This is a genomic window from Clostridium sp. HMP27 (assembly GCF_000765165.1).
GTDB lineage: Bacteria > Bacillota > Clostridia > Clostridiales > Clostridiaceae > Clostridium_AK.
The window spans coordinates 1-56,475 of record NZ_JMFY01000007.1 but is presented as its reverse complement, the minus strand read 5'-3'; the positions used below and the strand labels follow the sequence as shown (position 1 = coordinate 56,475).

Genomic DNA, 56,475 nt, shown 5'->3' with positions numbered 1-56,475 from the left:
GAATACCAAAGTCATCTAAACATTGAACAATATTTCTCTTAAGTCCTCCCGAATATGGCATAAGTTCAACAACAGCCTTGACCTTAGCACCTTCTAAAGTCATTCTTCTTGCCATTATAAGTCCTATATCTCCAGAACCAAGGATAACTACTTCCTTACCTGGCATGTATCCATCAATATTTACAAACTTTTGAGCAGCCCCTGCAGAATATATACCCGCACATCTACTTCCAGGTATATTTATAGCTCCTCTTGGTCTTTCACGACATCCCATAGCTAAAATTATAGCTTTTGCTTTGATTTCTAAAATGCCATCCTCTTCGTTAACTGCCGTTATAACTTTATCCTTGTTTATATCTATAACCATAGTATTTAATTTATATGGTACATTCATTTCTTTTACCTTATCTATGAATCTTTCAGCATACTCTGGTCCTGTAAGTTCTTCCTTAAAAGTATGAAGTCCAAATCCATTATGAATACATTGATTTAGTATTCCCCCAAGGCAATTGTCTCTCTCCAATATTAATATATCTTCTATCCCTTCTTCTCTTGCCCCTACTGCTGCAGCAAGACCTGCAGGACCTCCACCTATTATCACTAAATCGTGCTGTCTCATTTTCCACTCCCCCAAACTATATTTCTTTATTTCTACCTATTAGCAACCTAGATTCTCCACCAAACTTAGTTATCTCAATTTCAGGTATATTTAATTCTCTTGATAGTATTGTAACTATCTTTGTTGAGCAGAAACCTGATTGGCATCTTCCCATACCTGCTCTCGTTCTTCTTTTAATTCCATCTAAGTCTCTTGCTCCAAGTGGTCTTTTTATAGCACTTAATATTTCTCCTTCCGTTACTGTTTCACATCTACATATCATCTTTCCATAAGATGGGTCCTTGCTAATTAAGTTCTTTCTCTCTTCGTTATTCATTTCTCTAAATTTAGGAATTCCTTGTCTTACAGGATTAAACTTTTGATTTTTAGTCGGAGACAGCTTTTCAACCACCATATCTTCAACCATATTTGCTATGGCTGGCGCACTTGAAAGGCCTGGTGATTCTATTCCTGCTACATTTATAAATCCTTTTACATCCTCAGCTTCTGATATTATAAAATCATCTATAGTACTGTGAGCTCTAAGCCCTGAAAATGATGTAATGACTTGTTTCATTGGAACTTCTCTTAAAGTTATTTTTGCTTTGTCTAATACATCGTCTAAGCCTTCTTGAGATGTGCATATATCTGACTTATCTTCCACATCTACTGCATTGGGTCCTATAAGCAAGTTTCCATCTACCGTTGATGTTACTAGCACTCCCTTACCCATCTTTGTTGGAAGTTGGAAAAGAGTTCTTGTTGCCATAGCACCTGCAGTTTTATCAAAAAGACAATATTCTCCCTTTCTAGCTATGATGTTTATCTTATTTTTACTTATCATATTATTTAAATCATCTGCAAATAATCCAGCTGCATTTATAACCATTTTACTCTTAAAACTGCCTTTGCTGGTCTCAATAACAAATTCTTCTTGATACTTTTTTATATTTTTAACTTCAGTATTTAACTTGAATTCCACCCCATTTGTATATGCATTTTCAGCATAAGCTATAGTCATCTCGTAAGGACATACGATTCCTCCAGTTGGTGCATATAAAGCTGCTACTATATTGTCATTTATGCTTGGCTCTAACTTTAATACTTCTTCTTTATTTAATATTCTGATCCCTGGAACAGCATTATTTTCACCTTTTATCTTTAGTTCCTCTAATTTATCAATATCATTTTGGTCGAAACATAAAACTAAAGATCCATTTCTCTTAAATGGGAAGTCCAATTCTTTTGAAAGCATATCAAACATAGAATTTCCTTTTGCATTTAGCTTTCCTTTTAGTGTATTTGGCTTAGCATCGAAGCCTGCATGTACTATCCCGCTGTTAGCTTTAGACGTGCCTGTTGCTACATCTGCTCCCTTTTCTAATACACAAATCTTCAAATTATATCTTGATAGTTCCCTTGCGATACTACAGCCTATAACCCCAGCTCCAATAACAACTACATCAAACATATTTTTCCTCCCCCTTTAATTAAAAAAAGCCATGACTCAAAAGGATATCCAATTTATATCCTTTAAAATCATGGCTCTCTATACTCTGCCTTTTAATATTATATTTTTATATTTATTATAACACTATCTTTTTTTATAGTCAAGGGCCCTAGAAAACCTTTTCATGATGTTTTCTTCTACATATTCCATATATATTCTTTACTTGTAGATATACCTAGTGCTCCTGCATTAATACTTCCTATTACGTCTTCTTTGTCACTTATGAGTCCTCCAGTGATTATAGGCACATTAACCTGCCGTTTTATCTCCTTTGTTATTTTAGGCATAACCCCTGGCATAACTTCTATAGCATCTGGTCTTACAGTATTTATAGAATGTATTCCACTTTTCAAAGATAAGTTATCTATTATAAATAATCGTTGTATAGCGAAAATTTTTAGTTCCTTAGCTATCTTTATTAAGTTAGATTTAGTTGTTATTATTCCATCAGGTTTTATATTTTCTTTTATATAGGTTAATGCATAAGAATCTCTTGCAAATCCCTCCATTAAATCTATATGTATATATATTTTTTTATCTTTTGCTTTTACTCTACTAACTATATTTTTAATATTGCATATATTCCCCGTAAGCAAAAAAATTACCTCACAAGGGGATTCTATAGCCTTATCTAGGGTAGTCAGGTCCTTTACAGCAGCTATTATTGGATTGATACTCAACCTGTCATAAAAATCATTTTTCATATTTTCCACTTCCCATCAATTTTCTGGTAATACCATTATATCAAAATACTTTTTATAATAGTACATAAAGAAAGCCCCTAGTAATTAATTTTCACTAGCGACTCTATTCTTATCTAAGTTTTTTTCTTACATACTAAATTTTTTTGTAACAGTTTTCAAACCGTCCATAAGCTCCCCTAATTTATATAGATGTGCATAGCCATACCCCTACTGTTTTTTCAGAGTAACCACCACTAACTCTGGTCGATTAAAAACCCGCAGAGGAAAAATGCTGTTTCCTAACCCTCTGCTTACAACCATTGTCGTTACTCCATCATTATATATTCCATCTGTATATTTAGGAAAAAAGCCTTGATTTGGTGCAACTAGTCCCCCAATAAAAGGAATTCTAATTTGTCCTCCATGGGCATGGCCGCTGAAAACCAAATTAACATTCATATCTTTATATATACTGAATTGTTCTGGTCTATGAGAAAGTAAAATATTAAAATTTGCATCTACATTTTCAAGCAATTCTTTAAGGTTATTTTTAACATATTCGCTGTTATTATCCCAGAGATAATTTTCTTCACTTTGCTGTATTGCAGGGTCGGCTATCCCAATTAATCCAACCTTATTTCCTCCTTGATTTAATATAATATAGGAATTATCAATAATTTTTACATCTAATTTTTCTAACTGTTCCTTAAGTTTATTATATTCTCCAGACAATTGTTCATGATTTCCTGAAACATAGTACGTAGGTGCTACCTCAACCATTTGATGCACAAATTCTAACGCTATCTCAATTCTAGTATTTCGCCTATCAATCAAATCTCCAGTGATTACAATAATATCAGGATTAATTTCTTTTACCTTTGTTGATAATCTATTATGATAATTCTTATTGTGTAAATCTGAAATCTGAAGAACTTTATATTCATCGAAGCCTTCAGGAAGTTTAGAATTAATATGACTGTATTTTGTTATAACAACATCGTTATTTTGCCATATAAAAAATATAATTACAATTATTATGCTGAAAAACAATGTAAAAGTAAGTTTAATTCTTCTAGATTTAAACTTCATTAAAAAAACCTCTTTATTTTTAATTTTAGTTTTGTTTTAGTATTCTATAATTTTAATTCTGTGGATGCCTTATAATCTATATATTACTTATTTATACGCTTTAACATGAGCACCCGCGTAAGCACCATCTATCAAATCACCATCTATTTCACTGTAAACATCACTCAAATTCTTTTGCTTTGCTATACCTTCAATGATTTCTTTAGTGTATATATTTACTGGTATAATCTCTACTTCCTTAAAGCCAACCTTTTTAAGTATGTGTATATAAATATTTATATCTAATGCACCTGCAATACATCCTACCCACATTTCTGCACTTTGTCTAATATCTTCTGGAACTTTCTTTAATTGAACTATATCTGCAATAGCAAGTCTTCCGCCTTGTTTTAAAACTCTATAAGCTTCTCTTAAAGCAACTTCTTTATCTTCACATAGGTTTATTACACAGTTTGAGGTAATAACATCTATAGTTTCATTATCAAGTGGAATGTCCTCAATATAACCTTTTATAAATTCTACATTGCTTACCCCCATTTTTATCTTGTTTTTATTTGCTAATTCTAACATCTCATCTGTCATATCAAGGCCATAGACTTTTCCTTCTGCACCTACATACTTAGAAGATATGAAAGCATCTATTCCTCCACCACTTCCTAGATCTAAAACTATTTCACCTTTCTTAAGCGCTGCTAAAACTACTGGATTAGCGCATCCTAATGATGCATTTACAACATCCTCTGGTAATCCATCTAGATATTCTTTTGTATAAATGTTTGAGTTGTCGCTAATGGCTCCGCAGCAAGCAGCTCCGCAACCACAGGAAGCCTTTGATTTGCTGCTTACCTTCTTTGCAATACCTCCATAATAGGACTTAACTTTACGTTTAATATTATTATCCATTCCTTATACTCCTTTCACTAGCAACATTTATTTTGTTTCGCCGCATTAATTATTAATTGTAAACTTTCTAATACCTGTTCTCTCTTTTCCTCTGGTATACAAGAAAAAATTTTTTGATAATACTGGTCCATGCTGTTTTCAATATTCCGAAATATATTAACTCCTTCAGCAGTTAATTTAATTGACACGTATCTTCTATCTTTGGGGTGCAGCTCTCTAATTGCTAAACCCGAGTCTACTAATTTATTAATAGTTCTACTCATAGTGCTTTTATCTAGTGCTAATAGTTCAGCGAGTTCATTTAGAGATATATCGCTACTTCTACCTATCTCAACAATAGCATGACATTGAGAAATTGTTGTTCCACAACATGTAGCTTCACTTTCTTCTAGTATTCCTAAGTCTCTAACGAGAACTCTAATTAATTCTCTTAAATAGTGACTTTCCTTTTTATTCATTTTATCACCTCTGTATTTATTGTAATACAAAACTGTTGCATATTACAACTAATTTTTATACAAATATTTCGACATCATCCTAAATTTTAATGGTGATGAATCATAATAAATTCTATCTAACCCTTTCATGGTTTTCTTACATTTATAAATGTTAGCTTCATCTTAGGGTAACAAAAGCCTCGCGAAAGTATTCAAGGATTTTTCCTTCATTACTCTCACGAGGCTCAATCAAACTCTATTATTAGTTATAAAAATTGTATTTATCTAAAACTTATTCTACTGTAACTGATTTTGCTAAGTTTCTTGGCTTATCAACGTCGCAACCCTTTTGTACTGCTGAATAGTAAGAGAATAATTGAAGAGGTATTACTGAAAGTAATGGTGCAAATAATGGATTTATTCTTGGTAAATAAATCGCTGAATCCACTGTTTTTTCTATACTTTCATTTCCTTCGAATGCTATTCCAAGGACACTGGCTCCTCTTGTTTTAACTTCCTTTACGTTGCTTACCATCTTATCAAATAAATCATCTTGAGTTGCTAGTGCAACAACTATAGTTCCATCTTCTATTAAAGCTATTGGACCGTGCTTTAATTCTCCACCTGCATATGCTTCTGAGTGTATATAGGATATTTCCTTAAGCTTTAAGGATCCTTCCATAGCTACCGCATAGTCAAGTCCTCTTCCTAAGAAGAACATATCTTTATGCATGTATGTCTTTGCTGCAAATTTTTGTATTACTTCTTTATGCTTTAAGCACTCTTCTGCTTTTTCAGGTAGTGTAAGCATTTCTTCCTTTAAGCCTTCTAACTCTTCTTCACTTAAAGTTTTCTTATGCTGAGCAAAGTATAGAGCAATTATATACATAGCTATAAGCTGAGTTTCATAAGCCTTTGTTGATGCAACTGCAATTTCTGGTCCTGCCCAAGTATATAATACGTCATCTGCTTCTCTTGAAACTGAACTTCCAACTACATTAGTTACAGCAATAACTCTTGCTCCACGAATTCTAGCTTCTCTTAATGCTGCTAAAGTATCTGCTGTTTCACCAGATTGACTTATAACTATCATTAATGTCTTTTCATCTATGATAGGATTTCTATATCTAAATTCCGAAGCTATATCTATTTCAACTGGTATTCTTGCTAACTTTTCTATAACATATTTTCCAACTACTCCTGCATGATAAGCAGTTCCGCATGCTACTATATAAATCTTTGATATATTTTCTATCTGATCATGAGTTATAGTTATATCGTCAAGAGTAATTGGTTTTCCAGGCATAACTCTTGATGTCATAGTATCCTTTATAACCTTTGGTTGCTCATGAATTTCCTTTAGCATGAAATCTTCATATCCGCCCTTTTCAGCAGCATCAGCATTCCATGTTACATGATATATATCCTTTTTTATTTCTTCCTTGTCCTCTGTAAATAGCTTTATACCATCTCTTGTCATTAAAACAAATTCTTTATCATTTAAAAGATAAATATCTCTTGTATGATTTAATACTGCTGGTATATCAGAAGCAATAAAGCACTCATCTTTTCCAAGTCCTACAATAAGTGGACTGTCTTTTCTTACTGCTACAAGCTTATCAGGTTCTTTACTACATACAACACCTATAGCATAGCTTCCTTCCATTTTAGAAACTGCCTTCATAACTGCATCTAATAAGTCCCCTTTATAGTAGTAATCTACTAAATGAGGTATAACTTCTGTATCTGTTTCAGATAAGAACTTATATCCCTTAGAAGTTAACCATTCTCTTAAATTTATATAATTTTCAATTATACCATTGTGAACAACACTTATAGTCTCATCTGAATTGCTATGAGGATGAGAATTTAAGTCAGATGGCTCACCATGAGTAGCCCATCTTGTATGCCCAATTCCAAGTGTTCCATCTAATGGAGTATTATTTAACTTCGCTTCTAAATTTGCAAGTCTTCCTTTGCATTTTACTACATTGATATCATCACTATCGGTGTCCATTATAGCAACACCCGCTGAATCATATCCCCTATATTCTAATTTTGAAAGCCCTTCAACTAAAAGTGAAGACGCCTGTCTTTTACCTATATAACCTACTATTCCGCACATAATTTATTCTTCCTTTCAAATTTAATTTAATATTATATACCTTAGGTATATGAAAGTTTTTAACACCTAGCTTATTTTGTGCCTAAAATCACTTTTAGATTTTATAAGCCGTTAACGGTAGTGCGATACCGTGGGGCACCCGCCGAAGATTCGATACTCCCCATCCTCGTCAACTTGAGTGAGCCTCCAAATCTATGATTTGGTCTAGGCAAACTTACTCCGCATTAGCGAAGTTTCATTCAAAATCCGTTTATTGCCACAGATTTAAAACTCCACTTAAGTCCTGGCGCTTTAAATTTAAACCATCCAAAATTTTCTACTTAACTATCACCCCTTTTGTCCTTTTTAATAAAAAGGCATCTAATCTATTATATTTTTTATATTGAATTTGGTCAATGGTAAATGAAAATTTAATAAAAACTTCAGAAATAGTTTTAGTGAACATCTTTTTATTATAAGATGTTCACTATACATACTTTTAGTTATTCATTTGCCTTCTGTTCTATTAACTTAGCTAGGGAATGTGCTATTTCATCTATTTCAGATTGATTTTCTCCTTCAAGCATTACTCTCACTAACGGCTCTGTTCCTGATGGTCTTATAAGAACCCTTCCGTTACCTTTCATTTTATCTTCTATACCTTTAATTTCTGATGCTATTTCTTCATCTGTTATATATATATCTTTTTTATCATTAGGTATCTTTGCATTTACAAGTACTTGAGGAAGTTCTTTCATTACAGAAGCAAGCTCAGATAACTTCTTACCAGTATTTTTTATAATAGCTGATAATTGAAGTCCTGTAATAAGCCCATCTCCAGTTGTATTATAATCTAAGAAAATAATATGTCCTGATTGTTCTCCTCCAATTTTATATCCATCCTTAACCATTTCTTCAAGCACGTATCTATCTCCTACCTTAGTAGTTATAAAATTGATACCTTCTCTTTTCATGGCTATGTGCATGCCTAGATTACTCATAACAGTTATAACTATAGTATCCTTATCTAGTTTTCCTGTATCCTTCATATATTTAGCACAAATGGACATTATAAAATCTCCATTTATTAATTTTCCATTTTCATCTACTGCTAAACATCTATCTGCATCCCCGTCAAAAGCTAATCCTAGGTCACATCCTTTTTTTACAACGTAATCCATTAGCTCTTCAGGATGAGTAGATCCACAGTTTTTATTTATATTGAATCCATCAGGATCATTATTTATAACTACTACTTCTGCTCCTAATGCCCTAAAGGTTTGAACTGCTGTCTCATAAGCCGCTCCATTTGCACAATCTAGTGCAACCTTTAATCCCTTTAGATCTGTATCTATAGTAGACTTTGCAAATTCTATATAATCTTCAATAGCCGCTTCTTCAACAATCTTTCTTCCTATATTTTCTCCTATAGGCGAAGGTACTCCTTCAAAGTTTCCTTCTATTACTGCTTGTATCTTGTCTTCTAAATCATCAGAAAGTTTATATCCATTTTTGTTAAAAAACTTTATTCCATTATATTCAACTGGATTATGAGATGCTGAAATTACTACCCCTGCATCTGCTCCATATTTTCTTGTTAAATATGCTATAGCTGGAGTTGGTACAATCCCTACGCAAACTGCCTCAGCTCCTACAGAGAGTATGCCTGCTACTAATGCGCTTTCAAGCATATGTCCTGATATTCTTGTATCCATCCCTACTAAAATTTTAGGCTTGTGAGTACCTTCTGTTAATATATGTGCACCTGCTCTTCCTAAATCGTATGCAAGTCTTGATGTAAGCTCTTGGTTTGCTATGCCTCTTACTCCATCCGTTCCAAACATTCTATCCATAGATAATACCTCTCTTTTCTATGTTTTATGTAATATAAGTTTATGCAATTTTATTGTTAAAATTCAAACATATAGACCTATTATAATACAATTTATATATTATCTCAACAGAATGCCTGTTAGTTAATTCGACAAAAGTAAAGGTCTGGCACTTACTGCCAGACCTCTATAATCACATATAATTATTTATATTCTTTTGCTTTTTCTTCTCCAGATAGTACTCTTATTGCTCCTTGAGCTAATGCTAATAATTCATCTTCTCCAGGATATGGTACTACAGGAGCCATAAACTCAACCATCTTTTTAATCTCAGCTACTACATATTTACTGTAAGCAATTCCTCCAGTTAATATTATAGCGTCTATTTTACCAGCTAAAACAGCTGCACATTTTCCTATTTCTTTACCCATTTGATATATAAATGCATCTAATATAAGCTTATATTCCTTATATTCTTCGCCGCCTTCTAATCCTTTATTTTCAACATCTCTAAAGTCATTTGTTCCAAGGTAAGCTACTGTACCACCTTTTCCATTTATCTTTTTAATCATTTCTGGTAAAGTATATTTTCCTGAGTAACAAAGTCTTACTAGATCTCCTATTGGAACTCCGCCACTTCTTTCTGGTGAAAATGGACCTTCTCCATCTAATGCATTGTTTACATCAATGATTCTTCCATTTTTATGTGCTCCAACAGATGACCCACCACCCATGTGAGCTACTATTAAGTTTACATCTGCATAATCTTTTCCGTGTTCTTTAGCATATTTTCTTGCAACAGCTTTTTGATTTAAAGCATGGAATATACTAGTTCTTTCTATTTCTGGCATACCAGAAATTCTTGCTACATCTTGAAGTTCATCTACAACAACTGGATCTACTATAAATGATGGTATATTAAGTGAATTAGCAATTTCATTTGCAATTATTCCACCTAAGTTTGAAGCATGCTGTCCACGTACGCTTACTTTAAGATCATGAAGCATAGCATCATTTACAGCATATGTGCCTCCTTCGATAGGTTTTAAAAGTCCGCCTCTTCCTACTACTGCACTTAAAGTAGTTATATCAAATCCCTTTTCCTTTAGTACGTTTAATATAACTTCTTGTCTGAAGTGAAACTGATCATATACTGTTTCATATCTTCCTATTTCCTCTGAAGAATGTCTTAAAGTTTCTTCAAATAATAAATTTTCATCTTCAAATACACCTATTTTTGTAGAAGTAGAACCTGGGTTTATTATCAATAATTTGTATGACATTTTGTTACCTCCATATATTATAATTATAAATTATTTCTTCATATTGTCAGCTACTAATGCTGCAAGAGCTATTGAATACATCTTTGTTTCATGGCTGTCATTTCTAGAAGTTAATACAACTGGTGCAGTTGTTCCTACAAGTAAGCATCCATTTTTAGAATCAGTTGTATAAGTTAAAGTCTTATACATTATGTTACCTGCATGGATATTTGGAAGTAATAATACATCTGCCTTACCTGCTACTTCTCCTGTAACCTTCTTATGTTTTGCAGCTTCTTCAGATAATGCATTGTCAAGTGCGAAAGGTCCATCTACAACGCATCCCTTAATCTGTCCTCTATCGCTCATCTTTGCAAGTAAAGAAGCATCTATAGTTTCAGGCATCTTTGGATTTACAACCTCTACAGCGCATACTGCTGCAACTTTAGGCTTTTCTATTCCAAGAGCATGTGCAACTGAAGCAGCATTATGTATTATATCAACTTTCTCCTTAAGTTCAGGATATGTATTAAATGCAACATCTGTTAATAATAATAATCTGTCAAATTTTTCTGTTTGAAAAACTGCTACGTGGGACATAGTTTTTCCTGTTCTAAGTCCAATTTCTTTATTTAAAACAGATCTTAAGAAAGTTGCAGTATCAACTAAACCTTTCATTAACATATCTGCTTTTCCTGTAGATACTAATTCTACAGCCTTTAAGGATGCTTTTGCAACGTTTGGCTCGTCTATTATTTCAAAGTTGCTTAAATCCATTCCTATTTTGTCCGCTATCTTTTCTATTTCTGCTTTGTGACCTACTAATATAGCATCCGCAATACCATTCTTCTTTGCATCTCTAACCGCTTCAAGAACTGGCTCATCTTGTGCTACAGCTACTGCTACTTTTTTAGTTTCAAGACTTTTAAGCTTTTGTAAAACTTCATCAAAACTTCTAATCATTGAAATACACCTCTTTAAAATTATTTATGATTGATAAATTTTTAACTATCTAAACTGTTATAATATCTCATGTTTATTGTATCAAATATTTTCATAAAATCACTGTTTTTCAGAAAATTAAGTTATTAAATTTTTAGCTTTGACTTAAATAAGTAGATTATACCTACTATCTAAATCAAAGCTTTTAATTATATTATAGGTGCCCATTCCTTCATTATACTTTCTGCTACCCTTAATCCATCTACTGCTGCAGATATTATTCCACCTGCATATCCTGCTCCTTCTCCTGCTGGATAAAGTCCCTTCAGTGAAATACTCTGTAGGCCTTCATTTCTTGTAATTCTTACTGGAGCAGAAGTTCTAGTTTCTATTCCTGTAAGTACTGTGTCCTTATCTCCAAAACCTTTTATCTTCTTATCAAAGTTTATGAAACCATCCTTTAAGGATTCTATTACATAGGATGGTAGACATTTTCTTAAGTCTGAAAACTCATATCCAGGTTTATATGTAGGTTCTACCTTGCCTATACTCTTACTTATCTCATTTTTCATAAAATCTCCTAAAAGCTGAACTGGTGCCATATAACTATTTGTGGTTTTGTATGCTAAACTTTCATAATGTCTTTGAAATTCCATTCCTTTTAATGGGCTGCTTCCTTCAAAATCTTCTGGGCTTACAGATACAACTATTGCTGAATTAGCATTTTTGCCATCTCTTTTATGATAACTCATTCCATTAGTCACAATTTTATTTTCCTCTGATGAAGCCGCTACAACATATCCTCCAGGACACATGCAAAAGCTATATACTCCTCTTCCTGTTTTGTCACTTGTATATGCAAGCCTATAATCAGCTGCCCTAAGCCTTGGATGCCCTGCATATTTTCCATATTGATTTTCATCAATAAATGATTGAACATGCTCTGCCCTCACTCCTATTGCAAAGGGCTTAGGCTCTAAAAATATATTTTTATTATGTAGAAGCTCATAGGTATCTCTTGCACTATGGCCTATAGAAAGCACTACAACTTCACAAGGTATTTCTTTATCATTAGCTACTATAGCTTTTAAGTTACCATCTTTAATAATAAGATCTTGCATTTGATGATTAAAGTAAACTTCTCCCCCAAGTCTTATTATTTCTTTTCTAATATTTTTTACAACTTCTTTTAATATATCTGTACCAATATGAGGTTTTCCCATATATTTTATTTCCTCTGGTGCACCAGACCTTATAAACTCTTCTAAAATAAAGTCACATCTTGTATCCTTTATTCTAGTAGTTAGCTTTCCATCAGAAAAAGTTCCTGCCCCCCCTTCACCAAATTGAACATTAGAACCTTCCTTTAATATTCCCTCTTTCCAAAACTTATCAATGGATTTACTTCTTTCTTCTACCGCTTCTCCTCTTTCCACTATTATAGGATTATACCCTTTTTGAGATAATAAAAGACCAGCAAACATCCCTGCTGGCCCCATGCCTATAATTACCGGTCTGTGGCTTAACTTTTTTTCTCCAAAGGGAAAATTCTCCTCATAATTTTGTTCTTCTATTTTTACATCTTTATCATTTGCTTTTAAAATTACCTTTTCTTCATCATCACAAGTAATCTCTACAGCATAATTAATCTTAATAAGATTTTTTTTCCTTGCATCAATAGACTCTTTTAATATTTTAAAATCTTTTATATATTTTTCTGGAAGTCTCAATTTTTTAGCTACTTTAGATTTTAAAATTGATATATCTTCATCTATATCTAGTGCTATGTTGTTTATTTTAATTGCCATTTATAGTTTCTACCACCTTTTTCTTTATAGTTACATTTATATTACTTGGAGTCACTGAAACCAAACTAACGTTACTTGGTATATTTACACCTATAGGAAGAGAATGTGTACCTTCCTTTAAAGAATTTAAATCTATATAACTTTCTATGGTCGTTATATTGTTCAAAATATCTCCTGTACCCTTTATTATAATATTAACCTGTGAAATATCTGACGTTACATCATAGTCTTCACTTTTATTAATAAATTTAATCGTTGATGATATGCTCTTTTGTAAAATATTATTTGAAGTTATTTTAACCTTTACATATCCATTATTATTTATAAGAGTAACTCCTTCGGGTACTATTAATTTTATATCAATTTCATCTTTAGATGATGTAGATAAGTCTATTGTTTCAGTATTTAAAGATGTAATAGAATTTATAAGGGCATCTTCTCCAGCTATCTCTATAGAGCTAGGAATAGAAATAATACTATTTAAAATTCTATCCGCTAATTCTCCTGTTGTTTTAACTGTTATAGGAATGCTTTTTATTTTCTTTATTGGAACCTTAACATTCACATATGAAGGTTCTACTTTTACATAATCTACAACATTATTGTTTTTATCTACAGGTTTTAATGAAACTGATTGCTGCAAGTCCGAAGTTCTATTACTTATATTATACTTTGCAACTACCGCATCTACTTTTTCAACATATCTAGCTGCTCCCGTTATTCTAGCAGAGTTTTCATTTATATTTGTTTTTAAGGCATAATATCCTTCTTTTGCTTTACCTTCTATATCTGTCTTAATAGGCACTACTTTTTCTTCAAGTTCATCTATCTCAACTTTTGCCCATAAATTTTCAGTATTTACTACTTTAATATTGTTTGGAATTTCTTTAAGTTCTACAGGGATAATATTTTCTCCTTTTTTTAACACATAGGCACCTAAATCAATTACTACTTTAAATTGATTTTCTGTAACGGAATATACGTCATTTGCAGTTCCCTTTAATGTTAGTGTTATGGAAGGATTTTGTCCAGGAATTAAAGTTAAATTTGATTGTCCTATTGCATCTGCATTCATTAAAACTACTGGAATACTTTTTTTATAAGTTCTTATAGGATTTAATACGTTGGTAGTATATAACCATAATCCAAAAGCAGCAATAAGACAGCATATTTTTATAATTAGCTGCTCTTTTTTGTTTCTCTCATCCATGCTACCACCCGCTCTTTAAAATTTAATTTTTTACTTTGAGTCTTTTTAATTATTCTCATAAGTATATCCTTAAGTCTTGCCTTATCGTAATTCCTAGTTAAGTTGCCATTAACAGCCAAAGATATTGTTCCTGTTTCTTCTGAAACTACTATAATTATTGCATCTGAGTTCTCGGATATACCAAGTGCTGCCCTATGCCTTGTTCCCAGTGCCCTATTTAATTCATTATTACTTGTAAGTGGCAAAAAGCATCCCGAAGAAATTATTCTATCGTTTCTTATTATAGTTGCTCCATCATGAAGAGGAGTATTTACCACAAATATGTTTTCTAGGAGAGCTGAAGATACTAGTGAGTCTAATTTAGTTCCTGTATTTATAATTTCACCGAGTCCTGTCAATCTTTCGATTACTATTAATGCCCCTGTTTTTTCTCTAGATAAGTTTTCTACAGCATTAACTATTTCCTCTATTACCTTTGCCATTGCTTCCTCATCTTGTAAAATATGTTTGTCAGTAAAAGCACTTCTTCCTATATGTTCTAGAGCTCTACGAATTTCAGGCTGAAATATGATAATAAAAGAAAGCACCCCTATTGTAATTGTATTACTTAAAATCCAATATAGCATTTCAAGTCTTAATACTTTACTTATGGGAATAAATATTATTATAAGTATAATTCCCTTTAAAAGTTGTTCTGCTCTAGTTTCCCTGATTAACATATATGCTTTATAAAAGAGATATGATACCGCCAAAATATCTAATATAGAAGACACATTTATATTTTTTATTGAATTTATCATCACCTGTAATATCTCCAATGCTTCTTCACCTCCTTATTTCTTTAATTACATTAATAATTATACACTATACTTAGTAATTTTTATAATTTATTAAGTAAAATTTATTAAATTATTAATAAAATTTTTTAGAAGTAATTTTATTAAATTGTAATGAATATTATAACTAGAAGGGGGGATTAAAATGAAAAACAAGAAGCTTATTATAGGCATAATAACATTTGCCCTATTACTAATTATAGGTAATATACTTAACACCTATTCATTATTAAAGAATTTTACTAAAGATAGCCCTAAAAAAGTATTACACATTAGTATAACCTCTATTAATAATACTAATAATAAAACTTGGAATTTAACAAAAGAACAGAGCATAGATATAGAAAAATCAAGAGAAGAACTCCCAATCATAGTAAAGGAATTAAAAGAAGTTAAAAATAACTTAAATAATATAGAAGCAAATACTATAAACGCTACTGAATATAGCAACTTATTACAAGGTCTAAATTATAATATACATATATACGAACAACTTGTTGCTATATTTGCTAATCCTCAAGGTGGAGATATGGACAAGGCCTTAATAACCTTAAAAAATCTTAATAATAAATGTCTTTACCACTATTCACTTTTCCATACTAATAGATTAAGTATTTCATTAACTGATAAAAGTAAAACTTATATAAATAATTGTATCTCTTATATAGAGGACCTTATTAGAATTAGAAAAACTAATGAAATTAATACTGCGCAATATAAAGAATTTATTGATTCTATGGATGAAATTTTAAGTTCCTTTATAGATATAAAAATGAATTATAATGATTACGTTGATAGATTAAACAAAAACCTCAGTTTAGATTCATTGATGGAAATAGTTGATTCAAATGTAGAACAAGTTCAAGGGATAAAGACTGAGTTCTCTAAACTAACTGTCCCTTCTAACTCCGTATATATATATGAATTATTTTTAACTACTTTAAATAACTATATTTCATATATACAAAGCTTTAAATTAGATGTTATTTCATATCAAAATCAAAAAGAAACATCTAATTATACTAAGGAAGTAACTTCTACTTATAACGAAACAGAAGCATCCTATAATACACTAAATAATAACTTTAATTCTTTTGTACAATCCTATGAAAAATTTAAAGAAGATACTATAAATTAATATGTATTTTTTATGATTTTTCGGGCACAATATCATTAGCCTAAGTAAAAAAACACGGGGGAACCAAGTTTTGGGGTGAATCATATTTACTATGAAGGTTAACCTTTACCTAATCCGTCAGCTAACCCCGTCGGTAAAAGGAGCGAAATACATATGAAAAAGATAATCAGTATAATTTTAACTTCTTATCTTTTATTATTGTCCAGTACTACAAGTTTGGCTGCTATGCCTCAACCTGATATAGATTGTGACTTGTTTAATGATCAAAGTATTGCAGTGGAAGTTTTTGGAGAGAATAAAAGTAAAATTTATATAACTAGTGAAGATATATATCTAATGGCTCAAGTAGTTTATGCAGAAAGCCGCGGCGAGCCTTATGAGGGTAAAATTGCTGTTGCATCTGTAATATTAAACAGAGTAAAAAATCCTGGTTTCCCTAAATCTGTGTCAGGTGTAATAAAACAACCTTATGCATTTTCTTGTGTGAAAAATGGAGTTATCAAATTAACTCCTGATAAAGATAGCTTTAATGCAGTTACTGATGCATTAAAGGGTAAAGATCCTACAAATAAAGCTGTATTTTTTTATAACCCCAAAATAGCTACCTGTGGCTGGATGAAAAATATCGATAAAAGTAATAAAAAGGTTATAGGTAATCATGTATTCTTTGTAGTAAAATAATTTTACTACACTAACTTAAATAAGCTTAGCCTATGAGAAGTTTCTCATAGGCTTTAAAGCATTGATTATAAACTTATTTTTTTAACGAATCGATATATGAAACAGCATTTAATGCTGCTACTTGGCCTTCTCCAGCAGATTTTAGATACTGATACGGCTTTCCTGCACAATCTCCTGCTGCAAAGCATCCTGGTATATTTGTCTTCATTTCTCTATCAACTTTTATATGCCCATTCTCCATTTCAAGTCCTGGTACTAACTGTGATGGCGATACGCTGTCCTTTAACACAAATAATCCATCTGTTTCTAATTGAGAAGTCTTTAGAATAAGTTTTTCTACTTTAGCTTCTCCTTGTATTTCAACAGGATTATCTTCTATTAATTCAATGCTATTTTTCAAATCGTATTGCGCCTTGTACATAGGTACATAGTTTACCTTAGAAGCTAACTCACTTACAAAATTGGCCTCTTCTTCTGCTTCTCTATTATATCCTATAATAGTTACAACTTTTCCCTTATATAAGGGTGCGTCGCATGTAGCACAATACCCTACTCCTCTTCCAAGTAACTCTTCTTCACCTTTTAATGGTTTTGTAAATTCCATTCCTGTTGCGATTATCACAGTAGTAGCTTCATAGGTCTTATCATTAGCCATTACTGCAAAATAATCCCCCATTCCATAAACTGCTGTAATTTTTTCAGTTGTTATCTGTATGTCCATTGAGTTTAAATGATTCTTAAAGTTATCTTTAAGTTCTTTTCCAGTTACATCATAAAACCCTAAATAATTATTTACCTTAGGTGCTTTAATCAGCTTATTACTTAGATTTTCAGTTCCAAATATAATAAACTCCTTATTTCTTATCTTAGCATTTATAGCTGCAGAAAGTCCCGCTGGTCCGCTTCCTATTATAGCCATATCATATCTTTTAGTCATTTACTACACCTCTTTTTATCATATAGTATTAAAAATTTCTTTCAATAGCCATCTTTATTGCTTGCTTTGGTCTAAATCCAACTAAGTTTTCAACTATTTTCCCACCCTTAAATACAAGCACTGTTGGTATGCTTTCTATTCTATATTGGCTTGAAACTGTTGGATTCTCATCCACATTTATCTTTACAAACTTAGCCTTATTTTTTAACTCTTGAGATATTTCGTCTATTACAGGTCCAAGCATTTTACAAGGACCACACCAAGGTGCCCAAAAATCTACTACAGTTATAATATTTGATTTTAAAACCTCATCTTGAAAGTTGTTGTCTTTTATTTCTTTTACCATCCTTACTCCTCCCATATACCCCCAAAGGGTATTATATATTATAATTTTATATCACTTTTTTAGCCAAGTCAATACTATTTAATAATAATTATTAGTTATCAATTTACTTTTTCATATTTAGTATTTCTTTTATAAGGGAGTTATTATACATAGAATCCTTAAATCTACTAGTTAATATAGACGCATAGCTTTTTGATTTATTGATATCCACATCTTTATATAATAATGCTAATTTATATAAGGTTACATCTTCATAAACCCCATTTGGATATTTGCTATGATAAATGCTATAATAATATATTGATTTTTCTATATCCTCCATACTTTCATGAACAATCCCAAGCATATATAAAGTATCTGGTAAAAAATATGCCTTAGAACCCACGCTTTGAGCTCTTTCTAAAAAGTACTTCGCTTCTTTATACTTATTACTTTTTAGATATTCATGTCCCTTGTTATAGAAATATTGTGCCCCTTCATTTTCTAATAAATCTCTAGCCTTACTGTATAGAGCTTTATCATTAATAGATAAATCTTTGTTATTCCACTTTTCTATATATCTTAGTAAGTTTTCGAAATCCTTTTTATTAATAAGTTCTTTTAATTGACTTTGTGAAAACTTCTCTTCCTTTAATTGAGTTCCCTTTACTATGTTATTACTATTATTGTTTTTTGGTTCAATATTTTCTTTTGCTTCAATTCCCTTTGGTTTATAACTTATATTTTCACTAACTTTTATTTTATCCTGTTTATAAAATAATAGCTTATTATCACTATTAAAAAATCTCAATAATATTGCAGATCCCAATGTAACAACCACAATAGATAATATTACAGCTACTTTGTATTTAGAGTTTGAATTATTATTTACATATTTTTTTACAGATTTTTTCTGCATTAAAGCAAAGCTATTCTTCTTATCCATTTGTATTACTTTATTTAAATATTGCAATGCCATATCATAATTGCCTTTTTTTATACAGCATAACGCCAAATAATTGTTTACATTTATGAAATTAAAATCACTCTCAGCGCACTTTTTTAATTTTAAGTAAGCCTCATTAATGTTTAAATTATTTATAAGTTCTAGAGCTTCCTTATATAAATTAAATCTTTCTTTATCCTTTAGTGTATCCTCTAAATATCTACTTGCTATCTTATCCCTATTTATTTGGAAATTCATTTTCCAAAGAATTCTTGAATTATCTAAGTCCCCCTTCAAATAAAGTAAAAGTCCCTTTAAATTAATTGCACCTGCATTATTTATATTTAAAGCTATACTTTTTTCACATAATTCCAAAGCAGTATCTATATATCCATGGTTGTATTTGCTGATTGCCTTAGTATATAAATTATTAGACTTTTTCATAAGTTCCTCCTTAGTATTATATACACACATAAATTATACATATTACAACTAAAAAAGAGAACCTAAATTTTAGGTTCCCTTTCATCTATCTATCATATAGCACTTTAAAGTTTTCTATTACTTTTTCTTCCACATGAGATTCTAAGTAATTTTCATCTTCATATGCATTTAATTTTAACTTAAGATCTATACTTCCATCATTTTTTGATATCTTTTCTACATCAGTTACTTCCCTTTTATCATCTTGAGTTTTATACACTGAATATGTGTTGCCAGTATCTATATTAACAATAAATAAGTCTCCCCCTTTAGTTATTGTTCCAAATCCATATCCTATGGTAACAAGTAAATTTTTATTATCCCACCATTGTAATTTCTTTGGAGCATACTGAATAGATTCATCCTTAAAGGAAAGCTTATATATTTTCTTAGTTGCATTTTCCCTGAGTATTATAGGATGTATTCCTTCTTCAGTTCCATCTACATTTTGCCCCTCTAACACCGCACTAAATCTTTTATCAGGTGACTCCTTCCAATTCCCACTTGATAATGACTTAGTATCTAAATTACTTATTTGAAAAGCATACTTTTCCTCTAAGAAAACTGTCGGACTTATTAGTGATGTATCTACTTCTTTTCTTGCTTCATTTTCTTGCTCAGAACTTTTTATCATGAAGTTTTCAGGTTCAGTTTTTCTTAACATGGCATTCTTAGGAGCTATGTCTTTAGCTAACTTTTGTCCTGAAGTTTCATTCATCTTATTTGATATATACGGAGCTAATGAAATAAAACCAATTAGTAAAGCTGCACAAGTGCTATATATAAATTTATATCTTTTAAAATATAATATCATCCTTTTACTAATCTTTTTTTCATACATATTTTTATCTATGCTATCCATTATAGAGGATCTTGAACTTTTAAAAACTATATCCTTATTTTCAATTACACTCTTAAAGGTCTTTTCTATCTTAAGTTCTTCTTCATAATAGGCCTTACAACTTGAGCAGTCTTCTAGATGCTTTTCCATAGCAATTTCCATATCCATGCTTAAACTACCCTCTATATAGTCATCTAATCTTTTTAAAAATGTACTACAATTCATCCTCTACACCTCTTTTCCTGAATAGAAATACTTTTCTTGAACTTTTCCCTTGCATTATAATATCTTCTTTTTACTGAGGATTCACTGATTTTCATGATCTGCGCTATATCATGAAATGTAGTATTTTCTCCTGAATATCTTAATAGTACTATTTGTCTATCTACTTCTTCTAGGGAGCATAAAAACTTCTCTACTTGTTCTTTCATTTCTTTAAATTCTAAAAGATCCTGTGGAGTTGCTTCTTTGGACGCTAATTCCCTAATTTCATCTATGTTAGCTTCTACGGTCTTCTTATTCTTTCTAATATAATCTATGCATTTATTTCTTGCTATTTGAAATATCCAGTTAGAAAATTTATACTCACTTTTGTAAAGATAAAGTTTATTATATACTGTTATAAATACATCTTGAGTTATATCTTCAGCAGTTTGTGTATTTTTTATAAGATTATATATAAACCTTAATATAGGGAGTTCATACTTATTTACTATTATATTAAAGCTATCTAAATTCCCTTTTAATACTTCTTTTACAAGTCTTAAATCCTCATCCACTTTCTTATTACTTCCTTTCTAAAAACATGTTTTCATATATTTATACGAAGCTATTTTTATTAAGTTATATCTTCTAATGCTAATTTTTATATTAACTTATACCATAATCCTCTGTGTGATCTTCTATTTTATTAACTCTTGAAACTCTTTACTTTGTCTAACATTATCAAAATCTCTTTCTACCCTTGCTTCTTCCTTCACTACCTTATCCATTTCAATTGCTATTTTAAGATATTTTACGGTGTTTTTCACGTCACCTTTTCTTCCATAAATACTTGCTTTACCATAATAACTCCATATATAGTTTTCAACTTCTAAATTTTTATCATACCATTTCAAAGCCTCATCATATTTATCGTACAATTCATAAGTCAGTGCTTTATTGAACAGAGCATATCCGTAGTTAGGGCTTATTTCTAATGCCTTATTTATATTTTTCATTCCTTCTTCAAGACTTCCGCTATAAGCTAGTGCAATCCCTTTTATGTTATATGATTTATAATGTTTACTGTCTTTTTTAATGATTTCATTTGCCAAATTAATTGATTCAGTATATTTATTATCAAAAAAAGCCTTATAAGCCTTTTGATAAATTTGTTCCAACTCTTTATTTTGCTTATCTTTTTCTTCATCATCTTGTTTATCAATTTTACTTGACTCTTTATCACTTTTTAAAATAGCTTTATTATCAGCTCCCTCAATTTTCTTTGTGTTATTATCACTTATATACCTCTTATTTTTTATTTCTCCATTGAATATGAAGACTGCACTTACAATAGAAAGCACTGAAAAAAATATTACTTTATTTTTTAATGATAACTTATTCCACATTCTTAACTCTCCCAACATAAAAAATTACTTTATACAAAAACAGATATATTAATTTTAAACTAAAAATAATATTATTTAAATGGTAAAACAAAAATCCCTAATCACTAACCGCTATATATAACTGTTTAACAGCACTTAGCGACTAGTGATTAGGGACTATCTACTTATGTAAAACTTACAATATTTCACTCTAAATTATTAGTATCAAAGTATTCTTTCACTAGTGAAAAAAACACAGTAACTGCCAGTAGGTCTGCACTTCCTCCTGGGCTTATTCTTCTATTAGTAAAATCTATATCTAAATCTCTTATTGCTTGTTTTCCTCCTACAGTGTTCATACCACCAATGCTTATTATATATCTTGCTCTTTCCTGTACTTCTGAAAGTATCTCCTTAGAATGTCTATGAAGTACATTAGAGTCTTCTGAATACTGCATTATTCCCAAGAGAGTATTTACTAATCTGTCGTTTTGGGTTAAACAACTATTTTCCTCATAGAAATCTAATGCAAATTTAAATATTATTGGAAGTCCTCTTTCTACCTCTCCTCTTATCCCTTCTGTATTATAGAGAAGATATAGTTTTTCTCCATATGAAAGCTTTCTTTGTCTAGAAAGTTCCTCTAATGATTCATATTTTTTTACTTCCTCTTTTAATGGATAAAGTTCCTTTTCAACTAAACCTTCACACATGGCTTTAATTATCTCAGGAATATCTGTAAATTGCCTTTTATCGTGAATTGCCTTTCCTGTAGCAACGCACGCTATGCCCATTAAGAATAGCATACCCTTATGCGTATTTACTCCAGATGTCTTTTTAAACATCTGCTTTTCTCCCTCTATTCCTATGGGACGAATATATTTTAATAATTCTCTTGACTCCTTAGAACAAAACCCCTCTTCTACACATAAAGTCAAATACTTTATTAAGGCACAAGTGCTATCTATAAATGTGTAATGATTCATGTCATTATGAGCACCCGTTGATATTACAGATACAAGTCCTGGTGAAGGGGCACAGGCTACTTCATAAAGCATTGATTGTATTGCAAAACTGCTTATATCAAATGCAGCTTCATGAATATTAAAATCCTTACTCATCTGTTTTCTCCGCTTCTTTATTTAGATATTTTATGTATCTTTCTTGTATAAATTTTATCACTTCATTTATTGAATGCTTTTGAGCTCTTACACAATTTTGTGCCATATCACTACATATAAAACATTTTCTTGATGGATATCCCAGGTCTTTTCTACTTATTCCATTACCATCCTTATCATATACATCTATATCTCCAAGCCTTCCAAGTAAATGATTTTCTTCAAGTTCGATAGTTTTTTTCTTTACAATCAAAGCATTGTCATTTACCACTAGTATTAGTAATGGGCCTTCAGCAGTAAACTTAAAATCCTCATATAGGACATAATCCCTAAAAATATTAAAAATTTCTTCCCTTAATACTTTCGATATATTAGAGGTAAGATCATTATTCTTAATTTCCCCTGGATAATTTATTCTTAAGCATACAATTGGTAGTGAATACTTTTCTATAAGGTTTTCTATTAAATAAACTCTTTCTTCTCGTGCATTTAAAATATCTAAAGCATTATAATTTTTCATCTTAGTGTCGAGATTGGGTGTTTTTTATTTTTTCCCTTATCTCTTTCCCCTTTTCAGAGTTTAAAAATTCAAAGGTTACAGTAGGTATTAGATCCTTTGCATCTTCAAATTTATCCTGTCTTATAAGTTCTCTTACCCTAGATGCACTAATAAAACTTCCACCTTGTTCTTTCCTCCTTATTTCTACAAGCTCTATGCCATGGTTTGGTAGTGTACTCTTCAAAGCTTCATTATAAGCACGAGTTACCTCATCATAAGGCTCTTCTCCTACAAACCTTTTTTTAATATTAAACTTTTCCCCAAAATACTTCCCAAATATACCTGCATCAATTTCTCCATGGGCCCTTGACCTTGTATCATCTTCCCTTATGAAATATGTAGGGAATGTAGCAGAGGATATTATATATTCTCCTCCAGGGATAACTTCTACATTTTCTAAATCCTTTGTGCCTTCTTTAACTAAATTATATCTAAACTCAAATGGAAATAAGGATTTATCTTCTTCAACTATAAACACAATTACTTCTTTACATACCTTTGAGGCTTCTTCAATTAAATATCTATGTCCTAAAGTAAAAGGGTTACAATTCATTACCAATGCTCCCTTTTCTATGGAATCATTTATATTGTATTTTTCCTTGATTTTATTTAAAGACTTATTTATATCATAAATTCCATATTCTAAAAATACTGCATCCTGTGCTTCGTATAATACTTTAAAACTAAGGGATTTAAACACTTCCTTTTTGTCTGGTTTTGTAAATATGAAGTTATGATATATTCCTTCTTCAAAAGATTTATCTATTAAGGATGTGATAAGTGTAGATGTAACATTTTCCCCTCTTAAATCATCGGATACTCCAAAACATTTAAAAATGTTCTTTGCTTTTGAACAAGTTGCTTTTATCTCTCCTTCAATTTCCATAACCAAAGTATAATCTACATCATCATCTAATTTAAGTCCAAAACTTTCTAAAAAATTATGCACTCTTTTTCTTTCTTCTTCATTTTTCAAGTTTATATTATGTAAGTTTAAACCATATATCATTTAAATCTACTCCTATTACAGTTTTTATTTAGATATATATTATTATACCCTATTAATTTTAAATAAAAAATAAGGACTGCCAAATGCAGTCCTTATTTTTATACTATTCTAAAGGTTTTTTAACTACATCAATTACAGTACCGTCTCTGTATTCGATTATAGCTACAACTTCATCAGTTGTTTTTATTGCTTCTGGTTTTCCTGTCATCTTTTCAGCTACTTCTTTTAATTCTTCTATAGTCATTACAGGAAGATTAGTTTCTTTTAATTTTTCTATTAAGTCTTGTCTCTTTGGATTAACAGCTATTCCTCTTTCTGTTACTAAAACGTCTATGCTTTCACCTGGAGTTGTAACTGTTGTAACTTTATCCTTAATGATTGGTAATCTTGCTTTTACAAGGTTTGTAACTATTATAGCAAGTTTTGAACCTGCAGCAGTATCGCTGTGTCCACCTGAACCACCCATTATTACTCCATCTGATCCAGTTGTTACGTTAACATTAAAGTTAGTATCTATTTCTGTAGCACCAAGTATCATAACATCTAAGTTATTTACAACTGCACCTTTATTGTGTGGGTTACCATACATGGAAGCTGACATTGCCATATGTCCTGGGTTTTTAGTATAAGATTCAGCTGCTTTTAAGTCAAAGCACTGTACATCAAATATGTTCTTGAATAATCCTTCTTCAAACATTTCTACAATGTATCCAGTAACTCCGCCCGCTGCAAAGCTTCCTACTACACCCTTAGCTTTCATTATTTCTTTTAATTCCGCTGCAACTGCAAGAGATGTACCACCTGCACCTGTTTGGAATGATAAACCATCTTTAATTAGTCCTGATGCTTCTATAACTTCAGTTGCCATTTTTGCTATCTTTAATCCTACAGGATCTTTAGTTATTTTTGTTGTTCCAGAAACTATTCCTGCTGGATTTCCTATAGAATCAACTTTTACAACATAATCTACATATATCTGTGTTATATCTATAGGGCATGCTGGATATGCAACTAAATTATCAGTAATAGCTACTACTTTATCTGCAAATTCCGCATCAGTAACAGCGTATCCTAAAGTACCACAAGCGGATGGTCCTTGAACTCCATTTAAGTTACCATATGTATCAGCAGTTGGAGCAGCAATAAATGCTACATCAACATGTAAATCTCCAGATTCCATAGCTCTTGGTCTTCCACCATGAGTCATCATAACAGCTGGTTTCTTTAAATATCCCTTTGATATAGCCTGAGCTACAGGGCCTGACATATAGTTTGCATATATTCCTGTTACAACTCCACTCTTCATATATTCTACAAGTGGTTCATGTATTGGGAATATAGAACTTGCAGCTATAGTTATATCCTTAACTCCTCTTTTAGCTATTGCATGCATTACCATATTTAAAACAAAGTCACCATTTCTTAAGTGATGGTGGAAGGAAATTGTCATACCATCCTTTATTTCTACTTTGTCTAAAGCTTCTTCAATGCTCGCTAATACTTTATCTTCTCCTGGAGTTACGCTTTTAACTTTCATTGATCTTTTTTCTACTACTCCACAGTTTTCAAAAGCGCCTTCAAATGGCTTTATTTCACCGTAACCTTCTATATAATCTGGTAGTTCTCTACCAAGCACATTTTTCATCTTAATCCCTCGCTTTATTATTTATATTACATTTAACTTGAGATTATCTTATAAGTCCTAATCTCTTAGCTAATTCAACAGTTGTTATTGCTCTATTTATAACAGGTGCATCTATCATTTTTCCATCTAAGGAGAATACTCCAAGACCCTTTGCAAAAGCTTCATCTCTTGCTTCAAGAACTCTTATTGCATACTTAATTTCAGCTTCAGTTGGATTAAATACTGAGTGAATAGTATCTACTTGTCTTGGGTTTATAGAAGCCTTTCCTGTAAATCCTATTGATTTAGCCTTCATTGTATCAAGTCTTAATCCTTCGTAATCATTTGTATCAGTAAATGGTGTGTCTATAGCATCTATTCTTGCTGCTCTACAAGCTGCTGAGAATCTGTTTCTTGCATAGGAAATTTCTTCACTTTCTTTAGTTCTCTTTATGCCAAAGTCTGAAGTTAAATCTTCTGCTCCTAAAAGTAATCCTACTAGTCTTGGAGTAGCTGTAGCAACATCATATACAGTTTCTAATCCATAAGCAGTTTCTATAAGACCAAATAAATTAATGCTTCCTTTTTCAAATCCTTCTTCTTCTTCTATTTTAGTAATTATTGCATCAGCTTCAATAAGCTGTTCTCTTGTTGCCTTTGGTACTAATATAGTATCTGGCTTAACTCTTGCCATAGCTTCTAAGTCTGTTGGTCCAAATTCAGTATCTAAAGGATTTATTCTAACTACTAATTCAACTTTTGAATAGTCTACTGTTTTTATAGCTCCTTTAACTAATTCTCTAGCTGCATCTTTTTCAGTTAAGCTAACAGCATCTTCTAAGTCTAGAATAACAGCATCTGCTCCTAAAATAGGGGCATTTTGAAGCATTCCAGGGTTATTACCAGGCATGAATAACATAGTTCTTCTTAATTTTTTCATAGTAACTTCACCTCAAATTCTTTTTTAAGCATATTGTGAATTATTGTGCTCTTGCTACAGCAGTTGTAAGTCTTGCTTTTAATGTATAATCAAGAGCTCCCTTATCTTGAACCTGTATTTTAACTCCATCAAGTTCTAATTCAGTTGCCTTTTCTAATATAACTTTCTTTATTTGTTCTCCAAATTGTTTCATAACTATACTTTCTATTTCAACTTCCACTCCTGTATTATCATTTGGCATTATCATGATAAGAGCGTCATTTGATTCCAAAGTTCCAGCTTTAGCTACCTTATTTATTTTCATTATTTTTACCTTCCTTTCTAAAACCAACAGTTAAAACTGAAGACTTTTAAAATCTTCAGTTTCAACTATCAATTTGAATTACTTTAAGCTATTTAAGTATGCTTGTTGTCCCATTTCATATAAGTTATTACCTTCACTATCTATAACAACAACAACTGGAAGATCTTCTACTTCTAATCTTCTTAATGCTTCAGCGCCTAGATCTTCATAAGCAACTATTTCAGCCTTTTTAACTGATTTTCCCATCAAAGCTGCTGCGCCACCTATTGCTGCAAAATAAACTCCAGTATTTCTCTTTATAGCATCTACAACTTCTTGTGATCTTAATCCTTTTCCAATCATTCCCTTTAAACCTACATCTAAAAGTCTTGGAGCATATGGATCCATTCTATAACTTGTAGTTGGACCTGCTGATCCTATTGGCTGACCTGGTTTTGCAGGTGTTGGTCCAACATAGTATATTATTTGATCTTTAAGATCAACTGGTAATTCTTCACCTTTATCTAATAAATCAACTAATCTTTTATGACCAGCATCTCTTGAAGTATATATTACTCCAGTAAGAAGTACTGAATCTCCTGCTTTTAAATCCTTAACTTTTTCTGCTGTTAATGGAGTTGTGATTCTTATATCCATTTATTTCTCCCCCCTAAAACTCTACACTCTTATGTCTTGTAACATGGCAGTTTATATTTACTGCTACAGGTAATCCTGCTATATGAGTTGCATAGCTTTCTATATTAACTGCAATAGCTGTTGTAAGTCCACCAAAGCCCTGTGGTCCTATTCCTAATGCGTTAACTTCTTCTAATAATTCCTTTTCTAACTTTGCATAGAAAGGATTTGGATTTTCTTCATCTAAGGATCTCATTAATGCTTTTTTAGCCATATTAGCAGCCTTATCAAATGTTCCACCTACACCTATTCCTACAACGATTGGTGGACATGGGTTTGGACCTGCATCTTTAACTACCTTTAATACAAAATCCTTTACTCCCTGTAATCCATCAGCAGGTTTTAGCATTTTTAATTGGCTCATGTTTTCAGAACCAAATCCCTTAGGAGCAACAGTAATTTTTAATTTATCTCCTGGAACTATATCATAGTATATTATTGCTGGAGTGTTATCTTTTGTATTTATTCTTTCAATTGGGTCATTTACAACAGATTTTCTTAAGTATCCTTCAGAATATCCTTGTCTTACACCTTCATTTATAGCATCTTCAAGATTTCCACCTACAATATGTACGTCTTGACCCATTTCTACAAATATACAAGCCATACCTGTATCTTGGCAAGCTGGCATATCTTCATTTTTAGATATTTCAACATTTGTTAATATCTTACCAAGTATACCCTTTGCCATTTCCCATTTTTCACTTGCATAATATTCTTCTAACTTCTTCTTAACATCCTCAGGAAGATAGTAGTTAGCATCTATACATAATTGTTTTATGTTTTTTGTAATATCAGAAACATGTACTTCTTTCATATCGTAATTATTTACCAGGCAAGCACATTTTTTCATTACTTGCTAGATAAATGCCTCCCTTCAAAATATTATAAATTGATCCTTTATAGTCGAAAAGGCAGTTTACATTAAACCGCCTTTTCATACCTTAATTGTGTAACTTTATATAATTATTTTCTTCTTCCAGCTAAAGCTAAAACTCTGTTCATTTCGTTTTTAACGATCATCATTCCTTCGTCAACACCCATACCTGGTTTAGCAAGAACCTGCTTAGCTCCACAAGCTATACCTATGTTAGTAGTAACTTCTGCGGATCTGTTAGTTTCGTTACAAGTTCCTCCACAGTATGCTCCCATACCGTTTGCTTTACAGTACATTATAGCATCAGCTATATTGTTAACTCCACCAAGGTCTGGAGTTTTGATCTGAACCATGTGTCCAGCTTTGTTATCAGTGAAGAATTTAACGTCTTCAACTGTGTTACACCATTCATCAGCAACTAATTCTACGGATAATCCTCTTCCGTCTAATTCTGCTCTTAAGTCTCTCATAGCTTCCATCTGTTTTTGTCTATCTTCAACGTCCATTGGTCCTTCGATTCTTAAGTGGAATGGGTTAGCAGCTTCTGCTAAAGTTTCGATGTAATCAGCCATAGCTTTTATGTTAACATCGAATGCAGCACCAATTGTTCCATATACGTCGATGTGGAATATTGGAGCGTAGTCTTCTCTAACTCTTAATTTTATTATTCTGTCTCTTAACCATTTAACGTACTCAAGAAGTTTTTCTCCTTTAGCACCTAATTTTTCTTCAACGTGATTTATTAAAGCATGTGGTAATACATCTGCTTCTTTTATTATCATTTTATCAACGTTGTCATATCTATCGTCACCAGATTGAGCAAATACTGCAACTGGTAGTAATTCTGCACCTGGGTTATATTCATTTCTTATAACTTCAGCCATAGTTAATTTTTGTGTTTTAGCTACTGCATCAAGTATAGCTTGAGATATACCGTATCTTATAGCAGTATGTAATCTATTGCCATTAACAGTCATTTTATCAAACTCTTCAGCCATTGCTTTAAAGCTTGTTATTTCTCTTCCAATTAATTTTGGAGCTATTTCTTTTTCTATAACAGGTATGAAATCTTGAGCTAAGAATAATGGATCTCTTCCGCCTGCTCCTGAATACTGAACAGCAGCACAATCTCCGTGTGAAACTTGACCATCTTCAAGAATAAACATAACAGAAATTGATTCACCTTTTTGTCTTACTTGAGTAAATCCTTCTGTTACAGTGTCTCCAGTGTAAGTAAAGCCATCATGTCCTGCTCCCTTTTTTATTGCTCTCTGGTCATCAAAGTAGAAACCAGTTAAACCTGGGGTACAGATTACGTCAACAATTTTCATAATATTCACCTGTCCTTTTTATTTTTTTTATTATTTATATTTTATGCATTTTAATCCACATTCGCCGTTGATAGTATTACTATCAACAGCTAATGTGGTAATAAACAATATTAATAATATATCAGAAGAGATTAATTATATTAATTAAGGTCTTCCTATAAGTCTTCCCTTACCAACTGCAAATATATCGTCGATAACCATCTGGAAGCTTACATCTCTACCTTCAACTTTAGCTCTTTCCTGAAGTTTTTCTCTGTTGAAGTTCTTTATTTCTTCAGTAAATGGAATGTTACCAAATTCTAAGTATCTTACGCATCCTAAGTTATCTCTAACTGGCATCATCTTACCTGCATTGTATTTGCTTGGTCCGAATGGAATATCCATTACTCCAGTTTCAAATGCTTTAACAGTACCAACTGCTAAATCACCATTACCAAGTTCAAACATTTTGTCAAGTATGCACTTAGTTTCAGCTTTGATTAGATTCATTTCTGCTTCTAATTCTTTGGACATTGGCATTCTCTGTCCTTCTAACATGTTTAATGCCATCTTTGTAGCTTTGATACCTGAAGCATTTGCTTCTTTAGTTGGGATACCAATAGCTTCGTGTGGAGTTTTAACTATTATTTTAGTTGCTCCTGCTAGTGCAGCTATTGTTGTAGCTGTAACTATAACACCAAATGCTTTGGATTCATCTTGTGGGAATCCACCCATCCACTGATGGAATACTGTAGTTACAAATACATCATTGTATCCATAAGCTTTTAAGTATTCATTTGTCTGCTCTTCTAAGCATCTTAAAGCAGCTATATCCTGGATCATATTTCCACATTCACCATATCCAACAGTTATGTTCTTAACTCCCTGCTCAGCTGCAAGTAAAGCTTCTGTAATTCCTACTGCATTGGACATTGATGGTGGAACTAAAGTTCCTGTTAATGGTCCAAATGGTTCTCTGTTTATGTGAACTCCTTGTTCTTCATAGAAACCAACAAGTCTATCACAATACTGCCAATCTAATAATGTTTTTTCTATTGAAACAGATTTAGCATATGGTATATTGTAAGAAATACCGCCACCTTCATTGGAAGTATATCCACCTGCATGAGTTATTTCAGCAAGTAATCTTCCATCTGGTGTACCGTGTCTAGCCTGTAATGGTATATTTACTCCTTCTAGAACTTTTCTACAACCTGCAACTCCATGGTTAACAGCTGGGAATCCATTAAGTAATGATCTTCCTGCTTTTAAGCTTTCCTGTATACCAATTTCACATTCTTCATATCTGTTTTGTCTAGTGTAAGCATCTATTGTGGATGGTAAGAAGTCTGCTCCACCTTCATTTTGTAAATGCTGTAATAAAGCTATGTGCTCATCAAGTAATGCAACACCTGCTCTTGGCTGTGCCATTGTCATTCCAGCTTCTTTTGCTCTAACTAACTTGTCAGCAAAATTCTTTTCTGTTGGTACTTTCTTTAAGAAATCTACAGCCTCTTGTAAATCTACGTCTTTACCAGTTGGCCACTGTTTTAAAACTTCTTCTCTTTCACTAAAAAACTGTTCATCAGTCCATCTTTTATTTCTAAGTTCCACGAAAATTCCCTCCTATCAAACTTTAACTAAATATTTTTTCATTATTCTAATTGCTATGTCAGGTTCTTTTTCTGCAAGTAATCCCATTGCAGAAAGTATATATGTTTTATCTAAGTAGAAATCAGGGTTTTCAGGTTTTAAGTGCGTTGGATCAGCCATATCAAATGCTCCTGCTTTTAATATACCTGCCGCATTTTTACTATGAACTAATACTCCTCCAGTACCTATCATGTACTTAGTCCTTAAAAGGTCTTTTCCTATTTGACTATATACAACACCCATAGGAGTATACATGCTTTCAATATATCCCACATGTCTTTCCATAGCTAAATCAGTGGCAACCTTTCCCATGGCCTCATCAAACTTTATTTCTTCTTCAGTTTGAGGGACCATTCTTATGTTAGCTGCCCTATGCCTACAAGAAGCTTCTACATCTACACTGTCATCGCAGAGATACTTTTGAACCTTACGAGTACCTGCTGCCTCCCAAAGAGAAACTGCGGAATATCTCATACCTAAGTCTCCCTCTACTGTTCTCTTTGCAAAAGGTTCCTGTAACCCTCTTAATGTTACTCCTGGCTTAGTTGGTTCACCATCGCTGATAGAATGAATATCTGTGGTTGCTCCACCAATATCTACTACCACGATGTCCCCTAATCCATCTTCCTTATCAGTTCCTTCAGCTAGAACTCTAGCTGCTTTTAAAACTGCTGCAGGAGTTGGCATTAATATCCCATTTATAAAGCCTTCAGCACTTTTCATGCCTTTTGCTTCTACTATTCTTTTCATAAATATTTGTCTTATTTCTTCTCTTGCAGGTTCTACATTTAATACATTAAGTTTAGGCATTACATTTTCAGTGATTCTATATAATATACCTGCTTTATCGAATATTTCAGCTATTTCATCACTAGCTACTTTATTTCCTGCTACAACCACTGGAAGTTTAATACCATGTTCTGCAATCATCTTGGCATTATGGATTATGCACTCTTTGTTACCACCGTTAGTACCACCCGCTAAAAGTATTATATCTAAATTAGAATTCTTTATTTCTTCCATTTCCCTGGAAGTTAAATCATAACTATATACATTTAATACTCTTGCTCCTGCACCTAAAGCTGCCCTTTTAGCCGCTTCAGCTGTAAGTTCTGGTACGAGACCTATAGCAATCATCTTTAAGCCCCCAGCTGCTGAAGAACATGCAAGCTTTTCAATAAAGTTTACTTCCTTACCCTCTAATTGAGACATAAGACTATCATAAGCTTTATTAAAGCCAATCATTATATCACTTTCTACAGTTGTAATATCCTTAGCTGTAGCTAGTATTTCTTCATTTTCTATGTCAACAGCAGTTAACTTTGTATACGTGCTACCAAAATCCAATAATAAATAAGCATCCACCTTCATCAACTCCCAAATCAATCGTAAGACTACATAAATAGCTTACTAACTAATTATTTAATTCCTAATGCTTCTTTTAAATCAGCTATGCTAGTTTCTGGTGATGTTCCTGGTGGGTAAACTCTATCAAATCCCATGTCTAAGAATCTCTGTTCAACATCTGGCCAGTTCTGCTTTCCAACAACTATGTTTCCACCAACGAATAAAGTTATTCCTTTAAGTCCTGCTTCATCACATTTCTGTCTTAATCCTTTACAGTCAATTTCTCCCTGTCCATAAAGAGATGAAACTAATATAGCATCTGCCTTAGTTTCTATTGCTGCATTTATAAAATCTTCCTGTGGTGATAAAACTCCTATGTTAATAACATTGAAGCCTGCTGCTGTAAATGAATGATCTAATATTTTGTTTCCTACAGCATGGCAATCTGAACCAATAACTCCAAGAACTATTGTCTTTTTCTCCATTTTCAAAACCTCCTAGAAAATTCTTATATATAAAATTATATATTGTAAGCTTATTAATAACTTATCTAAGGTATCTAATTTCAAGTATCTTAGACTTTAATGCTTTTACAGTACCCTCATCTAAGCTATATAAAAAATTAATTATTTGTTTATCATCTTTTATGAGATTCTTCACATCATTATATCTGCCTGGAGATGCAATCACTACATCTGATTTAGATATAATTTTGTTTAGCTGATCCTTATCAAAAGAATTTGTATATTCTACGCATATATTCCCTAAACCAGCACTCTCTAAAGCTCTTCTTACTTTAAATTTAAATTCTTCTGTAATGCATACAAAAGCAAATTTAGTTTCAATGGAAAACCTTGCGATTGTCACAATAGTTTCCAAATTAGGAGCAATTGCTACTCCAAAAACTTTTTTATTATAAGCCTTTGTAAGTCTTATAACTTCATTAACATGATTAAAAGTTGTAATCACCATTTGTGATTTTTCTAACAGTTTTTCTGTTTGCTCTTGCATGGATTTTAAATCGTTTACTGTAATCGGCACAAAGTTTATAGATATTTTCTCACTTAGCTGTTTAGCAAATATTTTAGCTTGCTCTATATTGCATTCTACATAAACACCGCTTATTTCAGTCATAAGTCTCTTTTTATCATCTAACCTTTGATTAACCAATCCTAAGAACTCATCTGCATCTATTCCCGTCTCAATTGCTTCTTCAAAAGCCAAATCAATAAATTTACCTATTTTCTCTATTACATCCTCATGCTTCCACAGCTTGACTTCTTCCTCAACAAAAGTTCCTTTTCCCTGATAGGATTTTAAAACTCCTTCTTGCTCCAATTCCCTGTAAGCCATACTGACGGTATTCCTACTTACTTTCAAATCTTCAGACAACTGTCTTTCTGTGGGCATTTTATATCCTACTTTGAGAGTACCATCTTTTATTAAATTCATTATTTGCTTTTTAACTTGTATATATAAAGGTACTTTATCCCCTTTATTTATCGTGATTTCTATGATAATCACTCCCAAAGGTAATTTGACTAATGGACTAATCCATTAACCAAATTAATAATAACATAACCGATATCTAACATCAATATGTTTTTTAAAAAACATTAAATTTTTTTAAGTTTTTGTCTATTTATATACAATATAATCAGACTAGTTACTTTTATTAAAAATTTCACTATAATTTCAACTAAAAACCTTATAATTTTACATTGATTTATACATAATTTCATTTTAATATTATATCATTTTTGTAATTACGATATAAGCATTAAATCTATATATTTATGAATCAGCTAACTTCTCAAAATAAGATTGTATTGATAATGCAATTACTTTAGCTATTTTTTCTTGATATATATCAGTTTTAAGTTTAGATTCCTCTACTTCATTTGATAAAAAACCACATTCAACTAATACAGCAGGGATTTCTCCAACATTTCTCAATACTCTATATTCGTCCTTAGCTGGTTTTTCTATTCTGTTATTTCCATTATCTATATAAGCCTTTAAATTACTTTGTATAATGTTAGCTAGTTTATTGCTAGACTCGTTGCTAGCATACCAAACTTGAGCCCCATAATACTTTCTTTGAGGAAACATATTTAAATGTATACTCACAAAAACGTCACAGTTACTCTCCGTTATCATTTTAGACCTATTACTAAGATCCTCTCTCTTCTTTTGTCTTACTGACCCACTATCACTATATAATCCTTTATCTTCTTCCCTGGTCATTATCACTTTAAACCCTTGCTTTTCTAGCTCACTTTTCAATTTATTACTTATATCTAAGTTTATATGTTTTTCTACGGTTCCTGTAGGTGATACAGCACCTCCATCAATTCCTCCATGTCCTGGATCTAAAAGAATTACCCTTGAAGATTTTTCATTTGTTATTTCCTTTTCTGCCAATACATTTGGTATGCATTTCCACACTATAATTGTTAATAGTATTAAGGAAAAAAAATAAATTCTTTTGTGTTGTCTTAACAATACTTTTATCCCTCCTTTCTAATCCTATAATAGTTTTTACCTTATATATTTTTTTTATTATAAAATGTTTTATGTAATTATTTCTAAAAATAAAAAAAGAGAGGGGTTTCCTCTCTTTTTGTGAAATATTATCTCTTTGAGAACTGTGGAGCTCTTCTTGCCTTTTTAAGACCGTATTTCTTTCTTTCCTTCATTCTTGGATCTCTTGTTAAGAATCCTTCTGCCTTTAATGTAGGCTTTAAGTTTTCATCAGCTTTTAATAAAGCTCTTGATATACCATGTCTTATAGCTCCTGCCTGACCAGTAAGTCCACCACCATGAACGTTAACAATTACATCAAATTTTTCTTTAGTAGCTGTTAATACTAATGGTTGGTTAACTATAACTCTTAATGTTTCTAATCCAAAATAATTTTCTATATCTCTTTTATTAACTATTACTTTTCCTTCACCTGGTACTAATCTTACTCTTGCAACAGATTTCTTTCTTCTACCAGTTCCGATATACTGAACCTTTGCCATTTTAACTCCTCCTTCTATAAGCTCTACCAATTAGTATTTTAATTCAAGTACTTCTGGATTCTGAGCTTCATGATTATGTTCTGAACCTCTGTATACTTTTAATTTTCTAAGCATTTGTCTTCCAAGTACTCCCTTTGGAAGCATTCTTCTAACTGCTTCTTCAAATACAAATTCAGGTTTCTTAGCTAAAGCTTCTCTGTATGGAGTTTCCTTTAATCCACCTGGATATAGAGAATGGTGTCTTAACATCTTCTGATCTAATTTCTTTCCTGTTAATACTACCTTTTCTGAATTGATTATTATAACGAAATCTCCTGTATCTACATGTGGTGTAAATACTGGCTTATTTTTACCTCTTAATATTGAAGCAACTTGGCTAGCAACTCTACCTAATGGTTTGCCAGCAGCATCAACTATATACCATTTTCTTTCAACTTGTTCTGGTTTTGCAACGTATGATTTCATCCTTTTCCCTCCTTGAACTAATAAACACTCAACTATATGCGTTCTATATAAAGACCCGGGGCTAGTGGATCTCTTATACTATTATGTTAAGATACAAACATTATTTATTATAATACAATGTACCTGGTGTGTCAATAAATTTTATGCTAATAATAAAATACTTCATCTAGACATAACCCTGCTGCAGGCAATGATCTTCCTGCATTCCTTCTATCTCTAGACTCTAATATGACTTTAATATCTTTTGGTTCTTTTCTATTAAGTCCTACATCTAACAGAGTACCACTTATAATTCTAACCATATTATATAAAAATCCATCTCCTGCAACTTTAATTTCAATTAATTCATTATTTTTTATAATGCTTAATTCTGTAATTGTCCTTACGGTAGATTGAACACTGCTCCCTAAATTTCTAAAGGATGCAAAATCATGTCGCCCAATAAGATACCTTGCAGCTTCATTCATTTTATCTATATCTAATTCATCTTTAACATGATATGTAAAATCCCTTTTAATAGGAGATGGCCATGTTCTACTTAATATACTATATACATACCGCTTTCCTTTACAGCTAAATCGTGCATGGAAATCTAAGGGAACTTCCCCAGATTCTAATATTATGATTTCAGGTGGAAGTATTCTATTAATTGCATAACTAAATTTTTCGCTTGGTATTTTGCTACTAGTAGCAAAATTACATACAAATCTTTTAGCATGCACTCCTGAATCCGTACGGCTACATCCTATAACCTCTACTTCTTCTTGAGTAACTTTAGCTATGCATTCTTCTATTGTACCTTGTACAGTTCTAGCATTAGGTTGTTTTTGCCATCCATAAAAACTAGTTCCGTTATACTCAATAGTAAGTTTTATATTTTTAATCATACCCAAAATCTACTTCCTACGGATGTAGCTACTAATAGCATAATAACTATACAAGCTACTACATCCCTTTTAGAAAATTTTAATTGCTTCATTCTAGTTCTACCCTCTCCACCTCTATAGCATCGTGCTTCCATTGCCATAGCTAGCTCATCCGCCCTTCTAAAAGAACTTATGAATAACGGTACTAAAAGAGGAATAAGACTTTTTGCCCTTTGGATAATGTTACCAGACTCAAAGTCTGCTCCCCTTGCCATCTGGGCCTTCATTATCTTATCCGTTTCATCCATTAAAGTAGGAATGAATCTCAAAGCTATAGTCATCATCATTGCTAGCTCATGAGCTGGTAGCCCTATTTTCTTGAAAGGATTTAATAATTTTTCTATCCCATCCGTGAGCTCTATTGGTGAAGTAGTAAGAGTAAGAAGTGAAGTTCCTATAATTAAAAATATTAGCCTTATAACCATAAATGCTGCCAATCTTAATCCTTGCTCATATATAGTTATAAAATGCCACTTAAAAACAATCCTTCCTCCACTAGTCATAAATATATTTAATAAAGCAGTAATCAGTATTAATATAAATATAGGTTTTAGTCCCTTATATATGTATTTAAAGGGAACTTTTGATACTATTACTGCTGCTCCAGTAAATAAGACTATAAAAGCATACCCTTTAAAATTATTAACTATAAATAAATCAATTATATATATTAAAGATATCAGGATTTTTGTTCTCGGATCTAATTTATGAACAAAAGAATCACCTGGAATATATTGTCCTAAAGTAATATCTTTAATCATAGCTATTCTCCTAACAATAAAATTTAGTTTTTCTTCAAAGCCTTTAGGATCTCTGTTTTAGCTTGTTCTACAGTAAATACATCTTCAGATATGTCGAAGCCTTTTTCTCTTAATCTTTGTACTAAATAAGTTACCTGTGGAACTCCTAGCCCTACACTTTCTAAAGTATTTATTTCCTTAAATATTTTAGAAGGTGTCCCATTTAAGATACATTTTCCTTTATCCATCACCAGTATTCTAGTAGCCAATTTTGCTACATCCTCCATACTATGTGAAACTAATATAATAGTCATGTTATATTCATTATGGAGTTCCTTTATATTTCCTAATATATCATCTCTACCTTTTGGGTCAAGACCTGCTGTGGGTTCATCTAATATAAGAACCTTAGGTTCCATAGCTACAACCCCTGCTATTGCAACTCTTCTTTTTTGACCTCCACTTAATTCAAATGGAGATTTATCTTTATAGGTTTCATAATCTAATCCAACTATATTCATTGCTCTTTTGACCCTTTTTACTACTTCTTCATCATTTAATCCTAAATTTTTAGGACCAAATGCTATATCCTTTTCTATAGTTTCTTCAAATAATTGATATTCTGGGTATTGAAATACTAATCCAACCTTTTTCCTTATATCTGATAGCTTAACGCCCTTAGCAGTAATATTAACATCATCTACAACTATATTTCCTGAGCTAGGCTTAAGTAAACCATTAATATGTTGTATAAGAGTGGATTTTCCAGAACCCGTATGCCCTATAAGGGCTATAAATTCTCCATTATTTATTTCTATAGAAACATTATCTAAGGCCACCTTTTCAAAAGGAGTCCCCTTCATATATATATGAGTCAAGTTTTCTATTTTAATTGGCATAACACATTCACCATCTCATCAATAGTTAGTATATCTGAATTAATATGTATTCCCTCTTTTTGAAGTTCATAAGCTAATTCTGTCACTTGAGGTACATCAAGGCCTGTTTTCTTCATAGTTTCCACTTTACTAAAAATCTCCCTAGGCGATCCTTCTTCAATTACCTTTCCTGAATCCATAACAATTATTCTATCAGCTTCTACTGCTTCTTCCATATAGTGAGTAATAAGTATAATAGTAATGCCATATTTCTTATTTAGTTCTTTTATAGTCCTTACTACTTCTCTTCTTCCTGATGGATCTAACATAGCCGTAGGCTCATCAAAAATGATGCATTTTGGCATCATAGCTAATACTCCTGCAATAGCTATTCGTTGTTTTTGACCACCAGATAATAAATGAGGTGCATGCTTTCGATATTCATACATGTTTACCCTTTTTAAAGAGTCATCTACTCTATTACGTATTTCAGTAGGATCTACCCCTAAATTTTCAGGTCCAAAGGCAACATCTTCTTCTACTATAGTAGCTACTATTTGATTATCAGGATTTTGAAATACCATTCCTGCTGCATTTCGTATACTCCATATATCTTCTGCTACTGATGTATCTAAGTCATTTACATATACTTTGCCTTCTGTAGGAATTAAAAGTGCATTTAAATGTTTTGCCAATGTAGACTTTCCAGAACCATTTCTTCCTAAAACTACTACAAATTCACCTCTATTTATTTCTAAACTTACGTGATTCACAGCAATCTTAACCTTTTCCTCACCATGTTCCTCATACTTATACACTACGTCCCTACATTCAATCATTTTTGTTTTCATTTAAACACCTCGTAGTGGTTAACAAAATATTAAAACGGGGACTAAGCTATTTCCTTAATCCCCTAAGCTGCTATACTAATTCTAATATAACAATTTCAGCTCCATCGCCTCTTCTTGGACCTACTTTATACATTCTAGTATATCCACCGTTTCTTTCAGCATATTTAGGAGCTATATTTTCAAATAAGTTTGTAACTACTTCTTCTTCTGTTATAAATGCAAGTGCCTGTCTTCTTGCATGAAGATCTCCTCTTTTTCCTAGAGTGATCATTTTTTCAGCTAAGTTTTTTGCTTCTTTTGCTCTAGTTTCTGTAGTTTCTATTTTCCCAGTTTTTAAGAAACTAGTAACTAGATTTCTAAGCATAGCTCTTCTTTGGTCAGTTGGACGACCTAATTTACGATATCCTGCCATCTCTATACCTCCTTACCTTTTACGCAAATTCTATATGTGAATTATTCCTCACTTTGTTTCAAACCTAAGCCTAAAGCTTCAAGCTTTTGTTCTACTTCTTCTAGGGATTTCTTACCTAGATTTCTAACTTTCATCATATCATCCATAGTTTTTTCTGTTAATTCTTGAACTGTATTAATTCCTGCTCTCTTTAAGCAATTATAACTTCTAACAGATAAATCTAATTCTTCAATAGTCATTTCTAAAACTTTTTCTTTTTTATCTTCTTCTTTTTCTACCATTATTTCTACGTTGTTTGCGTGATCTGTTAAAGTCATAAATAATTTAAAGTGCTCAATTAATATTTTAGATGATAAGCTTACAGCTTCATCTGGCATAATCGTTCCATTAGTCCATAATTCAAGTGTTAACTTATCATAGTCAGTTATTTGGCCTACTCTTGTATTTTCAACAGTAAAGTTGACCCTCTTTATCGGAGTATAAATTGAATCCACAGGAATAGTTCCTATAGGCATACCTTCTGCCTTATTCTTGCTTTGAGTGACATATCCTCTACCTCTATTTACTATTAGCTCAATGTAAAGTCTTGCTTCATCATCAAGGGTAGCTATATGTAAATCCTTATTGATTATTTCTATATCACCATCTGCTTTAATATCTCCTGCTGTAACTTCGCCTGGTCCTTGTGCATCTATATATATAGTTCTAGGTCCATCACCATTCATTTTTAAAGCTAACATCTTTATGTTTAGTATTAACTCAGCTACATCCTCTTTTACTCCCTTAACAGTGGAAAACTCATGAAGGACATTTTCAATTTTTATGTGATTAACAGCTGCTCCAGGTAATGAAGAAAGTAATATTCTTCTTAAAGCATTTCCTAGGGTTGTTCCATAGCCTCTTTCTAGTGGCTCTATAACAAACTTGCCATATGAACCATCCTCAGCCATTTCTACACATTCTATTTTAGGCTTTTCTATTTCTAACATTTAGAACCCTCCTTTTTATTTATATAAATTGACGTTGAGGGCAACTGATTCTTTTAATTAAGCTAATTATTATTTGCTGTATAACTCTACTATTAATGTTTCGTTTACAGGTACATCTATATCAACTCTTGCTGGTTCACTTATTACTTTACCTTCAAAGTTTTCTGGATTTCCAGATAACCAGTTTGGTAAAGTTTTTGGATTTTCAGCAAATACTTTGAAAGTTTCACTAGCTCTACTCTTTTCACATACAGCTATAACATCATTTACAGCTACTTGGTAAGAAGGTATATCTACTTTCTTTCCATTTACTAAGAAATGTCCATGAGTTACTAACTGTCTTGCTTCTTTTCTTGAACTTCCGTAACCTAATCTATAAACTACATTATCAAGTCTCATTTCAAGAAGCTTTAATAGAGTTTCGCCTGTTATGCCTTTTACTCTTTCAGCTCTATCATAATTCATTCTGAACTGTTTTTCTAATAACCCGTATATTCTCTTAGCTTTCTGCTTTTCTCTTAACTGTAATCCATAGTTAGAGATCTTCTTTCTACTCTGTCCATGTTGTCCAGGTGCGTATCCTCTTCTTGCGATCGCACATTTATCTGTATAACATCTATCTCCTTTAAGGAATAGCTTTAATCCTTCTCTTCTGCAAAGTCTGCAAACTGCTCCAGTATATCTTGCCATTTAAAATTACACCTCCTATTACTATAATATTAGACTCTTCTTCTCTTTGGTGGTCTACAACCATTATGTGGTATTGGAGTAACATCCTTAATTAAAGTTACTTCAAGTCCAGCTGCCTGTAGTGATCTTATAGCCGCTTCCCTACCTGCTCCTGGTCCTTTAACTAAAACTTCTACACTCTTTAAACCGTGTTCCATAGCTGCCTTTGCTGCAGTTTCTGCTGCCATCTGAGCTGCAAATGGAGTACTCTTTCTTGAGCCTCTAAATCCTAGTCCTCCTGCACTTGACCAAGATAATGCATTTCCAACGGCATCAGTTATAGTAACTATAGAATTGTTGAAAGTTGATTGTATATGAGCACAACCATGTTCAACATTTTTTCTTTCTTTTCTTCTTCTTGTCTTTTTAACCTTTGATCCAGCTGCCATCTTTATCCCTCCTTATTTATTATTAGATCTTATTTCTTCTTTTTGCTCGCAACCATTTTCTTAGGACCTTTTCTAGTTCTAGCATTGGTCTTAGTTTTCTGACCTCTTACTGGAAGACCTTTTCTGTGTCTTATTCCTCTGTAAGATCCTATTTCCATTAATCTCTTTATATCAAGAGCGATATCTCTTCTCAAATCACCCTCAACTATTAAATTCTTATTTATATAGTCTCTTAATGAGTTTACTTCTTCTTCAGTTAAATCTCTAACTCTTGTGTCTGGATTTATTCCTGTTTCTTTAAGAATTTTATGAGCTGTTGGTAATCCAATTCCATAAATGTAGGTTATGCCTATTTCTATTCTTTTTTCCTTTGGTAGGTCAATACCTGCTATTCTTGCCATTAAAATTTACACCTCCTGAATATCTTCTTTATGAGTAATATGAATTTATTTATATCTAAAGTTTAGGCCATTAGAAAGACGAGCTTCTAACGTCAGCCGCACCTAAAACATTATTGACTTTAACTAACCCTGTTTTTGCTTATGTTTTGGGTTTTCACAGATAACCATAACTCTGCCTTTTCTTTTAATAACTTTACATTTTTCGCATATAGGTTTAACAGATGGTCTTACTTTCATAGCTAACCCTCCTTATTACTTTGCTCTCCAGGTTATTCTTCCACGTGTCAAATCGTATGGAGATAACTCAACAGTTACTTTATCACCTGGTAAAATTTTAATAAAATTCATTCTTAGCTTTCCAGAAATATGTGCTAATATCTTATGACCACTTTCTAGTTCTACTTCAAACATTGCATTAGGTAAAGCTTCTAATACAGTACCCTGCATTTCAATTACATCTTCCTTTGACATAAGGTCTCAAACCTCCTTATTCATGTCGTGAGACTGCAAAAACTTTCTAATTAATGAATTATTAATTGTATTTCCTGATAGTATTAATTCTCTTATTTCTTCTGATAATATGTTGGTAAAAGATAAGTGTTTTATTTTTTTCTTTTTAGGATTTTCTATTAGTCTTAAGCTTCCATCTGAAATATATACATACTCTTCATTTAGCTTTGCAACAATCACAAAAAGCCTATCCTTATCTCTTCCAGCTTTAGAATACACTACCTTGCCAATGTGGTCGTTTTGTTCCAAATTATTCACCTCTACTGACCTAGTGTTAATATTTCCGGTCCATTTTCTAAGATAGCTACTGTATTTTCATAATGAGCAGATAAGCTATTATCACTTGTTAATACTGTCCATTCATTATCTTCTACAAAAACTTGATATGCGCCTATATTTACCATCGGCTCTATGGCTAGCACCATACCCTTAGTCAATTTTGGTCCTCTTCCAGGTCTACCGAAGTTAGGAACTTCAGGAGCTTCATGCATATCTCTTCCTATACCATGACCAACATAGTCTCGAACAATAGAATACCCAAAACTTTCCACATGCATTTGAATTGAGTGTGAAATATCTGTTAGTCTATTACCTACTATAGCCTTTTCTATGCCTTTGAAAAAACCTTCTCTAGTTACATTAATTAGTTGCTCTGCTTCCTTGGATATATTTCCTACAGCAAATGTTCTTGCCGCATCACCATGGTACCCATTAAGTATAGCTCCGCAATCTATGCTTATTATATCTCCCTCTTGAAGCACCCTATCTTTAGAAGGAATTCCATGTACTACTTCACTATTTACTGATGTACATATGGAAGCTGGGAATCCATGATACCCTTTAAAAGATGGCTTAGCATCCCTTTTTGCAATAAATTCCTCAGCTATTTTATCCAAGTCTGCAGTAGTTATACCAGGCTTTATAACCTCTTGAAGTTTTGCTAGAGTGTCACCCACAACTTTACCTGCTTGCCTCATATATTCAATTTCCATATCATTTTTAATTAATATCATTTATTTTTCGCTCCCCAAAATATCAGAAATATTCTCAAATACTTCTTTTATTTCTCTTGTACCATCTATAGTGGATAACACTTCTTTATCACTATAGTACTGAATTAAAGGTTGCGTCTGCTTTGAATAAACGTCAAGTCTTTCTCTAACTGTTTCCTCTGAATCATCTTTTCTTTGAATTAACTCACTTCCACAAACATCACACTTTCCTTCAACCTTTGAAGGATTGAATTTTACATGATAACTTGCTCCACATGAATTACAAACTCTTCTTCCAGTCATTCTCTCAAGTATATACTCCTGAGGAACATCTATTAAAAGTGACGAATTTATGCTTTGATTATCTTCATGTAAAAATCCATCTAATGCTTCTGCTTGCGCAACTGTTCTTGGGAATCCATCTAGAAGAAATCCATTCTTACAATCATCTTGTTGTAATCTGTCTTTAACTAGATCTATAGTTAACTCATCAGGAACTAACTGACCCTTATCCATGTAGCCTTTTGCCTTTACTCCTAGGGGCGTTTTTTCAGAAATATTCTTTCTAAAAATATCTCCTGTAGATATATGTGGTATGGAATACTTTTCACTTATTAATTTAGCCTGAGTCCCTTTTCCAGCTCCTGGAGGACCTAATAAAATTATATTCAACTAAACCATCTCCAATTATATATTACTTTAAGAATCCTTGGTAATGTCTCATAACCAACTGTGATTCTATTTGTCTTACAGCTTCAAGCGCTACACTGACCATTATTAATAGTCCTGTACCACCAAAGTAAACTCCTTTAAACGGAGTACCATTTGCTATAATTATAGGAAGAATAGCTATCATAGCAACAAAAATACCTCCTAGTATAGATATTCTTGTTAATATCTTATCTATATAGTTAGCAGTTGAATCTCCAGGTCTTATTCCTGGAACGAATCCTGATGATTTATGCATGTTTTCAGCCATTTCATCTGGCTTGAAAGTAACCTGAGTATAAAACCATGTAAAAAATACTACAAGGATGAAATATATAACCATATACTGCAAGCTTCCTTCTTTGAATAAACTAAATTTACTTCCTGTAACAAAAGTATAAAACTTAGATTCTGGCCAAATAGCTCCTATAGTGGCAGGAAACTGCATAACTGACATAGCAAATATAATTCCTATAACTCCTGATGAGTTAACATTAATAGGAATATGAGTTGATTGTCCTTTATATACCCTACCGCCTACAGTCTTACCTGCATATTGAACAGGAATTCTTCTCTCTGCTAAACTCATGATAACTACTACTATAAATAAAGCTACTGCTAGAACAGCGAACATTATCACTTGTATAAAGTTTACTTCTTCTACCTTTTGTAATGCAGCAACTTGATATATAGTTTTTGGAATCCCAGATATAATATTGACAAATATTAAGAGTGATATACCATTACCTACACCTTTTACAGTAATCTTATCTCCAAACCACATTAAAAATGTGGATGCTGTCGTTAAAGTAAGAATAATCAAGAACATGTTTAGCCTTGATGCATCTTGTAGTGCCCCAGCTCTTGAAATTATAGCATACGTACTAAATGCCTGAACTATGGCAAAGAATATAGCTCCATAACGAGTATATTGCTGAATCTTCTTTCTGCCATCTTCTCCTTCTTTAGAAAGTTGTTCTAAAGAAGGTAAAGCAATAGTTAACAGTTGAAATATAATGGATGAGTTAATATACGGCCCTACACCCATTGCAAATATACTAAAATTACTGAAAGCACCACCAGATATCAAGTCATAAAAAGCAAACAAGTTTCCACCCTGTGAAAGAGCTTGTAACTTAGTTCGATCTATTCCAGGAACAAGGATAAAATTACCCATTCTAAAAAGAGCTAACATAAAGAATGTAAATATTAGTCTCTTTTTTAGATCTGGAACTTTCCAGGCATTACGTAGGGTTGATAACATTATATCACCTCAACTTTTCCTCCAGCTGTCTCAATCTTTTCAGCTGCTGCCTTGGAGAACTTTGTAGCTTTTACAGTTAACTTTTTAGTTAGTTCGCCATTTCCAAGAATTTTAACTCCGTCGTATACTTTACTTATTACTCCGTTTTCCATTAATACTTCTGGAGTTACTTCTGTTCCATCTTCAAATATGTTTAATCTATCTACATTTATAGTAGCATATTCTTTAGCAAATATGTTCGTAAATCCTCTTTTAGGTAATCTTCTATATAAAGGCATCTGGCCACCTTCAAATCCTGGTCTTACGCCACCGCCTGATCTAGCATTCTGTCCCTTTTCTCCCTTACCTGCATTTCTTCCAAGGCCTGAACCTGTACCTCTTCCGACTCTTTTAGGAGCTTTTCTAGAACCTTCTGCTGGTCTTAATTCGTGAAGTTTCATTATAGTTACACCTCCTCTTTTACTGTACTTCTTCTACATCTAAAAGGTAGCTTACCTTATTTATCATTCCTCTGATTTGAGGAGTGTCATCATGTTCAACAGTTTTACCGATTTTCTTTAATCCAAGAGCGGTAACTGTAGCTATCTGATCTTTTCTTCTACCAATTGTACTTCTTTTTAAAGTAATTTTAAGTTTAGCCAAGGCTATTCCCTCCTAACCTAAGATCTCTTCAACGGTTTTTCCTCTTAGCTTAGCTATTTGCTCAGCTGTTCTTACTTTTGATAAACCGTCGATAGTTGCATTAACCATGTTTCTTGGGTTATTGGAACCTAAAGATTTTGCTCTAACATCTTTTAATCCTGCTAGTTCAAGTACCGCTCTAACTGGACCCCCAGCTATAACTCCTGTACCTTCTTTAGATTTCATTATAAGTACTCTTCCAGTACCGAATTTACCTTCTATATTATGTGGAACTGTAGTTCCTACCATTGCAACTTCCACTAAATTCTTCTTTGCGTCTTCTATGCCTTTTCTAATTGCTTCAGGTATTTCTATAGATTTTCCCATACCTACGCCTACATGACCATTTTCGTCTCCTACTACAACGAGGGCGCTAAATCTAAAGTTTCTACCACCTTTAACAACCTTAGCAACTCTATTAATAAAAACTACTTTTTCCTTCAAGTTTAAAGTGCTAGGATCTATTCTCATTTATTTCCCTCCTTTATTAGAATTGTAAACCTGCTTCTCTTGCACCTTCGGCAAGTTGTTGCACTCTTCCGTGATAAATGTATCCGCCTCTATCAAACACTACTTTAGTAATTCCTTTTTCTATAGCTTTTTTAGCTACAGACTGGCCTACTAATTTAGCTCCTTCTTTATTGCTTCCAACTGCACTGAATTCTTTTTCTAAACTGGAAGCTGAAACTAAAGTTACTCCATTTATGTCATCAACTATCTGAGCATATATGTTCTTTTCGCTTCTATATACTGCAAGTCTTGGCATTTCAGGAGTTCCAAAAACTTTTTTACGAACTCTTATGTGACGTCTCACTCTTGATTCTTGTCTATCTTGCTTATTAATCATTGAAACTCACTCCTTTCTTATTATTTCTTACCAGTCTTACCTTCCTTACGTCTAATAACTTCGTTATCATACTTGATACCTTTTCCTTTGTAAGGTTCAGGTTTTCTCCAACTTCTTATATCAGCAGCAACGTTTCCTACCTTTTGTTTATCTATACCGCTAACTACTACCTTGTTATTTCCTTCAACTTGGAATTGAACACCTTCTACTGGTTCTATTTCAACTGGATGTGAGAATCCTAAGCTCATTACTAATTTATTTCCCTGCACTTGAGCTCTATAACCTACACCAACTAATTCTAAAGTCTTTTTGTATCCTTCAGTTACTCCAATAATCATATTATTGATTAAAGCTCTTGTTAATCCATGAAGAGCTCTGTTTTGTTTTTGATCATTATTTCTTGTTACTACAACAGAATTATCTTCAACAGCTATATTAATAGCAGTGTTCATAGCTTTAACAAGTTCACCCTTTGGTCCTTTAACAGTAACAACGTTGTCTGGTGTTACTGCGAAAGTTACACCATTAGGTATAGCTATTGGAAGTCTACCAATTCTTGACATAATTACACCTCCTGTTTCCTAATTACCATATGTAGCAAAGAACTTCTCCGCCTACAGCTAATTTTCTTGCTTCTCTATCTGTAACTATTCCTTTTGAAGTTGATACGATAGCTACTCCTAATCCATTCAACACTCTAGGAATCTCTTCTTTTCTGCAATATACTCTTAATCCTGGTTTTGATATTCTCTTTAAACCAGTAATAGTCTTCTCTTTGTTCTGACCATATTTCATTGTTACTTTTAACATTGGAACTGATCCGTCAGTATATTCCTCAACGTTCTTTATATATCCTTCTTGTAACATTATGTTTGCAATAGCCTTCTTTATAGTTGAAGAAGGTATTTCTACAGTTTCATGTTTAACTATATTTGCGTTTCTTATACGAGTTAATAAATCAGCAATTGGGTCAGTCATTACCATTTAATGTGCCTCCTTTCCTATTCTATATTACCAGCTAGCTTTCTTGCATCCTGGTATCTGTCCTTTATATGCAAGTTCTCTAAAGCAAATACGGCATATACCAAACTTTCTTAGCACAGCGTGTGGTCTACCACATATTCTACATCTTGTATAAGCTCTAGTGGAATACTTAGGTTCTTTTTTCCATTTTTCTATCAAAGCTTTACGTGCCACAGTTTTCCCTCCTTAATTACTGAGCAAATGGCATTCCAAGGAATCTTAATAATTCTCTAGCTTCCTCGTCAGTCTTTGCAGTAGTTACAAATGTTATATCCATTCCTCTAACTTTATCAATTTTATCATATTCAATTTCTGGGAATATTAATTGTTCTTTAAGTCCTAATGAATAATTTCCTCTACCATCAAAAGACTTATCAGAGATTCCTCTAAAGTCTCTAACTCTTGGAAGAGCTACATTCATTAACTTATCTGCAAATTCATACATTGTGTTCTTTCTTAATGTTACCTTACAGCCTATTGCCATGTTCTCTCTGATTTTGAAGTTAGCAATAGATTTTTTAGCTCTTGTTAATATTGGCTTTTGACCTGCTATTATAGTTAAATCGCTAACAGCTGATTCTAATACCTTCTGATTATCCTTAGCTTCTCCAATACCCATGTTAATAACTATTTTATCAAGCTTTGGAACTTCCATTATATTTTTATATCCGAACTTTTCCATTAAAGCTGGTACAACTTCTTTTTCATACTTTTCTTGTAATCTTGGATTCATTAAGTAAACCTCCTTTCAAGATTAGAATGTTTCTCCACACTTTTTACAAACTCTTACCTTAGTTCCGTCATCTAATAACTTATGACTTATTCTTGTTACTGATTTGCACTTTGTGCAGTATAACATAACTTTGGAACTATATATAGGTGCTTCTTTATGAACTATTCCACCCTGCATATTCTCTTTGCTTGGTTTTTGGTGTTTTGTAATTAAATTAACACCCTTAACTAATACTTTGTTAGTCTTAGGTAATACACTTACAACTTCACCTATTTTGCCTTTATCTTTACCAGATATAACCATTACAGTATCCTGTTTTCTAACATGTATTTTATTCTGCATTCAAGTCACCTCCCTATCCTATAGAACTTCTGGTGCTAAGGATAAAATTTTTGTGAATTCTTTGTCTCTTATCTCTCTAGCTACAGGTCCAAAGATACGAGTACCCTTTGGCTGTTTATCATCTTTTATTATAACAGCCGCATTTTCATCAAATCTTATGTATGATCCGTCTGCTCTTCTTAATCCTTTAACAGATCTTACTATAACGGCTTTAACTACTTCACCTTTTTTAACAACACCGCCTGGTGTTGCACTTTTAACACTAGCAACGATTATATCGCCTATGTTACCCCATTTTCTTTTTGATCCACCTAATACTCTAATACACATTATTTCTTTAGCGCCAGAGTTATCTGCAACTTTTAGTATAGTTTGCTGCTGAATCATTCAAATACCCTCCTTTCAGCCTTTGTAACTATTATTTAGCTTTTTCTACTATTTCTACAAGTCTCCATCTTTTATCTTTAGATAATGGTCTAGTTTCCATTATTAATACTCTATCATTCATCTTTGCTTCATTATTTTCATCATGAGCTTTGAATTTAGTTGTTCTATTAATTGTTTTTCCGTATAGTGGGTGACGAACTTTTGTTTCAACTGCAACAACAATTGTCTTATCCATTTTATCAGAAACAACTCTACCTAATCTTGTCTTTCTTAATTTTCTTTCCACAGGATGAACCTCCTCTCAATTACTGCTCAATAGTCCTTAGTTCTGCTTCTCTAAGGATGGTTTTAATCTGGGCTATAGATTTTTTAACTTCTCTTATTCTCATTGGGTTTTCTAATTGGCCAGTAGCTAATTGAAATCTTAGGTTAAATAATTCGCCCTTAAGGTCATTTAATTTACCCTCTAAATCTTGTGGGTTGTTTTGTCTTAATTCTTGTAATTCTTTAGCCTTCATTGATTTCACCACCCATTTCCTCAAAGTCTGATCTTTTTACAAATTTAGTTGATACAGGTAGTTTGTGTGATGCAAGTCTCATAGCTTCTCTAGCAACCTTTTCATCTACACCTGTTAACTCAAATAAAACTCTACCTGGTTTTATAACTGCTACCCAGTACTCTGGTGAACCTTTACCGGAACCCATACGTGTTTCAGCTGGCTTTTCAGTAACTGGTTTATCTGGGAAAATCTTTATCCAAAGTTTTCCTCCTCTTTTTATATATCTATTTATAGCTATTCTGGCTGATTCTATCTGATTGCTAGTAATCCAACCACATTCAGTAGCTTGTAAACCGTAATCACCATATGCTATAAAGTTTCCTCTTGTAGCCTTACCCTTCATTCTGCCGCGTTGTACTTTACGATGTTTAACTCTTTTAGGCATTAACATGTCATATTCCTCCTTCCCTATGCATTAACTTCTTCCTTTTTTTCTTTTTTAACTGGAAGAACTTCACCTCTATATACCCAAACTTTTATTCCTATTTTACCAAATGTAGTATCTGCTTCAGCAAATCCATAATCGATATCAGCTCTTAATGTCTGAAGTGGAATTGTGCCTTCATGATACTGTTCAGTTCTAGCTATATCTGCTCCTCCAAGTCTTCCTGAGCAAGCAGTCTTAACACCTTTAACTCCTGATTTCATCGCTCTTTGTATAGTTTGCTTCATTGCTCTTCTGAAAGAAATTCTCTTTTCTAACTGTTGAGCAACATTTTCAGCCATTAATTGTGCATTTGTTTCTGCATTCTTAACTTCTACTATATTTATTAATATATTTTTATCATCTTTTACAAACTTCTTAAGTTCGTTTCTTAAAGCATCTATTCCTTGACCACCCTTACCAATTATCATTCCTGGTTTAGCAGTATAGATGTTTAACTTAACTCTTTTTGCAGCTCTTTCTATTTCTATTTTTGAGATTCCAGCAGCATAAGATTTTTTCTTTACGAATTCTCTTATATTATTGTCTTCTACTAAGTTATCTGCAAAATTCTTTTTATCAGAATACCATTTAGCATCCCAATCTTTAATTACTCCAACTCTTAAGCCGTGTGGATGTACTTTCTGACCCATCTGTTTCCCTCCTTCTTTTAAGCTCTTTCTTTAACAACTAATGTTATATGACTAGTTCTCTTAAGTATTCTAAAAGCTCTACCTTGTGCATGAGGTTGAAATCTCTTTAATACAGGTCCCTGACAAGCGTAAGCTTCCGCTACATATAATGTATTTATATCTAAGTTTAAATTATTTTCTGCATTTGCTACAGCTGATTTTAAAACTTTTTCTACAACTACAGCTGCTCTTTTAGGAGTATATTTTAATATAGCAAAGGCCTCATTTACATTCTTATTTCTTATTAAATCAAGAACTATACCCACTTTCATTGGGGACATTCTTACATATTTAGCTATTGCTTTAGCTTCCATTTATTATTACCTCCTTCCCGCATTATCTAACAGAACTTGATTTAGCTGTCTTATCTACATGACCTTTATAAGTTCTTGTTAGAGCAAATTCTCCTAATTTATGTCCTACCATATCTTCAGTAACATATACAGGAACATGTTTTCTTCCATCATGCACTGCTATAGTATGACCAATCATCTGTGGGAAAATAGTTGAACTTCTAGACCAAGTCTTTACAACTTTCTTTTCTCCATTTTTGTTCATTTCATTTATTTTCATTAAAAGTCCCTCATGTATAAAAGGTCCTTTTTTAACAGATCTACTCAAATTTATGGCCTCCCTTCATATAACCGTTATAATAATCTTTGAAGAGAATAAAAATATTCTCTTCAAATTATTTAGTTCTTCTCTTAACGATAAGTCTATCTGAATACTTTTTATGTTTTCTAGTTTTGTATCCAAGTGCTGGTTTACCCCATGGAGTAAGAGGACCTGGGCGTCCAACTGGTGTTCTACCTTCTCCACCACCGTGTGGATGGTCATTAGGATTCATTACAGAACCTCTAACTGTAGGTCTGAAACCCTTGTGTCTTGTTCTTCCAGCTTTACCAATGTTAATTATATCATTAGTTAAATTTGATACTGTTCCTATAGTAGCTCTACATTCTACTCTAACGTATCTCATTTCTCCACTTGGAAGTCTTAAAGTTGCATAGTCTCCTTCTTTAGCCATTAACTGTGCGGAACTTCCTGCTGCTCTTACAAGCTGAGCACCTTTTCCTCTTGCTAATTCCACGTTATGAACAATTGTACCTACTGGTATGTTCTTTAATGGCAAGCAGTTTCCTACTTTTATATCAGCTTCTGGTCCTGATACAACTGTATCCCCTACTTTTAATCCGTGTGGAGCAACTATGTATCTTTTTTCACCATCAGCATATACAACTAATGCTATAAATGCTGTTCTGTTTGGATCATATTCCACGCTAGAAACCTTAGCTGGAATTCCATCCTTATTTCTCTTGAAGTCTATTAATCTATATTTTCTCTTTGCACCGCCACCACGATGACGAACAGTTATCTTACCGGTATTATTTCTACCACCTGTTTTACTTAAAGAAACTAATAATGACTTTTCTGGCTCATTTGTTGTAATTTCTTCAAAAGTGCTCATAGTCATCTGTCTTCTACTTGGAGTGGTAGGTCTAAATGTTTTAACTGCCATTTGTAAACCTCCATTTCTTAGCTTATCTGGCTTATAGCCACTAACGCTTTAATTTATTATTACATTCCTTCAAAGAATTCTATAGCTTTACTATCTTGAGCTAGTTTAACTACAGCTTTCTTGTAATCAGGTCTTTTTCCAAAGTGCACTCCAACTCTCTTGTTCTTTCCAAGAATGTTTGCAGTTCTCACTTCTTCTACTTTTACGCCAAATACTGCTTCAACAGCTGTTTTTATTTGACACTTATTAGCATGCTTATCTACGATAAAGGTGTACTGCTTTTCTCCCATAGAAGCCATACTTTTTTCAGTTATAACAGGTCTTCTTATTATATCATAATTTGTTAGCTTCATTATGCATACACCTCCTCAACTTTAGATACAGCATCCTTAGTTATAATAAACTTTTCATACTTTAAAATATCATATACATTTAAATTGTTTACTGGAATAACTGCTACTCCTTCAATGTTTCTAGCTGATTTATAAACATTTTCGTTTGATTCAGCTGTAACAATTAAAGTCTTTTTAGCTTCAAAAGCATTTAACATAGCAACCATTTCCTTAGTCTTTGGAGCTTCTAATTCAAGATTTTCTAATACTATCATGTCATTATCTTTAACTTTCGCAGATAAAGCTGACTTCATAGCAACCCTTCTCATTGACTTTGGAATTGAAACTCTATAGCTTCTTGGCTTTGGAGCAAAAACAATACCTCCGTGTATCCATTGTGGAGATCTTGTTGATCCTTGTCTTGCTCTACCAGTTCCCTTTTGTCTCCAAGGCTTTATTCCGCCTCCAGAAACTTCTGCTCTTGTCTTTGCAGACTGAGTTCCTTGTCTTTTATTAGCTAATTGAGCTACAACTACTTGATGTAATGCATACTCATTAATTTCAGCAGCAAATATATTATCTGCTAATTGAACATCTCCAACCTTTTGACCTTGTTTATTAAATAATCCTACTGTAGGCATTCTGCATCCTCCTTTCTACAAAAATTAAGCTTTAACGGTATTTCTTATTACCACAAAACCTTTATTTGGTCCTGGTACTCCGCCCTTAATTAAAATTATATTTTTTTCTGGCATAATTTTAACAACTTCTAAATTTAATACAGTTGTATTTCTGTTTCCCATGTGTCCAGGCATCTTCTTGTTTTTGAAAGTTCTTGATGGATCTGAAGAAGCTCCCATGGAACCTACTGATCTATGGAATTTAGAACCGTGTGTCATTGGTCCTCTGTGACCATTCCATCTTTTTATTGTACCTTGGAATCCCTTACCCTTGGAAACTCCAGATACATCAACTTTATCTCCTGCTACAAATAAATCTGCCTTTAATTCCTGTCCTACTTGATAATCATTAGAATTCTCTAATTTGAATTCCTTTAATAATCTTTTAGATTCTACACCTGCTTTGCCGAAGTGACCCTTTAATGGCTTGTTAACTAATTTTTCTTTTATTACGCCATATCCTACCTGTATAGCCTCGTAACCATCTTTTTCAACAGTTTTCTTCTGAGTAACTACACATGGACCTGCTTCAATTACTGTTACAGGAACCACCTTATTGTTTTCATCAAATATCTGAGTCATTCCAAGCTTTTTACCTATTATAGCTTTTTTCAATTGTTACACCTCCTCAACATATTAGCGGACCACATTATTACGCAGTCATAATAGTTCGTAATAGTAAAATCTATTACAATTATAATTTTATTTCAATATCAACGCCTGCTGGTAAATCTAATCTCATTAACGCATCAACAGTCTTTGGTGATGGGCTAAGGATATCAATTAATCTCTTATGAGTTCTAATTTCAAACTGCTCTCTTGAATCTTTGTACTTATGCGGAGCTCTTAATATAGTAACAATATCTTTTTCTGTTGGTAGTGGCACTGGACCTGCTACCTTTGCTCCTGATGTTTTAGCAGTTTCAACAATTTTTTGAGCTGATTGATCTAAAATTGTGTGATCAAATGCTTTTAGTCTAATTCTAATTTTTTGTTTTGCCATTTAATTTCCCTCCTTTTTTCCTGCACGCTTTACTTCATACGTACAACAGCGGATATATTCTATAAACTGCTCCGGGTGTTGCATTATACACCACAACGAAACACATCACAAAATAACCGTCGCCTGGTTCTAGACCAAAACTAACTAGGTTAAGAATTACCCGGAAGTCCGGCAACCTCTTACCTCATCGCTGTTATCACAATACAACTTCTATAGTATACACTATTTCTTTAAAGTTGACAAGTATTTTTTTTATTTTATCTAACAGCCCAATATATGTTATATATCTACACTTTATAAAAAAGAAGAGTGTAAAACACTCTTCTTTTGCTATGCATAGCTAAAGTATATACCTTGATTTGAAAATTTTCAACATTATTTTTATTATTCTTCTATTGT

At 32.4% G+C, this 56,475-nt stretch carries 73 protein-coding genes and 1 riboswitch (1 of these 74 only partly in view); of the genes, 2 read left to right on the top strand and 71 right to left on the bottom strand.

What is annotated here, in order from left to right; translation table 11 throughout:
- The 13 genes from DP68_RS04265 to cdaA form a co-directional block, all read right to left on the bottom strand.
- On the bottom strand, positions 1–619 hold the beginning of the coding sequence (locus DP68_RS04265) for an FAD-dependent oxidoreductase (protein WP_035306582.1). Its footprint begins 641 nt before the window's first position; the window shows 619 of its 1,260 coding nt (coding positions 1–619); the start codon lies at positions 617–619; its stop codon lies beyond the left edge, outside the window.
- 16 nt (positions 620–635) lie between these two features.
- The gene (locus DP68_RS04260; protein WP_035306580.1) at positions 636–2,069 is read right to left on the bottom strand and encodes an NAD(P)/FAD-dependent oxidoreductase; all 1,434 of its coding nucleotides are present in this window, start codon (positions 2,067–2,069) and stop codon (positions 636–638) included.
- A gap of 176 nt (positions 2,070–2,245) precedes the next feature.
- On the bottom strand, positions 2,246–2,812 hold the full coding sequence (locus DP68_RS04255; protein ID WP_035306578.1) for a glycerol-3-phosphate responsive antiterminator: 567 nt from the start codon (positions 2,810–2,812) through the stop codon (positions 2,246–2,248).
- A 207-nt stretch (positions 2,813–3,019) separates the two neighbouring features.
- The gene (locus tag DP68_RS04250) at positions 3,020–3,880 is read right to left on the bottom strand and encodes a metallophosphoesterase (RefSeq protein WP_035306576.1); all 861 of its coding nucleotides are present in this window, start codon (positions 3,878–3,880) and stop codon (positions 3,020–3,022) included.
- Positions 3,881–3,967: 87 nt separating this feature from the next.
- Positions 3,968–4,783, bottom strand: a complete 816-nt coding sequence (arsM, locus tag DP68_RS04245; protein ID WP_035306575.1) for an arsenite methyltransferase — start codon at positions 4,781–4,783, stop codon at positions 3,968–3,970.
- Between the two features lie 17 nt (positions 4,784–4,800).
- Positions 4,801–5,241: a MarR family winged helix-turn-helix transcriptional regulator gene (locus DP68_RS04240; RefSeq protein ID WP_035306574.1), complete on the bottom strand. Its 441-nt coding sequence runs from the start codon at positions 5,239–5,241 to the stop codon at positions 4,801–4,803.
- 271 nt (positions 5,242–5,512) lie between these two features.
- On the bottom strand, positions 5,513–7,345 hold the full coding sequence (gene glmS / locus DP68_RS04235; protein ID WP_035306573.1) for a glutamine--fructose-6-phosphate transaminase (isomerizing): 1,833 nt from the start codon (positions 7,343–7,345) through the stop codon (positions 5,513–5,515).
- 482 nt (positions 7,346–7,827) lie between these two features.
- Positions 7,828–9,177, bottom strand: coding sequence for a phosphoglucosamine mutase (glmM, locus tag DP68_RS04230; RefSeq protein WP_035306571.1), 1,350 nt, complete (start codon positions 9,175–9,177; stop codon positions 7,828–7,830).
- Between the two features lie 182 nt (positions 9,178–9,359).
- Complete coding sequence (gene buk, locus DP68_RS04225; RefSeq protein WP_035306569.1) at positions 9,360–10,439, bottom strand: butyrate kinase; 1,080 nt, start codon at positions 10,437–10,439, stop codon at positions 9,360–9,362.
- Between the two features lie 30 nt (positions 10,440–10,469).
- A complete protein-coding gene (gene ptb, locus DP68_RS04220; protein ID WP_035306567.1) occupies positions 10,470–11,381 on the bottom strand; it encodes a phosphate butyryltransferase in 912 nt (303 codons plus the stop codon).
- A 188-nt stretch (positions 11,382–11,569) separates the two neighbouring features.
- On the bottom strand, positions 11,570–13,168 hold the full coding sequence (locus DP68_RS04215) for an FAD-dependent protein (protein WP_035306565.1): 1,599 nt from the start codon (positions 13,166–13,168) through the stop codon (positions 11,570–11,572).
- A complete protein-coding gene (locus DP68_RS04210; RefSeq protein WP_035306564.1) occupies positions 13,158–14,378 on the bottom strand; it encodes a CdaR family protein in 1,221 nt (406 codons plus the stop codon). The genes DP68_RS04215 and DP68_RS04210 overlap by 11 nt, the downstream gene beginning before the upstream one ends.
- Positions 14,348–15,196: a diadenylate cyclase CdaA gene (gene cdaA / locus DP68_RS04205; protein WP_035306562.1), complete on the bottom strand. Its 849-nt coding sequence runs from the start codon at positions 15,194–15,196 to the stop codon at positions 14,348–14,350. Before cdaA ends, DP68_RS04210 begins: the two co-directional genes overlap by 31 nt.
- A 163-nt stretch (positions 15,197–15,359) precedes the next feature.
- Between cdaA and DP68_RS04200 the strand changes: the two genes are divergently transcribed.
- Both DP68_RS04200 and DP68_RS04195 read left to right on the top strand, forming a co-directional pair.
- Complete coding sequence (locus DP68_RS04200; protein WP_035306560.1) at positions 15,360–16,352, top strand: hypothetical protein; 993 nt, start codon at positions 15,360–15,362, stop codon at positions 16,350–16,352.
- A gap of 27 nt (positions 16,353–16,379) precedes the next feature.
- Positions 16,380–16,502: riboswitch (cyclic di-AMP (ydaO/yuaA leader) on the top strand.
- Between the two features lie 3 nt (positions 16,503–16,505).
- Entirely contained in the window at positions 16,506–17,033 is a 528-nt protein-coding gene (locus DP68_RS04195; protein ID WP_035306558.1) for a cell wall hydrolase, read from the top strand.
- A 73-nt stretch (positions 17,034–17,106) separates the two neighbouring features.
- Here the strand turns inward: DP68_RS04195 and DP68_RS04190 are convergent, their stop codons facing one another.
- From DP68_RS04190 to rpsJ, 58 genes are all read right to left on the bottom strand, one after another.
- The gene (locus tag DP68_RS04190; RefSeq protein ID WP_035306556.1) at positions 17,107–17,970 is read right to left on the bottom strand and encodes an NAD(P)/FAD-dependent oxidoreductase; all 864 of its coding nucleotides are present in this window, start codon (positions 17,968–17,970) and stop codon (positions 17,107–17,109) included.
- A gap of 28 nt (positions 17,971–17,998) precedes the next feature.
- A complete protein-coding gene (gene trxA / locus DP68_RS04185; RefSeq protein WP_035306554.1) occupies positions 17,999–18,316 on the bottom strand; it encodes a thioredoxin in 318 nt (105 codons plus the stop codon).
- A 103-nt stretch (positions 18,317–18,419) separates the two neighbouring features.
- The gene (locus DP68_RS04180; RefSeq protein ID WP_035306552.1) at positions 18,420–19,685 is read right to left on the bottom strand and encodes a tetratricopeptide repeat protein; all 1,266 of its coding nucleotides are present in this window, start codon (positions 19,683–19,685) and stop codon (positions 18,420–18,422) included.
- Between the two features lie 85 nt (positions 19,686–19,770).
- A complete protein-coding gene (locus DP68_RS18840; RefSeq protein ID WP_052085644.1) occupies positions 19,771–20,790 on the bottom strand; it encodes a DUF4652 domain-containing protein in 1,020 nt (339 codons plus the stop codon).
- Positions 20,787–21,344 (bottom strand): RNA polymerase sigma factor, encoded by a 558-nt coding sequence (locus DP68_RS04170; RefSeq protein ID WP_035306551.1) that lies wholly within the window; start codon positions 21,342–21,344, stop codon positions 20,787–20,789. The genes DP68_RS18840 and DP68_RS04170 overlap by 4 nt, the downstream gene beginning before the upstream one ends.
- 123 nt (positions 21,345–21,467) lie before the next feature.
- A complete protein-coding gene (locus DP68_RS04165; protein ID WP_291547209.1) occupies positions 21,468–22,175 on the bottom strand; it encodes a tetratricopeptide repeat protein in 708 nt (235 codons plus the stop codon).
- A gap of 185 nt (positions 22,176–22,360) precedes the next feature.
- Positions 22,361–23,275: a triphosphoribosyl-dephospho-CoA synthase CitG gene (citG, locus tag DP68_RS04160; protein WP_035306547.1), complete on the bottom strand. Its 915-nt coding sequence runs from the start codon at positions 23,273–23,275 to the stop codon at positions 22,361–22,363.
- Positions 23,268–23,795, bottom strand: coding sequence for a citrate lyase holo-[acyl-carrier protein] synthase (citX, locus tag DP68_RS04155; protein ID WP_035306544.1), 528 nt, complete (start codon positions 23,793–23,795; stop codon positions 23,268–23,270). Before citX ends, citG begins: the two co-directional genes overlap by 8 nt.
- Position 23,796: 1 nt before the next feature.
- Positions 23,797–24,843: a [citrate (pro-3S)-lyase] ligase gene (gene citC / locus DP68_RS04150; RefSeq protein WP_363330944.1), complete on the bottom strand. Its 1,047-nt coding sequence runs from the start codon at positions 24,841–24,843 to the stop codon at positions 23,797–23,799.
- Positions 24,844–24,946: 103 nt separating this feature from the next.
- Positions 24,947–26,488 (bottom strand): citrate lyase subunit alpha, encoded by a 1,542-nt coding sequence (citF, locus tag DP68_RS04145; protein ID WP_035306541.1) that lies wholly within the window; start codon positions 26,486–26,488, stop codon positions 24,947–24,949.
- A 43-nt stretch (positions 26,489–26,531) separates the two neighbouring features.
- Positions 26,532–27,407, bottom strand: a complete 876-nt coding sequence (locus tag DP68_RS04140; protein ID WP_035306538.1) for an aldolase/citrate lyase family protein — start codon at positions 27,405–27,407, stop codon at positions 26,532–26,534.
- 40 nt (positions 27,408–27,447) lie between these two features.
- Entirely contained in the window at positions 27,448–27,711 is a 264-nt protein-coding gene (citD, locus tag DP68_RS04135) for a citrate lyase acyl carrier protein (RefSeq protein WP_035306535.1), read from the bottom strand.
- A gap of 78 nt (positions 27,712–27,789) precedes the next feature.
- Positions 27,790–28,347, bottom strand: a complete 558-nt coding sequence (locus tag DP68_RS04130; RefSeq protein ID WP_035306532.1) for a Fe-S-containing hydro-lyase — start codon at positions 28,345–28,347, stop codon at positions 27,790–27,792.
- Positions 28,348–28,360: 13 nt separating this feature from the next.
- Entirely contained in the window at positions 28,361–29,203 is an 843-nt protein-coding gene (locus DP68_RS04125; RefSeq protein WP_035306628.1) for a fumarate hydratase, read from the bottom strand.
- A gap of 149 nt (positions 29,204–29,352) precedes the next feature.
- Positions 29,353–30,594, bottom strand: coding sequence for a methylaspartate ammonia-lyase (locus tag DP68_RS04120; RefSeq protein WP_035306529.1), 1,242 nt, complete (start codon positions 30,592–30,594; stop codon positions 29,353–29,355).
- 144 nt (positions 30,595–30,738) lie between these two features.
- Positions 30,739–32,187 carry a methylaspartate mutase subunit E gene (locus DP68_RS04115; RefSeq protein ID WP_035306527.1) on the bottom strand — a complete coding sequence of 483 codons (1,449 nt, stop codon included), beginning with the start codon at positions 32,185–32,187 and terminating at the stop codon, positions 30,739–30,741.
- 15 nt (positions 32,188–32,202) lie between these two features.
- Positions 32,203–33,591 carry a methylaspartate mutase accessory protein GlmL gene (glmL, locus tag DP68_RS04110; RefSeq protein WP_081957089.1) on the bottom strand — a complete coding sequence of 463 codons (1,389 nt, stop codon included), beginning with the start codon at positions 33,589–33,591 and terminating at the stop codon, positions 32,203–32,205.
- 53 nt (positions 33,592–33,644) lie between these two features.
- Positions 33,645–34,058, bottom strand: coding sequence for a methylaspartate mutase subunit S (gene mamA / locus DP68_RS04105; protein WP_035306523.1), 414 nt, complete (start codon positions 34,056–34,058; stop codon positions 33,645–33,647).
- A 61-nt stretch (positions 34,059–34,119) separates the two neighbouring features.
- Entirely contained in the window at positions 34,120–35,097 is a 978-nt protein-coding gene (locus DP68_RS04100; RefSeq protein WP_186431349.1) for a GntR family transcriptional regulator, read from the bottom strand.
- A 270-nt stretch (positions 35,098–35,367) separates the two neighbouring features.
- Entirely contained in the window at positions 35,368–36,021 is a 654-nt protein-coding gene (gene cwlD / locus DP68_RS04095) for an N-acetylmuramoyl-L-alanine amidase CwlD (protein WP_291547244.1), read from the bottom strand.
- Positions 36,022–36,206: 185 nt separating this feature from the next.
- Positions 36,207–36,599: a 30S ribosomal protein S9 gene (gene rpsI, locus DP68_RS04090; RefSeq protein ID WP_035306517.1), complete on the bottom strand. Its 393-nt coding sequence runs from the start codon at positions 36,597–36,599 to the stop codon at positions 36,207–36,209.
- Positions 36,600–36,629: 30 nt separating this feature from the next.
- Positions 36,630–37,064, bottom strand: coding sequence for a 50S ribosomal protein L13 (gene rplM, locus DP68_RS04085; RefSeq protein ID WP_035306515.1), 435 nt, complete (start codon positions 37,062–37,064; stop codon positions 36,630–36,632).
- Between the two features lie 146 nt (positions 37,065–37,210).
- Positions 37,211–37,948 carry a tRNA pseudouridine(38-40) synthase TruA gene (gene truA, locus DP68_RS04080; protein ID WP_035306625.1) on the bottom strand — a complete coding sequence of 246 codons (738 nt, stop codon included), beginning with the start codon at positions 37,946–37,948 and terminating at the stop codon, positions 37,211–37,213.
- Positions 37,948–38,751 (bottom strand): energy-coupling factor transporter transmembrane component T, encoded by an 804-nt coding sequence (locus DP68_RS04075; RefSeq protein ID WP_035306513.1) that lies wholly within the window; start codon positions 38,749–38,751, stop codon positions 37,948–37,950. The genes truA and DP68_RS04075 overlap by 1 nt, the downstream gene beginning before the upstream one ends.
- A gap of 23 nt (positions 38,752–38,774) precedes the next feature.
- Positions 38,775–39,629, bottom strand: a complete 855-nt coding sequence (locus DP68_RS04070) for an energy-coupling factor transporter ATPase (RefSeq protein WP_035306510.1) — start codon at positions 39,627–39,629, stop codon at positions 38,775–38,777.
- A complete protein-coding gene (locus tag DP68_RS04065) occupies positions 39,614–40,459 on the bottom strand; it encodes an energy-coupling factor transporter ATPase (RefSeq protein ID WP_035306507.1) in 846 nt (281 codons plus the stop codon). Before DP68_RS04065 ends, DP68_RS04070 begins: the two co-directional genes overlap by 16 nt.
- 70 nt (positions 40,460–40,529) lie before the next feature.
- Complete coding sequence (gene rplQ, locus DP68_RS04060; protein ID WP_035306503.1) at positions 40,530–40,871, bottom strand: 50S ribosomal protein L17; 342 nt, start codon at positions 40,869–40,871, stop codon at positions 40,530–40,532.
- A 41-nt stretch (positions 40,872–40,912) separates the two neighbouring features.
- Positions 40,913–41,860: a DNA-directed RNA polymerase subunit alpha gene (locus tag DP68_RS04055; RefSeq protein WP_035306501.1), complete on the bottom strand. Its 948-nt coding sequence runs from the start codon at positions 41,858–41,860 to the stop codon at positions 40,913–40,915.
- A 69-nt stretch (positions 41,861–41,929) separates the two neighbouring features.
- Entirely contained in the window at positions 41,930–42,550 is a 621-nt protein-coding gene (rpsD, locus tag DP68_RS04050; protein WP_035306498.1) for a 30S ribosomal protein S4, read from the bottom strand.
- A 29-nt stretch (positions 42,551–42,579) separates the two neighbouring features.
- A complete protein-coding gene (rpsK, locus tag DP68_RS04045) occupies positions 42,580–42,978 on the bottom strand; it encodes a 30S ribosomal protein S11 (protein WP_035306494.1) in 399 nt (132 codons plus the stop codon).
- A gap of 29 nt (positions 42,979–43,007) precedes the next feature.
- Positions 43,008–43,379, bottom strand: coding sequence for a 30S ribosomal protein S13 (gene rpsM, locus DP68_RS04040; RefSeq protein WP_035306492.1), 372 nt, complete (start codon positions 43,377–43,379; stop codon positions 43,008–43,010).
- Between the two features lie 123 nt (positions 43,380–43,502).
- Positions 43,503–43,616, bottom strand: a complete 114-nt coding sequence (gene rpmJ / locus DP68_RS04035; protein WP_003373491.1) for a 50S ribosomal protein L36 — start codon at positions 43,614–43,616, stop codon at positions 43,503–43,505.
- A 15-nt stretch (positions 43,617–43,631) separates the two neighbouring features.
- On the bottom strand, positions 43,632–43,850 hold the full coding sequence (infA, locus tag DP68_RS04030) for a translation initiation factor IF-1 (protein ID WP_035306489.1): 219 nt from the start codon (positions 43,848–43,850) through the stop codon (positions 43,632–43,634).
- Positions 43,851–43,856: 6 nt separating this feature from the next.
- The gene (locus DP68_RS04025; RefSeq protein WP_035306487.1) at positions 43,857–44,138 is read right to left on the bottom strand and encodes a KOW domain-containing RNA-binding protein; all 282 of its coding nucleotides are present in this window, start codon (positions 44,136–44,138) and stop codon (positions 43,857–43,859) included.
- A gap of 11 nt (positions 44,139–44,149) precedes the next feature.
- Positions 44,150–44,902, bottom strand: a complete 753-nt coding sequence (gene map, locus DP68_RS04020) for a type I methionyl aminopeptidase (protein ID WP_035306484.1) — start codon at positions 44,900–44,902, stop codon at positions 44,150–44,152.
- Positions 44,903–45,553: an adenylate kinase gene (locus DP68_RS04015; RefSeq protein ID WP_035306480.1), complete on the bottom strand. Its 651-nt coding sequence runs from the start codon at positions 45,551–45,553 to the stop codon at positions 44,903–44,905.
- A gap of 22 nt (positions 45,554–45,575) precedes the next feature.
- A complete protein-coding gene (gene secY, locus DP68_RS04010; protein ID WP_035306477.1) occupies positions 45,576–46,853 on the bottom strand; it encodes a preprotein translocase subunit SecY in 1,278 nt (425 codons plus the stop codon).
- Complete coding sequence (rplO, locus tag DP68_RS04005; RefSeq protein ID WP_035306474.1) at positions 46,853–47,293, bottom strand: 50S ribosomal protein L15; 441 nt, start codon at positions 47,291–47,293, stop codon at positions 46,853–46,855. Before rplO ends, secY begins: the two co-directional genes overlap by 1 nt.
- 19 nt (positions 47,294–47,312) lie before the next feature.
- Positions 47,313–47,495, bottom strand: a complete 183-nt coding sequence (rpmD, locus tag DP68_RS04000; protein ID WP_035306470.1) for a 50S ribosomal protein L30 — start codon at positions 47,493–47,495, stop codon at positions 47,313–47,315.
- 12 nt (positions 47,496–47,507) lie between these two features.
- Positions 47,508–48,005, bottom strand: coding sequence for a 30S ribosomal protein S5 (gene rpsE, locus DP68_RS03995; protein WP_035306466.1), 498 nt, complete (start codon positions 48,003–48,005; stop codon positions 47,508–47,510).
- A 16-nt stretch (positions 48,006–48,021) separates the two neighbouring features.
- The gene (gene rplR / locus DP68_RS03990) at positions 48,022–48,381 is read right to left on the bottom strand and encodes a 50S ribosomal protein L18 (RefSeq protein WP_035306462.1); all 360 of its coding nucleotides are present in this window, start codon (positions 48,379–48,381) and stop codon (positions 48,022–48,024) included.
- Positions 48,382–48,401: 20 nt separating this feature from the next.
- Positions 48,402–48,944, bottom strand: a complete 543-nt coding sequence (rplF, locus tag DP68_RS03985) for a 50S ribosomal protein L6 (protein ID WP_035306459.1) — start codon at positions 48,942–48,944, stop codon at positions 48,402–48,404.
- Between the two features lie 22 nt (positions 48,945–48,966).
- Positions 48,967–49,365 carry a 30S ribosomal protein S8 gene (rpsH, locus tag DP68_RS03980; protein WP_035306457.1) on the bottom strand — a complete coding sequence of 133 codons (399 nt, stop codon included), beginning with the start codon at positions 49,363–49,365 and terminating at the stop codon, positions 48,967–48,969.
- Between the two features lie 27 nt (positions 49,366–49,392).
- Positions 49,393–49,578 (bottom strand): type Z 30S ribosomal protein S14, encoded by a 186-nt coding sequence (locus tag DP68_RS03975; RefSeq protein WP_035306453.1) that lies wholly within the window; start codon positions 49,576–49,578, stop codon positions 49,393–49,395.
- 16 nt (positions 49,579–49,594) lie between these two features.
- A complete protein-coding gene (gene rplE / locus DP68_RS03970; protein WP_035306451.1) occupies positions 49,595–50,137 on the bottom strand; it encodes a 50S ribosomal protein L5 in 543 nt (180 codons plus the stop codon).
- Between the two features lie 21 nt (positions 50,138–50,158).
- Positions 50,159–50,479 carry a 50S ribosomal protein L24 gene (rplX, locus tag DP68_RS03965; RefSeq protein WP_035306447.1) on the bottom strand — a complete coding sequence of 107 codons (321 nt, stop codon included), beginning with the start codon at positions 50,477–50,479 and terminating at the stop codon, positions 50,159–50,161.
- An 18-nt stretch (positions 50,480–50,497) separates the two neighbouring features.
- Positions 50,498–50,866 (bottom strand): 50S ribosomal protein L14, encoded by a 369-nt coding sequence (gene rplN, locus DP68_RS03960; protein WP_035306444.1) that lies wholly within the window; start codon positions 50,864–50,866, stop codon positions 50,498–50,500.
- Between the two features lie 31 nt (positions 50,867–50,897).
- Entirely contained in the window at positions 50,898–51,152 is a 255-nt protein-coding gene (gene rpsQ, locus DP68_RS03955; RefSeq protein ID WP_035306440.1) for a 30S ribosomal protein S17, read from the bottom strand.
- 19 nt (positions 51,153–51,171) lie between these two features.
- A complete protein-coding gene (rpmC, locus tag DP68_RS03950; RefSeq protein ID WP_035306437.1) occupies positions 51,172–51,384 on the bottom strand; it encodes a 50S ribosomal protein L29 in 213 nt (70 codons plus the stop codon).
- Positions 51,374–51,817, bottom strand: coding sequence for a 50S ribosomal protein L16 (gene rplP / locus DP68_RS03945; protein ID WP_035306435.1), 444 nt, complete (start codon positions 51,815–51,817; stop codon positions 51,374–51,376). The genes rpmC and rplP overlap by 11 nt, the downstream gene beginning before the upstream one ends.
- Before the next feature lie 17 nt (positions 51,818–51,834).
- Positions 51,835–52,503 (bottom strand): 30S ribosomal protein S3, encoded by a 669-nt coding sequence (gene rpsC, locus DP68_RS03940; protein ID WP_035306432.1) that lies wholly within the window; start codon positions 52,501–52,503, stop codon positions 51,835–51,837.
- A 17-nt stretch (positions 52,504–52,520) separates the two neighbouring features.
- Entirely contained in the window at positions 52,521–52,856 is a 336-nt protein-coding gene (gene rplV / locus DP68_RS03935) for a 50S ribosomal protein L22 (protein ID WP_035306430.1), read from the bottom strand.
- Positions 52,857–52,878: 22 nt separating this feature from the next.
- Positions 52,879–53,163: a 30S ribosomal protein S19 gene (gene rpsS, locus DP68_RS03930; protein WP_035306427.1), complete on the bottom strand. Its 285-nt coding sequence runs from the start codon at positions 53,161–53,163 to the stop codon at positions 52,879–52,881.
- 67 nt (positions 53,164–53,230) lie between these two features.
- Entirely contained in the window at positions 53,231–54,061 is an 831-nt protein-coding gene (gene rplB / locus DP68_RS03925) for a 50S ribosomal protein L2 (RefSeq protein WP_035306424.1), read from the bottom strand.
- 59 nt (positions 54,062–54,120) lie between these two features.
- A complete protein-coding gene (gene rplW, locus DP68_RS03920; RefSeq protein ID WP_035306421.1) occupies positions 54,121–54,414 on the bottom strand; it encodes a 50S ribosomal protein L23 in 294 nt (97 codons plus the stop codon).
- Complete coding sequence (gene rplD / locus DP68_RS03915; protein WP_035306418.1) at positions 54,414–55,034, bottom strand: 50S ribosomal protein L4; 621 nt, start codon at positions 55,032–55,034, stop codon at positions 54,414–54,416. The genes rplW and rplD overlap by 1 nt, the downstream gene beginning before the upstream one ends.
- A 24-nt stretch (positions 55,035–55,058) precedes the next feature.
- Complete coding sequence (gene rplC, locus DP68_RS03910; protein ID WP_035306415.1) at positions 55,059–55,688, bottom strand: 50S ribosomal protein L3; 630 nt, start codon at positions 55,686–55,688, stop codon at positions 55,059–55,061.
- Between the two features lie 79 nt (positions 55,689–55,767).
- On the bottom strand, positions 55,768–56,076 hold the full coding sequence (gene rpsJ, locus DP68_RS03905; protein ID WP_035306413.1) for a 30S ribosomal protein S10: 309 nt from the start codon (positions 56,074–56,076) through the stop codon (positions 55,768–55,770).
- Positions 56,077–56,475: the final 399 nt, after the last annotated feature.

What these genes read in the sequence shown, in the direction of transcription:
- DP68_RS04260 (WP_035306580.1), bottom strand. Translation starts at nt 2,069, where the DNA reads ATGTTTGATGTAGTTGTTATTGGAGCTGGGGTTATAGGCTGTAGTATC.
- DP68_RS04255 (WP_035306578.1), bottom strand. Translation starts at nt 2,812, where the DNA reads ATGAAAAATGATTTTTATGACAGGTTGAGTATCAATCCAATAATAGCT.
- DP68_RS04250 (WP_035306576.1), bottom strand. Translation starts at nt 3,880, where the DNA reads ATGAAGTTTAAATCTAGAAGAATTAAACTTACTTTTACATTGTTTTTC.
- arsM (WP_035306575.1), bottom strand. Translation starts at nt 4,783, where the DNA reads ATGGATAATAATATTAAACGTAAAGTTAAGTCCTATTATGGAGGTATT.
- DP68_RS04240 (WP_035306574.1), bottom strand. Translation starts at nt 5,241, where the DNA reads ATGAATAAAAAGGAAAGTCACTATTTAAGAGAATTAATTAGAGTTCTC.
- glmS (WP_035306573.1), bottom strand. Translation starts at nt 7,345, where the DNA reads ATGTGCGGAATAGTAGGTTATATAGGTAAAAGACAGGCGTCTTCACTT.
- glmM (WP_035306571.1), bottom strand. Translation starts at nt 9,177, where the DNA reads ATGGATAGAATGTTTGGAACGGATGGAGTAAGAGGCATAGCAAACCAA.
- buk (WP_035306569.1), bottom strand. Translation starts at nt 10,439, where the DNA reads ATGTCATACAAATTATTGATAATAAACCCAGGTTCTACTTCTACAAAA.
- ptb (WP_035306567.1), bottom strand. Translation starts at nt 11,381, where the DNA reads ATGATTAGAAGTTTTGATGAAGTTTTACAAAAGCTTAAAAGTCTTGAA.
- DP68_RS04215 (WP_035306565.1), bottom strand. Translation starts at nt 13,168, where the DNA reads ATGGCAATTAAAATAAACAACATAGCACTAGATATAGATGAAGATATA.
- DP68_RS04210 (WP_035306564.1), bottom strand. Translation starts at nt 14,378, where the DNA reads ATGGATGAGAGAAACAAAAAAGAGCAGCTAATTATAAAAATATGCTGT.
- DP68_RS04200 (WP_035306560.1), top strand. Translation starts at nt 15,360, where the DNA reads ATGAAAAACAAGAAGCTTATTATAGGCATAATAACATTTGCCCTATTA.
- DP68_RS04195 (WP_035306558.1), top strand. Translation starts at nt 16,506, where the DNA reads ATGAAAAAGATAATCAGTATAATTTTAACTTCTTATCTTTTATTATTG.
- DP68_RS04190 (WP_035306556.1), bottom strand. Translation starts at nt 17,970, where the DNA reads ATGACTAAAAGATATGATATGGCTATAATAGGAAGCGGACCAGCGGGA.
- trxA (WP_035306554.1), bottom strand. Translation starts at nt 18,316, where the DNA reads ATGGTAAAAGAAATAAAAGACAACAACTTTCAAGATGAGGTTTTAAAA.
- DP68_RS04180 (WP_035306552.1), bottom strand. Translation starts at nt 19,685, where the DNA reads ATGAAAAAGTCTAATAATTTATATACTAAGGCAATCAGCAAATACAAC.
- DP68_RS18840 (WP_052085644.1), bottom strand. Translation starts at nt 20,790, where the DNA reads ATGAATTGTAGTACATTTTTAAAAAGATTAGATGACTATATAGAGGGT.
- DP68_RS04165 (WP_291547209.1), bottom strand. Translation starts at nt 22,175, where the DNA reads ATGTGGAATAAGTTATCATTAAAAAATAAAGTAATATTTTTTTCAGTG.
- citG (WP_035306547.1), bottom strand. Translation starts at nt 23,275, where the DNA reads ATGAGTAAGGATTTTAATATTCATGAAGCTGCATTTGATATAAGCAGT.
- citX (WP_035306544.1), bottom strand. Translation starts at nt 23,795, where the DNA reads ATGAAAAATTATAATGCTTTAGATATTTTAAATGCACGAGAAGAAAGA.
- citC (WP_363330944.1), bottom strand. Translation starts at nt 24,843, where the DNA reads ATGATATATGGTTTAAACTTACATAATATAAACTTGAAAAATGAAGAA.
- citF (WP_035306541.1), bottom strand. Translation starts at nt 26,488, where the DNA reads ATGAAAAATGTGCTTGGTAGAGAACTACCAGATTATATAGAAGGTTAC.
- DP68_RS04140 (WP_035306538.1), bottom strand. Translation starts at nt 27,407, where the DNA reads ATGAAAAAATTAAGAAGAACTATGTTATTCATGCCTGGTAATAACCCT.
- citD (WP_035306535.1), bottom strand. Translation starts at nt 27,711, where the DNA reads ATGAAAATAAATAAGGTAGCTAAAGCTGGAACTTTGGAATCAAATGAC.
- DP68_RS04130 (WP_035306532.1), bottom strand. Translation starts at nt 28,347, where the DNA reads ATGGATATAAGAATCACAACTCCATTAACAGCAGAAAAAGTTAAGGAT.
- DP68_RS04125 (WP_035306628.1), bottom strand. Translation starts at nt 29,203, where the DNA reads ATGAAAGAAGTACATGTTTCTGATATTACAAAAAACATAAAACAATTA.
- DP68_RS04120 (WP_035306529.1), bottom strand. Translation starts at nt 30,594, where the DNA reads ATGAAAATTGTTGACGTAATCTGTACCCCAGGTTTAACTGGTTTCTAC.
- mamA (WP_035306523.1), bottom strand. Translation starts at nt 34,058, where the DNA reads ATGGAGAAAAAGACAATAGTTCTTGGAGTTATTGGTTCAGATTGCCAT.
- rpsI (WP_035306517.1), bottom strand. Translation starts at nt 36,599, where the DNA reads ATGGCAAAGGTTCAGTATATCGGAACTGGTAGAAGAAAGAAATCTGTT.
- rplM (WP_035306515.1), bottom strand. Translation starts at nt 37,064, where the DNA reads ATGAAATCATACGTTGCAAAACCAGAACAAGTTGAAAGAAAATGGTAT.
- DP68_RS04075 (WP_035306513.1), bottom strand. Translation starts at nt 38,751, where the DNA reads ATGATTAAAGATATTACTTTAGGACAATATATTCCAGGTGATTCTTTT.
- DP68_RS04070 (WP_035306510.1), bottom strand. Translation starts at nt 39,629, where the DNA reads ATGCCAATTAAAATAGAAAACTTGACTCATATATATATGAAGGGGACT.
- DP68_RS04065 (WP_035306507.1), bottom strand. Translation starts at nt 40,459, where the DNA reads ATGAAAACAAAAATGATTGAATGTAGGGACGTAGTGTATAAGTATGAG.
- rplQ (WP_035306503.1), bottom strand. Translation starts at nt 40,871, where the DNA reads ATGGCAGGATATCGTAAATTAGGTCGTCCAACTGACCAAAGAAGAGCT.
- DP68_RS04055 (WP_035306501.1), bottom strand. Translation starts at nt 41,860, where the DNA reads ATGTTAGAAATAGAAAAGCCTAAAATAGAATGTGTAGAAATGGCTGAG.
- rpsD (WP_035306498.1), bottom strand. Translation starts at nt 42,550, where the DNA reads ATGGCAAGATATACTGGAGCAGTTTGCAGACTTTGCAGAAGAGAAGGA.
- rpsK (WP_035306494.1), bottom strand. Translation starts at nt 42,978, where the DNA reads ATGGCAGCTGGATCAAAGGTTAAAAAGACAAGAAGAAGAAAAGAAAGA.
- rpsM (WP_035306492.1), bottom strand. Translation starts at nt 43,379, where the DNA reads ATGGCAAGAATAGCAGGTATTGACCTACCAAAGGAAAAAAGAATAGAA.
- rpmJ (WP_003373491.1), bottom strand. Translation starts at nt 43,616, where the DNA reads ATGAAAGTAAGACCATCTGTTAAACCTATATGCGAAAAATGTAAAGTT.
- infA (WP_035306489.1), bottom strand. Translation starts at nt 43,850, where the DNA reads ATGTCAAAGGAAGATGTAATTGAAATGCAGGGTACTGTATTAGAAGCT.
- map (WP_035306484.1), bottom strand. Translation starts at nt 44,902, where the DNA reads ATGATATTAATTAAAAATGATATGGAAATTGAATATATGAGGCAAGCA.
- secY (WP_035306477.1), bottom strand. Translation starts at nt 46,853, where the DNA reads ATGTTATCAACCCTACGTAATGCCTGGAAAGTTCCAGATCTAAAAAAG.
- rplO (WP_035306474.1), bottom strand. Translation starts at nt 47,293, where the DNA reads ATGAAACTTCACGAATTAAGACCAGCAGAAGGTTCTAGAAAAGCTCCT.
- rpsE (WP_035306466.1), bottom strand. Translation starts at nt 48,005, where the DNA reads ATGAGAATAGATCCTAGCACTTTAAACTTGAAGGAAAAAGTAGTTTTT.
- rplR (WP_035306462.1), bottom strand. Translation starts at nt 48,381, where the DNA reads ATGATTAATAAGCAAGATAGACAAGAATCAAGAGTGAGACGTCACATA.
- rplF (WP_035306459.1), bottom strand. Translation starts at nt 48,944, where the DNA reads ATGTCAAGAATTGGTAGACTTCCAATAGCTATACCTAATGGTGTAACT.
- rpsH (WP_035306457.1), bottom strand. Translation starts at nt 49,365, where the DNA reads ATGGTAATGACTGACCCAATTGCTGATTTATTAACTCGTATAAGAAAC.
- rplE (WP_035306451.1), bottom strand. Translation starts at nt 50,137, where the DNA reads ATGAATCCAAGATTACAAGAAAAGTATGAAAAAGAAGTTGTACCAGCT.
- rplX (WP_035306447.1), bottom strand. Translation starts at nt 50,479, where the DNA reads ATGCAGAATAAAATACATGTTAGAAAACAGGATACTGTAATGGTTATA.
- rplN (WP_035306444.1), bottom strand. Translation starts at nt 50,866, where the DNA reads ATGATTCAGCAGCAAACTATACTAAAAGTTGCAGATAACTCTGGCGCT.
- rpmC (WP_035306437.1), bottom strand. Translation starts at nt 51,384, where the DNA reads ATGAAGGCTAAAGAATTACAAGAATTAAGACAAAACAACCCACAAGAT.
- rplP (WP_035306435.1), bottom strand. Translation starts at nt 51,817, where the DNA reads ATGTTAATGCCTAAAAGAGTTAAACATCGTAAAGTACAACGCGGCAGA.
- rpsC (WP_035306432.1), bottom strand. Translation starts at nt 52,503, where the DNA reads ATGGGTCAGAAAGTACATCCACACGGCTTAAGAGTTGGAGTAATTAAA.
- rplV (WP_035306430.1), bottom strand. Translation starts at nt 52,856, where the DNA reads ATGGAAGCTAAAGCAATAGCTAAATATGTAAGAATGTCCCCAATGAAA.
- rplB (WP_035306424.1), bottom strand. Translation starts at nt 54,061, where the DNA reads ATGGCAGTTAAAACATTTAGACCTACCACTCCAAGTAGAAGACAGATG.
- rplW (WP_035306421.1), bottom strand. Translation starts at nt 54,414, where the DNA reads ATGAAGCTAACAAATTATGATATAATAAGAAGACCTGTTATAACTGAA.
- rplD (WP_035306418.1), bottom strand. Translation starts at nt 55,034, where the DNA reads ATGCCTACAGTAGGATTATTTAATAAACAAGGTCAAAAGGTTGGAGAT.
- rpsJ (WP_035306413.1), bottom strand. Translation starts at nt 56,076, where the DNA reads ATGGCAAAACAAAAAATTAGAATTAGACTAAAAGCATTTGATCACACA.